At 67.2% G+C, this 46,571-nt stretch carries 53 protein-coding genes (1 of these 53 running past the window's edge); 26 read left to right on the top strand and 27 right to left on the bottom strand.

Translation table 11 applies throughout. The features are described 5' to 3' along the window. Window positions 1–6: 6 nt before the first annotated feature. Both GXY47_03950 and GXY47_03945 read right to left on the bottom strand, forming a co-directional pair. Complete coding sequence (locus GXY47_03950) at window positions 7–1,629, bottom strand: NYN domain-containing protein (protein ID NLV30287.1); 1,623 nt, start codon at window positions 1,627–1,629, stop codon at window positions 7–9. Window positions 1,630–1,722: 93 nt separating this feature from the next. Further along, window positions 1,723–2,685 (bottom strand): flippase-like domain-containing protein, encoded by a 963-nt coding sequence (locus GXY47_03945; protein NLV30286.1) that lies wholly within the window; start codon window positions 2,683–2,685, stop codon window positions 1,723–1,725. Between the two features lie 107 nt (window positions 2,686–2,792). Between GXY47_03945 and GXY47_03940 the strand changes: the two genes are divergently transcribed. After that, complete coding sequence (locus GXY47_03940; GenBank protein NLV30285.1) at window positions 2,793–3,221, top strand: nucleoside deaminase; 429 nt, start codon at window positions 2,793–2,795, stop codon at window positions 3,219–3,221. A gap of 18 nt (window positions 3,222–3,239) precedes the next feature. Here GXY47_03940 and nadC read toward each other — a convergent pair whose 3' ends face one another. The 3 genes from nadC to GXY47_03925 form a co-directional block, all read right to left on the bottom strand. Next, complete coding sequence (gene nadC, locus GXY47_03935) at window positions 3,240–4,121, bottom strand: carboxylating nicotinate-nucleotide diphosphorylase (protein ID NLV30284.1); 882 nt, start codon at window positions 4,119–4,121, stop codon at window positions 3,240–3,242. A 1-nt stretch (window position 4,122) separates the two neighbouring features. Then, window positions 4,123–5,193 (bottom strand): quinolinate synthase NadA, encoded by a 1,071-nt coding sequence (gene nadA, locus GXY47_03930; GenBank protein NLV30283.1) that lies wholly within the window; start codon window positions 5,191–5,193, stop codon window positions 4,123–4,125. A 331-nt stretch (window positions 5,194–5,524) separates the two neighbouring features. Continuing rightward, a complete protein-coding gene (locus GXY47_03925) occupies window positions 5,525–5,848 on the bottom strand; it encodes a hypothetical protein (protein ID NLV30282.1) in 324 nt (107 codons plus the stop codon). 107 nt (window positions 5,849–5,955) lie between these two features. On the opposite strand from GXY47_03925, the gene rocF reads away from it, so the two are divergent. Next, a complete protein-coding gene (rocF, locus tag GXY47_03920) occupies window positions 5,956–6,864 on the top strand; it encodes an arginase (protein NLV30281.1) in 909 nt (302 codons plus the stop codon). Window positions 6,865–7,047: 183 nt separating this feature from the next. Continuing rightward, window positions 7,048–7,659: a protein-L-isoaspartate(D-aspartate) O-methyltransferase gene (locus tag GXY47_03915; protein NLV30280.1), complete on the top strand. Its 612-nt coding sequence runs from the start codon at window positions 7,048–7,050 to the stop codon at window positions 7,657–7,659. 13 nt (window positions 7,660–7,672) lie between these two features. Here GXY47_03915 and GXY47_03910 read toward each other — a convergent pair whose 3' ends face one another. The 6 genes from GXY47_03910 to GXY47_03885 are packed head-to-tail and all read right to left on the bottom strand — an operon-like array spanning window position 7,673 to window position 14,835. Beyond that, window positions 7,673–9,169, bottom strand: coding sequence for a nicotinate phosphoribosyltransferase (locus tag GXY47_03910; protein NLV30279.1), 1,497 nt, complete (start codon window positions 9,167–9,169; stop codon window positions 7,673–7,675). Window positions 9,170–9,202: 33 nt separating this feature from the next. Beyond that, a complete protein-coding gene (locus GXY47_03905) occupies window positions 9,203–10,837 on the bottom strand; it encodes an NAD+ synthase (GenBank protein NLV30278.1) in 1,635 nt (544 codons plus the stop codon). A gap of 37 nt (window positions 10,838–10,874) precedes the next feature. Next, window positions 10,875–12,278 (bottom strand): amidase, encoded by a 1,404-nt coding sequence (locus GXY47_03900; protein NLV30277.1) that lies wholly within the window; start codon window positions 12,276–12,278, stop codon window positions 10,875–10,877. 29 nt (window positions 12,279–12,307) lie between these two features. Further along, window positions 12,308–13,024, bottom strand: coding sequence for an orotidine-5'-phosphate decarboxylase (gene pyrF / locus GXY47_03895; protein NLV30276.1), 717 nt, complete (start codon window positions 13,022–13,024; stop codon window positions 12,308–12,310). Further along, on the bottom strand, window positions 13,017–13,973 hold the full coding sequence (locus GXY47_03890) for a dihydroorotate dehydrogenase (protein ID NLV30275.1): 957 nt from the start codon (window positions 13,971–13,973) through the stop codon (window positions 13,017–13,019). The genes pyrF and GXY47_03890 overlap by 8 nt, the downstream gene beginning before the upstream one ends. 25 nt (window positions 13,974–13,998) lie before the next feature. Then, complete coding sequence (locus GXY47_03885; GenBank protein NLV30274.1) at window positions 13,999–14,835, bottom strand: dihydroorotate dehydrogenase electron transfer subunit; 837 nt, start codon at window positions 14,833–14,835, stop codon at window positions 13,999–14,001. Between the two features lie 119 nt (window positions 14,836–14,954). Here GXY47_03885 and pyrR point away from each other — a divergent pair, with 119 nt between their 5' ends. From pyrR to GXY47_03870, 3 genes are read left to right on the top strand one after another with little or no spacing between them, the layout of a single operon-like run. Next, window positions 14,955–15,536 (top strand): bifunctional pyr operon transcriptional regulator/uracil phosphoribosyltransferase PyrR, encoded by a 582-nt coding sequence (pyrR, locus tag GXY47_03880; GenBank protein ID NLV30273.1) that lies wholly within the window; start codon window positions 14,955–14,957, stop codon window positions 15,534–15,536. 58 nt (window positions 15,537–15,594) lie between these two features. Next, window positions 15,595–16,545, top strand: a complete 951-nt coding sequence (locus GXY47_03875) for an aspartate carbamoyltransferase catalytic subunit (GenBank protein NLV30272.1) — start codon at window positions 15,595–15,597, stop codon at window positions 16,543–16,545. A gap of 6 nt (window positions 16,546–16,551) precedes the next feature. Then, complete coding sequence (locus GXY47_03870) at window positions 16,552–17,829, top strand: dihydroorotase (protein NLV30271.1); 1,278 nt, start codon at window positions 16,552–16,554, stop codon at window positions 17,827–17,829. 9 nt (window positions 17,830–17,838) lie between these two features. Here GXY47_03870 and GXY47_03865 read toward each other — a convergent pair whose 3' ends face one another. Continuing rightward, on the bottom strand, window positions 17,839–18,141 hold the full coding sequence (locus GXY47_03865; protein NLV30270.1) for a septum formation initiator family protein: 303 nt from the start codon (window positions 18,139–18,141) through the stop codon (window positions 17,839–17,841). 73 nt (window positions 18,142–18,214) lie between these two features. Between GXY47_03865 and GXY47_03860 the strand changes: the two genes are divergently transcribed. After that, window positions 18,215–18,571 (top strand): divalent-cation tolerance protein CutA, encoded by a 357-nt coding sequence (locus GXY47_03860; protein NLV30269.1) that lies wholly within the window; start codon window positions 18,215–18,217, stop codon window positions 18,569–18,571. Window positions 18,572–18,584: 13 nt separating this feature from the next. Further along, window positions 18,585–19,667, top strand: a complete 1,083-nt coding sequence (hydE, locus tag GXY47_03855) for a [FeFe] hydrogenase H-cluster radical SAM maturase HydE (protein NLV30268.1) — start codon at window positions 18,585–18,587, stop codon at window positions 19,665–19,667. 63 nt (window positions 19,668–19,730) lie between these two features. Here hydE and GXY47_03850 read toward each other — a convergent pair whose 3' ends face one another. After that, window positions 19,731–19,910: a twin-arginine translocase TatA/TatE family subunit gene (locus GXY47_03850; protein ID NLV30267.1), complete on the bottom strand. Its 180-nt coding sequence runs from the start codon at window positions 19,908–19,910 to the stop codon at window positions 19,731–19,733. Between the two features lie 76 nt (window positions 19,911–19,986). Next, window positions 19,987–21,885 carry a selenocysteine-specific translation elongation factor gene (gene selB / locus GXY47_03845; GenBank protein NLV30266.1) on the bottom strand — a complete coding sequence of 633 codons (1,899 nt, stop codon included), beginning with the start codon at window positions 21,883–21,885 and terminating at the stop codon, window positions 19,987–19,989. Between the two features lie 152 nt (window positions 21,886–22,037). Between selB and ffh the strand changes: the two genes are divergently transcribed. The 9 genes from ffh to GXY47_03800 all read left to right on the top strand — a co-directional run bounded on the left by ffh (window position 22,038) and on the right by GXY47_03800 (window position 29,377). Next, the gene (gene ffh, locus GXY47_03840) at window positions 22,038–23,372 is read left to right on the top strand and encodes a signal recognition particle protein (GenBank protein ID NLV30265.1); all 1,335 of its coding nucleotides are present in this window, start codon (window positions 22,038–22,040) and stop codon (window positions 23,370–23,372) included. A 222-nt stretch (window positions 23,373–23,594) separates the two neighbouring features. Continuing rightward, on the top strand, window positions 23,595–23,852 hold the full coding sequence (rpsP, locus tag GXY47_03835; GenBank protein NLV30264.1) for a 30S ribosomal protein S16: 258 nt from the start codon (window positions 23,595–23,597) through the stop codon (window positions 23,850–23,852). An 81-nt stretch (window positions 23,853–23,933) separates the two neighbouring features. Beyond that, complete coding sequence (locus tag GXY47_03830; GenBank protein NLV30263.1) at window positions 23,934–24,164, top strand: KH domain-containing protein; 231 nt, start codon at window positions 23,934–23,936, stop codon at window positions 24,162–24,164. After that, complete coding sequence (gene rimM / locus GXY47_03825; protein ID NLV30262.1) at window positions 24,164–24,694, top strand: 16S rRNA processing protein RimM; 531 nt, start codon at window positions 24,164–24,166, stop codon at window positions 24,692–24,694. Before GXY47_03830 ends, rimM begins: the two co-directional genes overlap by 1 nt. After that, window positions 24,691–25,389 carry a tRNA (guanosine(37)-N1)-methyltransferase TrmD gene (trmD, locus tag GXY47_03820; protein NLV30261.1) on the top strand — a complete coding sequence of 233 codons (699 nt, stop codon included), beginning with the start codon at window positions 24,691–24,693 and terminating at the stop codon, window positions 25,387–25,389. The genes rimM and trmD overlap by 4 nt, the downstream gene beginning before the upstream one ends. 12 nt (window positions 25,390–25,401) lie before the next feature. Next, window positions 25,402–25,779: a 50S ribosomal protein L19 gene (gene rplS, locus GXY47_03815; protein NLV30260.1), complete on the top strand. Its 378-nt coding sequence runs from the start codon at window positions 25,402–25,404 to the stop codon at window positions 25,777–25,779. Window positions 25,780–25,867: 88 nt separating this feature from the next. Then, a complete protein-coding gene (locus tag GXY47_03810) occupies window positions 25,868–28,414 on the top strand; it encodes a tetratricopeptide repeat protein (GenBank protein NLV30259.1) in 2,547 nt (848 codons plus the stop codon). A gap of 62 nt (window positions 28,415–28,476) precedes the next feature. Then, window positions 28,477–28,728 (top strand): hypothetical protein, encoded by a 252-nt coding sequence (locus GXY47_03805; GenBank protein NLV30258.1) that lies wholly within the window; start codon window positions 28,477–28,479, stop codon window positions 28,726–28,728. Next, the gene (locus GXY47_03800) at window positions 28,709–29,377 is read left to right on the top strand and encodes a thiamine phosphate synthase (protein ID NLV30257.1); all 669 of its coding nucleotides are present in this window, start codon (window positions 28,709–28,711) and stop codon (window positions 29,375–29,377) included. The genes GXY47_03805 and GXY47_03800 overlap by 20 nt, the downstream gene beginning before the upstream one ends. On the opposite strand, the gene hypE is transcribed toward GXY47_03800, so the two are convergent. The 6 genes from hypE to hypA are packed head-to-tail and all read right to left on the bottom strand — an operon-like array spanning window position 29,346 to window position 35,087. Beyond that, window positions 29,346–30,533, bottom strand: a complete 1,188-nt coding sequence (gene hypE, locus GXY47_03795) for a hydrogenase expression/formation protein HypE (protein ID NLV30256.1) — start codon at window positions 30,531–30,533, stop codon at window positions 29,346–29,348. The two genes, GXY47_03800 and hypE, sit on opposite strands and share 32 nt — an antisense overlap. After that, window positions 30,422–31,513 carry a hydrogenase formation protein HypD gene (gene hypD / locus GXY47_03790; protein ID NLV30255.1) on the bottom strand — a complete coding sequence of 364 codons (1,092 nt, stop codon included), beginning with the start codon at window positions 31,511–31,513 and terminating at the stop codon, window positions 30,422–30,424. Before hypD ends, hypE begins: the two co-directional genes overlap by 112 nt. Then, window positions 31,510–31,758 (bottom strand): HypC/HybG/HupF family hydrogenase formation chaperone, encoded by a 249-nt coding sequence (locus GXY47_03785; protein ID NLV30254.1) that lies wholly within the window; start codon window positions 31,756–31,758, stop codon window positions 31,510–31,512. The genes hypD and GXY47_03785 overlap by 4 nt, the downstream gene beginning before the upstream one ends. After that, window positions 31,730–34,105 (bottom strand): carbamoyltransferase HypF, encoded by a 2,376-nt coding sequence (gene hypF, locus GXY47_03780; GenBank protein NLV30253.1) that lies wholly within the window; start codon window positions 34,103–34,105, stop codon window positions 31,730–31,732. Before hypF ends, GXY47_03785 begins: the two co-directional genes overlap by 29 nt. Beyond that, window positions 34,072–34,728: a hydrogenase nickel incorporation protein HypB gene (gene hypB / locus GXY47_03775; GenBank protein ID NLV30252.1), complete on the bottom strand. Its 657-nt coding sequence runs from the start codon at window positions 34,726–34,728 to the stop codon at window positions 34,072–34,074. The genes hypF and hypB overlap by 34 nt, the downstream gene beginning before the upstream one ends. After that, window positions 34,725–35,087, bottom strand: a complete 363-nt coding sequence (gene hypA, locus GXY47_03770) for a hydrogenase maturation nickel metallochaperone HypA (protein NLV30251.1) — start codon at window positions 35,085–35,087, stop codon at window positions 34,725–34,727. The genes hypB and hypA overlap by 4 nt, the downstream gene beginning before the upstream one ends. A gap of 251 nt (window positions 35,088–35,338) precedes the next feature. Between hypA and GXY47_03765 the strand changes: the two genes are divergently transcribed. The 7 genes from GXY47_03765 (at window position 35,339) to GXY47_03735 (ending at window position 41,505) form a co-directional block, all read left to right on the top strand. Next, window positions 35,339–35,707 carry a hypothetical protein gene (locus tag GXY47_03765; GenBank protein NLV30250.1) on the top strand — a complete coding sequence of 123 codons (369 nt, stop codon included), beginning with the start codon at window positions 35,339–35,341 and terminating at the stop codon, window positions 35,705–35,707. Window positions 35,708–35,755: 48 nt separating this feature from the next. Next, window positions 35,756–37,120 carry a hypothetical protein gene (locus tag GXY47_03760; GenBank protein ID NLV30249.1) on the top strand — a complete coding sequence of 455 codons (1,365 nt, stop codon included), beginning with the start codon at window positions 35,756–35,758 and terminating at the stop codon, window positions 37,118–37,120. A gap of 13 nt (window positions 37,121–37,133) precedes the next feature. Further along, on the top strand, window positions 37,134–37,703 hold the full coding sequence (locus GXY47_03755) for a hypothetical protein (GenBank protein NLV30248.1): 570 nt from the start codon (window positions 37,134–37,136) through the stop codon (window positions 37,701–37,703). Between the two features lie 262 nt (window positions 37,704–37,965). Beyond that, on the top strand, window positions 37,966–38,460 hold the full coding sequence (locus tag GXY47_03750; GenBank protein ID NLV30247.1) for a hypothetical protein: 495 nt from the start codon (window positions 37,966–37,968) through the stop codon (window positions 38,458–38,460). A gap of 112 nt (window positions 38,461–38,572) precedes the next feature. Continuing rightward, the gene (locus GXY47_03745) at window positions 38,573–39,436 is read left to right on the top strand and encodes a hypothetical protein (protein ID NLV30246.1); all 864 of its coding nucleotides are present in this window, start codon (window positions 38,573–38,575) and stop codon (window positions 39,434–39,436) included. Window positions 39,437–39,499: 63 nt separating this feature from the next. Next, window positions 39,500–40,363 carry a tetratricopeptide repeat protein gene (locus GXY47_03740; protein ID NLV30245.1) on the top strand — a complete coding sequence of 288 codons (864 nt, stop codon included), beginning with the start codon at window positions 39,500–39,502 and terminating at the stop codon, window positions 40,361–40,363. Window positions 40,364–40,410: 47 nt separating this feature from the next. Beyond that, the gene (locus GXY47_03735) at window positions 40,411–41,505 is read left to right on the top strand and encodes a radical SAM protein (GenBank protein ID NLV30244.1); all 1,095 of its coding nucleotides are present in this window, start codon (window positions 40,411–40,413) and stop codon (window positions 41,503–41,505) included. Here GXY47_03735 and GXY47_03730 read toward each other — a convergent pair. From GXY47_03730 to GXY47_03710, 5 genes are all read right to left on the bottom strand, one after another. After that, entirely contained in the window at window positions 41,489–41,905 is a 417-nt protein-coding gene (locus GXY47_03730; GenBank protein NLV30243.1) for a PIN domain-containing protein, read from the bottom strand. The genes GXY47_03735 and GXY47_03730 overlap by 17 nt on opposite strands. After that, window positions 41,895–42,125 carry a hypothetical protein gene (locus tag GXY47_03725; protein ID NLV30242.1) on the bottom strand — a complete coding sequence of 77 codons (231 nt, stop codon included), beginning with the start codon at window positions 42,123–42,125 and terminating at the stop codon, window positions 41,895–41,897. The genes GXY47_03730 and GXY47_03725 overlap by 11 nt, the downstream gene beginning before the upstream one ends. Window positions 42,126–42,261: 136 nt before the next feature. After that, window positions 42,262–42,468: a hypothetical protein gene (locus tag GXY47_03720; protein NLV30241.1), complete on the bottom strand. Its 207-nt coding sequence runs from the start codon at window positions 42,466–42,468 to the stop codon at window positions 42,262–42,264. Window positions 42,469–42,683: 215 nt separating this feature from the next. Beyond that, window positions 42,684–42,887, bottom strand: a complete 204-nt coding sequence (locus GXY47_03715; protein NLV30240.1) for a thioredoxin — start codon at window positions 42,885–42,887, stop codon at window positions 42,684–42,686. A 27-nt stretch (window positions 42,888–42,914) separates the two neighbouring features. After that, window positions 42,915–43,211 (bottom strand): hypothetical protein, encoded by a 297-nt coding sequence (locus GXY47_03710; protein ID NLV30239.1) that lies wholly within the window; start codon window positions 43,209–43,211, stop codon window positions 42,915–42,917. 185 nt (window positions 43,212–43,396) lie between these two features. Between GXY47_03710 and GXY47_03705 the strand changes: the two genes are divergently transcribed. Next, window positions 43,397–43,735: a YtxH domain-containing protein gene (locus GXY47_03705; protein NLV30238.1), complete on the top strand. Its 339-nt coding sequence runs from the start codon at window positions 43,397–43,399 to the stop codon at window positions 43,733–43,735. A 72-nt stretch (window positions 43,736–43,807) separates the two neighbouring features. Continuing rightward, window positions 43,808–44,620, top strand: coding sequence for a ZIP family metal transporter (locus GXY47_03700; GenBank protein NLV30237.1), 813 nt, complete (start codon window positions 43,808–43,810; stop codon window positions 44,618–44,620). Between the two features lie 7 nt (window positions 44,621–44,627). Here the strand turns inward: GXY47_03700 and GXY47_03695 are convergent, their stop codons facing one another. Beyond that, entirely contained in the window at window positions 44,628–46,370 is a 1,743-nt protein-coding gene (locus GXY47_03695; protein ID NLV30236.1) for a Zn-dependent exopeptidase M28, read from the bottom strand. A gap of 76 nt (window positions 46,371–46,446) precedes the next feature. Then, window positions 46,447–46,571 carry the 3' end of a TolC family protein gene (locus GXY47_03690; GenBank protein NLV30235.1) on the bottom strand. It continues 1,183 nt past the right edge of the window, so only the last 125 of its 1,308 coding nucleotides appear in the window; the start codon falls outside the window, past its right edge — the gene reads right to left on this strand; its stop codon occupies window positions 46,447–46,449.

Genomic DNA, 46,571 nt, shown 5'->3' with positions numbered 1-46,571 from the left:
TGCCCGCTACTCGCCCTCTTCCTTCTTCGTATCCTTGGCGCTCTTTCGCTTGCGGGGCGTCGTGGTCTTTTTCGCGGCGGTCCTGGCCCTCGTGGCCCTACCCGTCGTGGCGGTGCCCGTCTTCCTCCGGGTCCGCGGCTTGGGCTTCGGATCTTCGGCCGCGGCTTCGGATTCAGGTTCCGTTGCTTCCGCTTCCCCGGCATCCGGTTCGCCGGCTTCGGGCGCGGGCGAGCCGTCCTCTTCCGGATCGCCGGCATCCGGTTCGCCGGCCGTGGGCTCGGCTTCGGCTTTTATGGCCGGCGGGGTGGAAACGGGCTCCCCCGGCTCCTCCGGAGAGGCCTCGGCATCGCGCCGCACCAGGAGTTCGGTCTCCTCCGCGCTCTCCGTCTCTTCCGCATCCAGGGGCAACCCCGCCGCGGGCGCCGGTTCGGCGTCCGTCTTGGGGAAGCGGTCTCCGGGGAAGATGCGCAGGATCCCCTGCCGGTTGCGTTCGACGTGGAGCAGGCCGTCCCGGTGCGCCTGGCGCACCAGGTCGTAGATGCTCGAGATCCCGTACTGGTGTTCGTCGAACGGGGGCTGCAGCGACCGGATCATCTGCTTGAAGGTGCGGAGGTACATCGGCCAGTGCGGCCGGGACCTGGAATCCCGCAACGCTTCCTCGAGCGCCCGGATCGCCTCCGGGGCCGGGAGGGACGGTTCGACCGGCCCTTCTTCCGCAGGCTCGCCGTGCGCAGGCTCGCCGTGAGGCTGACCTTCGGCCGCCGCACGAGGCGCGGCCTCGGCCTCGGCCGGGGGCGCGCTCTCGGGCGCGCTTTCGGGCGCCACGGATGCCGTGCTTTCGGCCGCCGAGCGTTTCTGATCCCTCGTCTCCTTCAACTCCACGAGCAGGCTCCGGTCCACCTGCTTGAGGTGGATGGCCCCGGCGTCGGCCAGCTTCTGGACGAAGTCACGGAAGCTGCTGACCCCGTAGTCCCTTTCGGAAAAGGTGGAGTCGAGCTGCAGCAGGGTGCTCTTGAGCAGCCCCAGCTGGGGGGAGACCTCCCGGTCGGAGAGGATCTTCAGGGCCCGCCGGATCAGCGGGAGCGCGCTCTGCAGCGACGTGGAACTCGAGACCTGTGTCCGCCCCGAGGACCTTCTCGCCCCGGACTGCACGCCGATGAGGTTTTCGTACGCGATGAACTCGTGGCAGTTTTTCTGCAGGATGACGCTGGTAAAGGCGCGCCCCCCGACCACGAACACCATCTTGTCGTACTGCTTGAGTTTCTCCACCAGTGCGATGAAGTCGCTGTCGCCGCCGACGATGACGAAGGCGTTGATGTGCGCCCGGGTGAAGGCCGTTTCCAGCGCGTCGAGCGCCAGCGCGATGTCGGCCCCGTTCTTGTCGCCGCCGGGGGTCAGGTTGCGCTGCACCATCTGGATGGCGTGCTGGGTCATGGCGCGGCTGAAATCCTCCGCGCGCTTCCAGTCGCCGTAGGCGATCTTGGTGATGACCTCGCCCTTTTCCTTGATGGCTTCGAGCACCGTGCCCACGTCGAAATTGCGGCCGAGCGATTGCTTCACGCCGATGGCGATGTTGTCGAAATCGATAAATACAGCTATCTTCAGTCGTTCTTCGTTTGCATTATTCATAATTTGCCTATCCATATAGATTACATCATTCCGCGGCAGAATTCGATGCATAGTTTCGGTCCGTCCGGATCCGGTCCGGACGGCGCTCCCGCCTCATTCCCGCGCTCGCGACAGGCCGCCCGGAACCTTCCAGAGGAAGGCGGCGCCCCCGAGGTTGCACACGAGCATCAGCGCCGAGGTGGCCAGGGAGATCACCAGGCCGGAATCCCGCGGGACCCCCGCCAGAAACAGGGCCTCGACATAAACCCACTCGCGCACCCCCATCCCGTTGAGCGTCACGGGGAGCATGGTGGCCAGGGTGACGAGGGGGAACAGCGCCGCAAAGGATACCATATCGACGCGGTGGCCCGAGGCCAGGACCACCTGGTGGAATATTCCGAGGACCAGCGCGGAGTTCAGGAAGGAGTAGGCCGTGACGCGCCAGACCGCCCCTTTCCCGACCTCCTCGAGCGCGAGCGCCCGGTGAAAATCGCCCAGGTAACCCAGCGCTTTGCGGGCCCGGGGGGCGCGCACCCGCTCCTCCAGTTTCCGGCGGATCGTTCCCCCCTTCAGGACCAGGGCCAGGACGGCCGCGACCCCTGCCCAGGCGCCGAGATAGAGGGTTCCGAGGGGGAGCCCGTTCCATGCGAAGGGGCGCAGGCCGATGGCGATCGACCCGTACAGAAGCAGGGTGACGAGACCCGCCGCGCGGTCCTGCAGGACCGAGGCCAGCCCCTGCAGCAGCGGCTTCCCGGCTTTCCGGCTGATGATCCAGGCCTTGACGGCGTCGCCGCCGACGAGGGAAGGGAGGCCGATGTTGAAGAACATCCCCGCGAAATAGATCTGGACGAATTCGAGATAGCGGCCGCGCATGCCGAGGGCGCCCGCGAGGATGCGCCAGCGCTCGGAACAGAGCAGCTGGCTCCCCCACAGGGCCGCGAGGAGCAGGGCCAGGGTTCCGGCCGGAAACGCCCCCAGGCCCCGGGCCACCCGGGACACGTCGACCGATTTGAAAACCAGCCAGAGCAGAAGTATGGTAAAAAGCAGCTTCAGGGTATGGACGAGAGGTTTCGGCATCAGCGCGTCGTCCCCGATTTCGCCCGCGCGCACCCCGGCAGGGGCCCGAGGCCCGCGGGGCGGGAAGGGGAGGAGGGCCCATGGATCCGGAGGCGGCCGAGTTCTGGATGAGAGAAGCGCTGGCGGAGGCGCGGCGGGCGGGGGAGGAAGGGGAGGTCCCCGTCGGGGCGTTGGTGGTGTCCCACGGCAAGATCCTCGGGCGGGGGCGCAACGGCCCCATCGGCGCGAACGACCCCACGGCGCACGCGGAAATCGTGGCCCTGCGCCAGGCCGCGCGCGGCGCCTCCAACTACCGCATTCCCGGTTCGGTGGTGGTGGTGACGATCGAGCCCTGCGTGATGTGCCTCGGCGCCATGATCCAAGCCCGGGTGGACACGCTGGTCTACGGGGCCGCGGACCCCAAGGGGGGGGCGGTGCACTCCTGCTTCCGGCTTGCCGAGTCCGAGTTTCTGAACCATAGGATCCACGTGATTCCCGGGGTGCTCGAGCGGGAGTGCGGCGACCTCCTCAGGTCCTTCTTCGCCGCCCGGCGCTAGCGATCCGGTATTCCCCGGCTACATTTTGAGGGCGACCTCGAGCGAGAGATTGAGCGCCGGGGCGCTGTGCGTCAGCCATCCGATGGAGATCAGGTCCACCCCCGTCGCCGCGATGGCGCGGGCGGTCGCCGGGGTGACCCCGCCGCTGGCCTCGGTGAGGACGCGCCTGCCGACCCGGCGGACGGCTTCGGCCAGCGTGTCGACCGGCATGTTGTCGAGCAGCACCGCGTCCACCCGCTCCCCGAGCACCGCATCCAGCTGCTCCAGGGTGTCGACCTCCACCTCTACCTTGACCATGTGCCCCGCGCGGCGGCGCACCCTCCGGATCGCCTCCGTCACGCCGCCGGCCACCACGATGTGGTTGTCCTTGATCAGCACCGCGTCGTCGAGCCCGAAGCGGTGATTGGCCCCGCCCCCCGCCCGGACCGCGTACTTTTCCAGGACCCGGAGGCCGGGGGTCGTTTTCCGCGTGCAGACCACGCGGGCGGGGTGGGGCTCGATGGCGGCCACGATGTCGCGGGTGACGGTGGCGACGCCCGAAAGGCGCGCGAGAAAATTGAGGGCGGTGCGCTCGGCGGTGAGAATGGGCCCGGCCGCCCCGCGGACGAAGGCCACGGTCTCCCCGGCGGCCGCGTCGCCGCCGTCGGCGATCCGGATGTCGATCTCGAGGCCGGGATCGAGGCAGCGGAAGGCGGCGGCGGCCACCTCGATTCCCGCGATCCTCCCCGGCTGCCGCGCGACGATCGAGGCCGAGGCGATGTCGTCCGCCGCGACGATCGCCTCGGTCGTCAGGTCGCCCCCGCGCCCGATATCCTCGAGGAGGGCGCCCCGGACGGCGTCCTGGTACAGGATCGGGTGGAGGGGCGCAAGGCCGCCCTGCCCTTCGTTCGTTCGGTTCATATCAGCGTTTCTCCCGGGGCCCGAGTTCCAGCATGCGTTCGACGGCCCGGCGCGCGCGCTCCGAGACGAGTCCGTCGACCTCCACCGCGTGGCGCATGGAGCGCAGGCACCCGAGGATGCCGGGCAGGGTGATCCGCTGCATGTGCGGGCAGGCGTGGCACGGGTGGAGGAACCGGATTTCGGGGAATTCGGCCGCCAGGTTGCGGCTCATGGAGATTTCCGTGGCCAGGAACACCTGTTCCGGCCTGCGGCGGGCCACTTCGCGGATCATGTCGGCGGTCGACCCGGTGAAATCGGATTCCGCCAGGACCTCCGGCGGGCATTCCGGGTGGGCGAGGATATAGACGCCCGGGTATTGCCGCCGGTACCGGCGCAGGTCCGCGGCGGTGAATTTCTCGTGGACCTCGCAGTGTCCCTTCCAGAGGATCAGCTCCTTGTCCGTGCGCGCGGCCACGTACTTTCCGAGGAACTCGTCGGGGAGGAACAGGACCCGGTCCGCGTCGAGCGACTCCACGACCTCGACGGCGTTGGCGGAGGTGCAGCAGATGTCGGACTCCGCCTTGACGGCGGCGGAGGTGTTGACGTAGGTGACCACGGGGGCCCCGGGATATTGCCGGCGCAGGCGCGCGATATCCTCCGGGGTGATGGAGGAGGCCAGGGAACACCCCGCCTCCGGGTCCGGAATCAGGACGGTCTTCTCCGGGTTGAGCAGCTTGGCCGTTTCCGCCATGAAGTGCACGCCGCAGACCACGATGACGTCGGCGTCGACCGCGGCCGCCTCCCGCGCGAGCGCCAGCGAATCCCCCGTCAGGTCCGACACCGTGTGGAAGATTTCGGGGACCTGGTAGTTGTGCGAAAGGATGATGGCGCGGCGCTCCCGCTTGAGGGCCTGGATGGCCGTGATCACCGGAAGGTGGCGATCCCACTCCGCCCGGGGAATGACGTGGCCGAGGCGCGCGTAAAGGGCTTCCAGTTCCACCCCCGGACCTGGCGCCGGGGCGGGAACGTCGACGGCGTTGCCGCGGGCCGGATTCGTCATCGTCTTCTCCTCGCTTATGCTCAAATTGAGCATAATAGGGCAATTAAAAAAGAGGCCCGCTTTCGGGCCGTAATGGATCATGTTAGGCGCGATCAAAATGCTTGTCAATCGCCCGGGTCACGAAATCGGTGCGCCGGCGGGCGCGCCATCGGGCGGGGGCCGCCCGATGGCGGGAGCCGAAAATTCGAGTGAAGGATTTTCGGCCCGCGGCCGATAAGACGGCTGCAGCACCAAACGGCTTCGGCGGAAAGCGCCGACAGTATGCGCGGGGAGCACGGGCGGGGCGGAGAAGCGCTCGGTCTTGTTAACACGGGTGAGGGGACCGTCCCGCCCGCCGCTCCCCGCGCGCCACCCCCCCCTCCGACTATCCCCTGTCCCGATCCCCTCGATCCCGGTCCCGGTCCCTTCCACCCGGGAGGCGGCGGCGCAGGAGGAGCCAGAAAAAGGTCGCGCTGGCGCCGGCGACGAACATCACGATGATGTTGTTCTCCGGGCCGGGGGCGTACACCGCCTGGCGGTAGCCCGCCGCAAGCGCCCCCAGCAGAAAACTGAGCGCGGCGAGATAGGCCGACAGCGGGTGCTCGGGCGCCGTCTCCGGCCGCATCCGCTCCCAGAGGAGGCTGACCAGGTACGAGGAAGAGCCGGCCGCGATCGCCGGCAGCAGCCATGTGTCGAGCGCAAGGATCATCTTTCTTCCCCCTCTTTCAGTGTAGCACCGGCGCGCCGCGGGCGCATTGTATTCACCCCGGGAAGCGGGTACATTTAACAAAGAAGCTGTGCCGGGGACGGGGCCTTATGACGAGCGTGGACATTTACGGGGTGCCGATCGACCTGGGGGCCGGGCGGCGCGGGGTCGACATGGGGCCGACGGCGCTGCGCATCGCGGGAGTCGCCGCGCGCCTGGTCGCCCTGGGCTGCGAGGTGCGCGACCAGGGGAACATCCCCGTCCCGCTCCCGGAGACGATGGGGGCGGCGAGCCGGGACGCCCGTTATGTCCGGGAGATCGCGGAGGTGTGCGGGGCGCTCTACGCGCAGGTGCAGAGTTCGCTGGCTTCCGGGCGCCTGGCTCTCAGCCTGGGGGGAGATCACAGCCTGGCCGCGGGTTCCGTGGCCGGGTCGGCCGCCGCCATGCGCCGGAGCGGCCGTCCGCTCGCCCTTCTGTGGGTCGACGCCCACGCCGATATGAACACCCCAGAATCGAGCCCCAGCGGAAACGTTCACGGGATGCCGCTGGCGTGCCTCCTCGGCAAGGGCCCCGGGGAACTGTCCGGAATCGGAGGGTTCTTCCCCAAGGTGGATCCCGCGCGGTGCGCCGTCATCGGGCTGCGCAACCTGGACGAGCGGGAAAAGGGGATCGTGCGGGATTCGGGCGTCGCCGCCTACACCATGAACACCATCGACCGGCGCGGGCTGGCGGCCGTGATGGACGAGGCGCTCGGCCGCATCTGCGAAGGGGATGCCGCAGTTCATGTGTCGTTCGATATGGACGGGGTGGACCCGTCCGTTTCTCCAGGGGTGGGGACCCCGGTGCGCGGCGGATTCTCCTACCGCGAAGCCCATCTGATCATGGAGATGGTGGCCGACACCCGGAGGCTGATCGCGCTCGACATGGTGGAGCTGAATCCGATCCTGGACGACCGGAACTCCACCGCCGTGCTCGGGTGCGAGCTGATCCTGTCTGCGCTGGGAAAGCGGATCCTTTGACGGGAGGGGCGGCTGGAGGGACTCCTGATGCGCCTGATCATCGCGGCGGCCTTTGCCGTTGTCCTGGCGAACCTCGGTTTGCCGATCCTCTACGGAGGCTGCGCTACGAACCGTACGTCATCGGAAGAGAAGGGGCCGCAGGACCCCGCCGGTTCGCAGGAATTTTCCCGGCTGCGCGCGGAGATGGTGCGGGTGCAGCTCGAGGGGCGGGACATCCGGGACGCGCGCGTACTCGACGCCATGCTCCGCGTCCCCCGCCACGAGTTCGTCCCGGAGGCGCCGCCCCGTTCGGCCTACGGCGACCACCCCCTTGCGCTCGCACTGGGGCAGACCATATCCCAGCCCTACATCGTCGCCTTCATGACCCAGGCGCTCGGGCTCGAGGGGGACGAGAGGATCCTGGAGATCGGCACCGGGTCGGGATACCAGGCCGCCGTGCTGGCCGAAATCGTGCGCGAGGTGTACACCATCGAGATCCTGCCCGAACTCCAGGAGCGGGCGCTTTCCGTACTCGGCCGCCTTGGCTACCGCAACATCCGCGGCAGGGTGGGGGACGGGTACCTGGGGTGGCCCGAGGAGGCTCCCTTCGACGGCATCATCGTGACGGCGGCGCCGCGCGAGGTGCCCCGGCCCCTTCTCGACCAGCTCAAGACGGGAGGGCGGCTGGTCATTCCCGTCGGCGACCTGGTCCAGGACCTGGTGGTTTTCGAAAAGGGGCCCGGGGGGATCTCGCGCCGCACCCTGATCCCGGTGAGGTTCGTTCCGATGACGGGCAGGGCGGCGGGCGAAAAATGAGGGCGCGGGCGCGTCAGCGTTCCCCCTCCTCGCGATCCCTCCCCCGGTCGTTCGCCCGGCCGTTTCCCCCGTTGTTCCCGATGATGTCCGCGATCATCCGCTCCTTCCGCCGCCAGAGCCCGATGCTGAGCCCCACCTTGTATTCATGGGGGTTGTGAAGGCGCTTGTAGCTTTCGTGGAGATGGGCCAGCTGCTCCCTGCGCCGGTCACGGATATCTTCCAGCGGGGGGAATTCGCGGACCGGCGCGCCCGACTCCACGATCGGTTCGAGCAACTGCACGCGGCGGGGGGAATCGAGCTTCTTGCGGCGCAGCGGGTTTGCCGGGTCCACGATCCACACCCCCCCCCGGGAGAGATCCTCGTCCCGCCCTGCCACCGCGTCCGCCTCCATCAGCCCTTCCCGATCGTAGAAGCGCACGATCTTCTTGAGGCCGGGGTTGGTCGTTTTCTCGGGGTTGGAGCTGAGCTTGATCGTGGGCTCCCCGTTGTGCTCCACCATCTTGTATATCCCCCCCAGCGCCCCGCCCCCCTCTCCCGCTCCCGTCACCAGGTTCGTTCCCACCCCCCAGATATCGATCCGCCCCCCCTGTGCCAGGATGTCGGCGATCAGGGTTTCGTCCAGTTCGTTGGAGGCGACGATCTTGACGTACCCGAGCCCTTCCCGGTCGAGCATGTCACGCGCTTCGATGCTCAGGAAGGCGAGGTCGCCGCTGTCGATGCGGATCCCGGCGAGGGCGTGCCCGGCCGCCTCGAGTTCCTTCGCGACCCGGATGGCGTTCGGCACCCCGCTCCGGAGCGTATCGTAGGTGTCCACGAGCAGGGTGCACTCGTCGGGAAAACTCCGGGCGTAGGCGCGGAAGGCCTCGAGCTCGTCGGGGAAGGCCTGGATCCAGCTGTGGGCGTGCGTCCCCCTGGCGGGGACCCCGAGGCGCGCCGCCGCGAGGACGTTGGAGGTGGCGTCGGCCCCCCCGATCATGGCGGCGCGGCAGGCGCTCTCGGCGCCGTCGGGCCCCTGGGCGCGGCGCAGGCCGAATTCGAGGACGGGGCCGTGCTGCGCCGCTTCCCATATCCGGGCCGCCTTGGTCGCCACCAGGGTCTGGAAATTCAGGTGGCACAGCAGGATGGTCTCGGCCAGCTGGCACTCGATCAGGCCTCCGGCGACCTGCACCAGCGGCTCGTTGGGGAAGACCACCGTCCCCTCGGCCACGGCGCGGATGTCGCCGCGGAAGCGGTATCGTGAAAGAAAATCGAGGAACCGGTCGGGAAAGGTCCGGGCGCCGCCGGGAGAGCGGCGCGCCCGCAGGTAACGGATATCCTCGTCGCCGAAGCGCGTGTCGAGGACGGCGCGGACCCCGTCCTCGAGTCCCGCGGCGATCGCGTAACCGCCCCGGAAGGGGGTGCGCCGGAAGTAGAGGTCGAAGGCGGCCCGGTCGTCCCCCTTCCCCTCGGCGAGGTAGCCCGCGGCCATGGTCAGTTCGTACAGGTCGGTCAGCAGAGCTTCGGTGTACACGCCCCCTCCTCTCCGGCCGCCGGGATCGCCCGGCTACAGGTCGAGTTTCATCGCTATCGGCATGCGGCGGCCGGGGCCGAAGGCGCGGCTGGTCACCTTCAGCCCGGGCGCCGCCTGCCGGCGCTTGTATTCGTTGGCGTAGATCATGCGAAGGACCTTCCGGACCGTCCCCGGGTCGTACCCCCGCGCCACGATCTCCTCGAACCCCATCCGCTCCTCGATCCGGGCTTTCAGGATGCCGTCCAGGATGTCGTACTCGGGGAGGGTGTCCTGGTCGGTCTGGCCGGGGCACAGCTCCGCCGTCGGGGGCCTCACGAGGGTGTTCTGCGGGATCCGTTCGCCCCGCCGGTTGATGTGGCGGGCTAGGGCGTACACCATCGTCTTCGGCACGTCGGAGATCACCGCCAGCCCCCCCGCCATGTCGCCGTAGAGGGTGCAGTAGCCGACCCCCAGTTCCGACTTGTTTCCCGTGCTCAGGACCAGGTGGCCGAACTTGTTCGACAGCGCCATCAGGATCGTGCCCCGGATCCGGGCCTGCAGGTTCTCCTCGGTGACATCGGGCCCGAGCCCGGCGAAGCTGTGCTCCAGGGCCCCGCGGAAGGCGTCGTGGACCGAACGGATCGGGATGGTTTCCTGCCGCATCCCCAGGTTGCGGGCCAGCGCCGCGGCGTCGGATTCGCTCTCGGGGGCGGAGTAGATCGACGGCATGGCGACCCCGAGGACGTTGTCCGGTCCGAGCGCCTCCGCCGCGATGCAGGCGACCACCGCGGAATCGATCCCGCCGCTGAGCCCCAGGACGGCCGATCGGAAGCCGCACTTGCGGGCGTAGTCCCGCGTTCCCAGGGTGAGCGCGCCAAGCAGGAGCTCGATGTCGGCGGTTTCCTGAAACCCTTCGTCCCGCTCCGAATCGGGATCCACGACGAGGATCTCCTCCTCGAATCCCCGTCCCGCGGCGATGAGGTTCCCCCCCCTTCCCAGGGCCAGGCTGTGGCCGTCGAAGACGAGGTCGTCGTTCCCCCCGACCAGGTTGGTGTAGATCAGCGGCACCCGGTACTTGCGCGCCTGTTCGCGCAGCAGCCCGTGGCGGAAGCGGGGCTTTCCCGTCTCGAAGGGGGAGGCGGAGATGTTGATCAGGAGGTCCGCCCCCCGCTCCACCAGGTTGCGGATCGGGTCGACGGCGTACAGGGGCCTGGGCCACAGGTCCCGGGCGCTCCAGGCGTCCTCGCAGATGGAGAGGCCGAGGGTCCTGCCGCGGAAGGGGATCACGGGGACCTCGCCGGCCCGTTCGAAATAGCGGTCCTCGTCGAAAACGTCGTAGGTCGGCAGCAGCGTCTTGTGGACGATCCCCTGTACCCGCCCCTCGGCAAGCAGGGCCGCGGCGTTGTGGAAATCGCGCCCCTCCTGCCCGGCGTTGCGGTCCACGAACCCGACCACGACGGCCGTGCGGCCCGAGCGCGCGGCGATCTCCCCGAGCGCCCCGAGGTTGGCTTCCACGAAGCCGTCGAGCGTCAGGAGGTCCCTGGGGGGATACCCCGTGAGGCAGAGCTCGGGGAAGACGGCGATGTCGGCGCCGAGGGACTCGGCCTTTTCCAGGCCCCGGAGCACCCGGTCGCGGTTTCCCGCGATGTCTCCGACGGTCGTATTGATCTGTGCCAGCGCAATTTTCATCATACACCTGTCTGTCACCGGTGCCCCCCCGGGGGGATCAGGCTCCGGCAGGGTCGGGGGGGAACCGTTCGTGCCACTCCGTGGCGGTCTCGTAGGCGCAGGCGGCGCGAAGGAGCGTGGGCTCGTCGCGCCGCCGCCCGAGGAGCTGCAGCCCCACCGGCAGCCCGCCCGGCGTCGAGCCGCACGGGAGGCTGATCGCCGGCAGTCCCGACAGGTTCCCGGGGCGCGTCAGGCGCAGCAGCGCCGCGCGGACGTCCTCGCGCCTCCTCCCCGAGCGGAATTCCGTCTGGTCGAGGGCCGGGGGCGCGAGCGGCAGGGTCGGCGCGGCCAGCACGTCGACCGATTCGAAGACCCGGTCGAGCCTTTCCCCGTAGGCCCGCATCTCTTCGAGCGCCTGGAGATAGGCGACGGCGGTCGCCCGCCTCCCGGGGGCGAGCCTCAGCCGGACGTCGCGGCCGTAAACCGCCCCCCTCCGGGCCAGCCACCGGTCGTGATAGGCCGCGGCCTCGTCCCCCGTAATCTCCTCGGCGAGCCGGGCCGTAGGCTCCATCCCCTCGAGCCTGACCTCCTTCACCTCCGCCCCCAGCCGGCGGAAAACCTCCACGGCGTCGAGCACGGCGCGGCGGACCGCCGGCTGGATGTGGTCGAAAAAATGGTCCCGGGGCACGCCGACCCGGAGCCCCTTCACCCCGCGCCGCATCGCCCGGAGCATCCGGCGCCATTTCCCGGACTCGAAACGCGGTTCGGACAGGGCCAGCAGCAGGGCCGCGGCGTCGGCCACCGAGCGGCAGAGCGGGCCGGCGTGGTCCAGGGTGAACGAAAGGGGGATGACGCCGTCGAGCGGGACGAGGCCGCGCGTGGGTTTGAGCCCCACGCAGCCGCAGGCCGCGGCGGGGATGCGGATGGAGCCCCCGGTGTCGGTCCCCAGCGAGGCGATCGCGAGCGCCGCGGCGACGCCGGCCGCGCTGCCGCCGCTCGAGCCCCCGGCGATGCGGCCGGGGTCCCAGGGATTGCGCACCGGCCCGTAATGGGGGTTCACGCTGGTCGGGCCGAAGGCGAATTCGTGCATGTTGGTCTTGCCCAGCAGCAGGCACCCGGCGCCGAGCAGGCGGTCGACCACCAGGGCGTTCCGATCGGGTACGAACCCGCGCAGGATCCTGGATCCCGCGGTGGTGGCCACGCCCCGGGTGCAGAAGAGGTCCTTGAGGCTGACGGGGATGCCGTGGAGCGCCCCCCGGTATCGCCCCCGGGAGATCTCCCGCTCGGCGCGGCGCGCGGAGGCCAGGGCGCTTTCGGCGGTGACGGTGATATAGGTGTTGAGCACGGGGTCGATCCGCCCGATGCGGTCGAGCAGCAGCCGGGTGAGCTCCACCGGGGAGATCTTCCTCCGCTCGATCAGCGGGGCCAGCTTCTCGATGGTCAGGTCGCGGTCGTTGTTCATGGGTTCCGCCGACGGCTCCGGGCCGTCGCCTATCCGGGTGCCAGCCCTCTGGCGATTTCCGTCACGATGGCGTCGGCCGCCCGGGCGGGGTCCCCCGACTTGAGGATCGGCCGGCCGACCACGATGAAGCTGGCACCGCCGCGGATGGCCTCCCCGGGCGTCGCCGCCCGCGCCTGGTCCCCCGCATCGGCCCCCGCGGGCCGGATTCCCGGGATCACCAGCCGCATTTCCCGCCCGAACCTCTTCCGGAGCACCGGCAGCTCCCTGCTCGAGGCCACGATCCCCCGGATGCCCGAGCGATGCGCCAGTTCCGCGAGGGTCTCCACCCAGGCCTCGACCGTGCCGCCGACCCCGAGGGCGGCCACGTCGGCGGCCGAGAGGCTGGTCAGGGCGGTGACGGCCAGCAGGAGCGGGGGAGTGTCCGACTCCCGGGCTTCTTCACAGGCCGCCGTCAGCATGGGGGCGCCCCCGCTCGCGTGCAGCGTCAGCATGTCCACCCCGAGCCGGCACGCCGACCGGACGGCCCCGCGCACGGTGTTCGGGATGTCGTGCAGTTTCAGGTCCAGGAACACCCGCTCGCCGCGCCCGCGGATCTCCTCCACCAGGCGGGGACCCTCGGCCGTGAAGAGTTCCAGGCCGATCTTGAAGACCCCGACCCGGCCCGAAAGCCGGTCGACGGCGGCCAGCGCGGCCGCGCGGTCGGGGACGTCCAGCGCTACGATCAGGCGCGACCGGGCATCATTCATAGTCTCTCAGGCTCCCGATGATTTCGTGGATGTCGTCGATGCGGTGCGAGCGGCAGTATTCCGCGAGCCCCAGGGCGATGCGCTCGGAGGCGGCCGGCTCGTAGAAATTGGCCGTCCCCACCTGCACCGCGCGCGCGCCCGCTATGAGAAATTCCAGGGCGTCCTCGGTGGTGGAGATGCCGCCCATGCCGATTACCGGGATGCGGACGGCCTGGCACGTTTCCCAGACCATACGCAGCGCCACCGGCTTGATGGCGGGGCCGGAGAGGCCGCCGGTCCGGAAGCGCAGCCGGGGCCGGCGGGAGCGCACGTCGATGGCCATGCCCACCAGGGTGTTGATGACCGAGAGCGCGTCCGCCCCCGCCTCCTCCGCCGCCCGCGCGAATTCGCGGATGTCGGTGACGTTGGGGGAGAGTTTCACCCAGAGGGGGAGCCGGGGCGACGCCTTGCGGACCTCGGCCGTGATCCTGTGGGTGTCCCGGGGGTCCTTGTTGTAATGGAACCCCCCCTTGCCGACATTGGGGCAGGAGATGTTGAGTTCCAGGGCGTGGATTCCGGGGCGGTCGTTGAGAAAACGGGCCACTTCCAGGTACTCGTCGAGCTCGAAACCGACGATGTTGACGATGACGTTGGTGTCGTAGTCCCTGAGACCGGGGAGCTTTTCCGCGACGAATTCCGCGGCGCCGATGTTCTGCCAGCCGATGGCGTTCAGCATCCCCGACGCGGTTTCGTACACCCGCGGAGGGGGGTTGCCCGGGATCGGCTTCATCGAGAGGCCCTTGACCACGATGCCGCCGATGGCATTGAGGTCCATGTACCTGGCGAATTCCAGCCCGTAACCGAAGGTGCCGCTGGCGGTCATGACGGGGTTCTTGAAGTGCACGCCCGCGATCTCCACCCCCAGGCGGGGGCCCTTGAGCGGCGCCCGATCGTTCGAATTCGGTTTCATATGCGCGTCGTGTCGCTCCCCTGCCCTATACCGGTTCGATATCCCACCGGACGAGGCGGCTGTTCATGACCGGGCCGTCCTGGCACACCCGCAGGTAGGGCCGCCCCTCGGCGGCGGGGCTCGCGACCACGCAGCCGAGGCAGGCGCCCAGGCCGCACCCCATGCGCGCCTCCAGGCTCACCTCGCACTGGAGGTCGTGACCGACCGCAAGCTCGTGCACCCCCCGCATCATCCCCCACGGGCCGCAGGCGTAAAGCCGGATGTCCTTCCGGGGGTGGATCCGGAGAAACTGCGCGAGCGGTTCGGTGACGAGCCCGCGCTCCCCGTGCGAGCCGTCCTCGGTCGAGGTGATGATGTCAATCCCGAGCTTTTCGAACGGCTCCCGGAGCACCAGGTCGGCCACGGTGCCCCCCCCGTAGAACAGGATGGGCTTGACCCGAAGGGTCAGGAGGCTTTCGGCCAGCAGCAGCAGGGGGGCGATCCCCACCCCGCCGGCCACCAGGCAGGCCGTGGTCACGCGGGTCGGCAGGTCGGAGGGGAGCTGGAACCCGTGCCCCTGCGGGCCCAGGCAATCGAGCGTCTGGCCCGGGCGCGCGGAGACCAGCTTGCGGGTCCCTACCCCCACCTCCTTCACCAGCAGCTCGAGCCCCGCCGGTTTCCCGCTGCGGGCGTTGCGATGGATGTTGAAGATGGTGAAGGGGCGGCGCAGGAGGGGGTTCTCCCCCGTGTCTTCCACGCATTTCAGCATGACGAACTGGCCGGGGCGCACCAGGCGCGCCTGTTCGGGAGAGGCGATGACGAGCAGGTGGTTGCCCGCGCCGAGGTCCCGGATGGCCTTGATCTTTACCTTTTTATCGAGCATGTCAAATCAGTCTGCGGGCGTTTACACCGCTTTTGCCGTGTGCTATTATCGCCGCGAAATTACAAACATATACTGTACAGCCCGAATCTCAAATGAGAAAGATCAAAGGCAAATCCCTGATGACGGCGGCCGAAATCGACCTTGTCCTGACGAGGATGGCGGCCGAGATCGTGGAGAAGCTGGGGCCGGAGGAGGCGTTCGCCGTCATCGGCATCCGCCGCCGCGGGGTGCCCCTGGCCCGGCGCCTCTGCCGCCGGATCGAAGCGGCGGTGAAGCGGCCGGTGCCCCTCGGGATCCTGGACATCACCCTTTACCGCGACGACCTGACCGCGATCGGCAACCGGCCGATGTTGCGCGAGACCCTGATCGATTTCGACATCGACGACCGGAGCCTGGTCCTGGTGGACGACGTCCTGTACACGGGCCGGACGATCCGCTCCGCCCTCGACGGCCTCGTGGACCTCGGCCGGCCCCGGAGGGTGCAGCTTGCGGTCCTCGTCGACCGCGGCCACCGCGAGCTTCCGATCCAGGCCGATTACGTGGGGAAGACGGTCCAGACGGAGGAGGACGAGACGGTGGAGGTCCGGCTCGAGGAGGAGGACGGGGAGGAGCGCGTCGTGCTCCTGGGCAGGCCGCGGCCGGCGGCCGGCACCCGGAGGGCGCGGGGCGCGAAAAGCCCCGGGCGGGGCGGGGGCGCGTAACATTTATCCTGCGGCCCGCAGGCCGAACGGCCGTGGCCGGGCCGCGAAGGCGAGCACGATGGCATCTCTCAGCCAGAAGGACCTTCTCAGCATCGAACAGCTTTCCGCGGAGGACATCGGGCTCGTGCTGGATACGGCCGAGGCCCTCAGGGAGGTCTCCGCGCGGGCGGTCAAGAAGGTCCCGGCGCTCCGGGGAAAGACCGTCGTCAACCTCTTTTTCGAGCCCTCCACCCGGACCCGGTCCTCCTTCGAGCTGGCCGAGAAGAGGCTCAGCGCCGACATCCTGAATTTCTCCGCCTCCTCGAGCAGCGTGACCAAGGGGGAGACCCTGCTCGACACCGCCCGGAACCTGGAGGCGATGGCGCCCGACATCATCGTGATCCGCCACGCCTGCGCGGGCGCTCCGCACCTGCTCGGGACCGAATGCCGCTCCTCGGTGGTCAACGCCGGCGACGGGATGCACGAACACCCGACGCAGGCGCTGCTGGACGCCCTGACCGTGCGCTCCATGAAGGGGCGGCTGGAAGGGCTGAAGCTCGCCATCATCGGGGACATTTCCCACAGCCGCGTCGCCCGCTCCGACACCCTCCTGTTTCACAAGATGGGGGCCGAGGTCTGGGTGTGCGGCCCCCCGACCCTGATCCCGGCGGATTTTCACCTTCTCGGCGCCCGCGTTACGGGCTTCATGGAGGAGGCGATCGAGGGGGCGGACGTCGTCATGATGCTCCGGCTGCAGAACGAGCGGCAGAACGAGGCCTTCATCCCCTCCGCGAGGGAGTACTTCAACCTCTACGGGCTTTCGCGCGAGAGGATGCGGGGCGCCCGCAAAAACGCCATCGTCATGCACCCGGGGCCGATGAACCGCGGGGTCGAAATCGAATCGGAGGTGGCGGACGCGGAGTATTCGGTCATCCTCGACCAGGTCGCCAACGGGGTCGCCACCCGCATGGCCGTCTTGTACCTGCTTTCCGGAAATTCCGGGTTGAAGCCCGGGAGGGAGTCCCGCTGAGGGCCTATGCAACTGATACTGCGTCAAGGAAGAGTCGTGGACCCCTCCCGGAAGTACGACCGGGTGGCCGATGTCGGCATCGATGACGGGCGGATCGTCGAGATCGCCCCCCGGATCGCCCGAAAGGGGCGCAAGGAGGTCGATGCCCGGGGCCTGGCGGTCCTCCCCGGCTTCATCGATATGCACGTGCACCTGCGCGAGCCGGGGCGCGAGGACGCCGAGACCATCGAAACCGGGACCGCCGCGGCGGCGCGCGGCGGCTTCACCGCCGTCGCCTGCATGCCGAACACCCAGCCGGTCAACGATTCCGAGGCCGTCACCACCTACATCCTGAAGCGGGCGCGCGAGGTCTCCAGGATCGCCGTCTACCCCATCGGCGCCATCACCCGGGGAAGCCGGGGGGAGACCCTGGCGGAGATCGGGGAGATGGTCCGGGCGGGGATCGTGGCCATCAGCGACGACGGTCATCCGGTATCGGACGGGCAGGTCATGCGCCGGGCCCTGGAGTATTCGCGCCTCTTCAACCTGCCCGTCATCGACCACTGCGAGGACCTGGCGCTCGCGGCCGGCGGCGTCATGCACGAGGGGTACTGGTCCACCCGGCTGGGGCTTCGGGGGATCAACCCCGCCGCCGAGGAAGTCCAGGTGGCGCGCGACGCCATCCTGGCGCGGCAGACCGGGGCCCGTATCCACATAGCCCACCTTTCCACCCGGAAATCGCTCGAAACGGTGACGCGGGCCAGGCGGGAGGGGGGGGCGCACCTCACCTGCGAGGTCACCCCCCATCACCTTCTGCTGACGGACGAACGGGTGGCCTCCTACGACACCCACGCCAAGATGAACCCCCCGCTGCGGGGGAGGGACGACGTGGACGCCCTGGTCGAGGGAATCGCCTCCGGAGCCGTCGACGTCATCGCCACCGACCACGCGCCGCACACCCTGGGGGACAAGATGCTCGAATTCGACCGCGCCCCCTTCGGGATCGTGGGGCTCGAGACCGCCGTCAGTCTCGTTTGCGACCGGTTCGTGCGCCCGGGCGTCATCGGCCTGGAGCGCCTGGCCGAGCTGTTTTCCCTCAACCCGGCGCGGATCCTCAACCTGGAGAGGGGGACGCTGACCCCCGGGGCCTGGGCCGACATCACGGTCCTGGACCTCCAGCGGCAGACCGAGGTGCGCGCGGGAACATTCGCTTCCCGGGGCCGCAACACCCCCTTCGAGGGGTGGAGCCTCCGCGGCGGACCGGCGATGACGGTGGTCAGGGGCAAGGTGGTGTGGAGCGCCTGAAGGCTTCCGCTACTCCCCGGGCAAGTGGTGGATGATCTCCCCCTCTTTCCCGTACCCTTTCTGTCGCGCGTAGCTTTCGAGCGCGTCCCTGTCCGAGCGCAGCGCCTCGATCGAACGCATCCGCTGCTGGTTGCCGAGCTCGAGCTCCTCCACGCGCGCCCTCTGCAACTCGAGCTCGAGCCGCGCCCGGCGCAGGTCGCGATACCCTCCCGGGCCGAAGAGACTGAAGGAAAGGACGAGCGTCACCGCAACGATGCAGAGGATGTAGTAGAGTTCTTTTTTATGCGACTGCCGGTGCTTCGCGTAGGCCATCGGGCGCCAGGGTCGTACCAGGGTTTATGAGATTGTGCTCGACACTGGCATAATACAAGGGAGGCGGGGCCCGATGCAACACTCAAGGAAGCCTGAAACGGGTGAAATCGTTGTTTTGTGCGCCGCGGCCGGCGCGGAATCCGCGGAGGGGATCGCGCGCGCTCTCGTCGAGGCGCGCCTGGCCGCCTGCGTCAACATCGTCCCCGGCGTCCTCAGCGTCTACCGCTGGAAGGGGGAGGTCTGCCGGGAACCGGAGTGCCTGCTGCTGGTCAAGACCCGCGCGGAGAATTTCGAGGCGGTGCGCCGGGAGATCCGCCGCCTCCACACCTACGAGGTTCCCGAAATCGCCGCCCTGCCGATCACCGCCGGCGACGGCGATTACCTCGCCTGGCTCGGCGAAGCGGCCGCTCCCCTCGACCCGCCGTGCTGAGAAGGGAAGGAGCATGAAACCCATCGCGGAGATCCTGGGGAAGACGAGCCTCGACAGGGGCGACCTCATCCGGGTGCTGGAAGCGGACGAAGGGGAGTGCGGGCCGCTGCTGGCCCGGGCCGCGGTGGTGAAGCGCTCGGGCGTGGGGGGCCGGGTCTACCTGCGCGGCCTGATCGAATACTCGAACATCTGTTCCAAGGACTGTCTCTACTGCGGCATCCGTTCGGGCAACGCCGCCGCGTCGAGATACGAGATGACGGAGGAGGAGACGCTGGCCGCCGCGCGGCTGGCGCTGGAGCGCCGCTTCGGTTCGATCGTGATCCAGGCGGGGGAGCGCGACGACGCGCAATTCGTCGCCAGGATGGAGCGCATCCTCCGGCGCATCCGTGCGCTCGGGGGGGGCGCGCTGCACGTCACCCTGTCTCTGGGGGAGCAGTCGCCCGACACCTACCGCCGCTGGCTCGATGCCGGGGCGCACCGCTACCTGCTCCGCATCGAGGCCTCGAGCCCGGACCTCTACCGGAAACTCCACCCCGAAGACGCCCGCCACAGCCAGGCGTCCCGCCTCGAGGCCCTCGGGGCCCTGCGCGAGGCGGGGTACCAGGTGGGGACGGGCGTGATGATCGGGGCGCCCTTCCAGACGGCGGCCGATCTCGCCGACGACCTCCTCTTCTTCCGTGACCTGGACGTGGACATGATCGGCATGGGGCCCTATATCGAGCACCCCGATACTCCCCTGTACACCCACGCGCTGGAGCTCCTGCCCCCCCGGAAGCGGCTCGAGCTCTCCCTCAGGATGGTCGCGCTGCTGCGCGTGATGATGCCGGACATCAATATCGCGGCCACCACGGCCATGCAGGCGATCGATCCGGAGGGGAGGGAAAGGGCGATCCGGGCGGGGGCGAACGTGGTCATGCCGAACCTCACCCCGGCGAGGTACCGCCACGACTACCTGCTGTATGAAAACAAGCCCTGCCTGGACCAGGAGCCGGAGGAGAGCGTGGAACTCCTGGAGGCCCGGATCAGGGAGTCCGGGGGCTCCATCGCCTACGGGGAATGGGGGGATTCCGGCCGTTTCCTGGCGCGGAAATCCTGAGGCCCTCCGGCCGGACGGAGCTCCGCTTGCCCGCCCGGAGGAGGTGAACGCAAATCAGGCGGGTTACTGCTTTTCCTGCTTCGGTTTTTCTTCCGGGTCTTCGTGGGCGGTCTTGATGGCCGATTTGAAGTTGCGGATCCCTTCTCCGAGGCCCTTGCCCAGCTGGGGGATCTTGTTGACGCCGAAAATCAGGACAACAATGGCCAGAACTATGAGCAGTTCCGTCGTTCCCATTCCAAACATACTATAGCCTCCAGTATCGAACTGTCTCAAGCGTACTTGAGTAAGGTATCAATGTCAATGCATCCCCCGGGCGGCCCTACACCAGGACCCGGTCGTTGCCCAGGCGGCGCGTGAATTTCTCCCGGTCGAAGTGTTCGAGCAGGGGGATGGCGTGTTTGCGCGTGATTCCGAAAAGGTCCTTGAAGTCGGCTACCCCGAACCGGGCCCCCGGGGCGTACGCCGCCCGGATCCGCCCCTTCATTTCCTCGAGCGTTTCGCGGTGATAGATGAGGTCGTCGGACAGCTTCACCAGGATCTTTTCCTTCAGCATCCAGAAGAAGATCCGGCGGACCGCCTCGGCGTCCGCCCGAATGGATGCCTGGAGTTCGGCCATGGCGGGGGGCTGGTAGGCGGCCTCGAGGACCGCGGCTTCGATCATCTCCCGGAGTGTCTCCTCCTCCTCCGACAGCTGGATTTCCCTGCCGTAGAGGGAGACCGCCTCCCCGAGAAAAACGATCTGCCGCGCTTCCACCATCCGGTCGAGACAGTGGCGGAACACCTCGAGGGGGACGTCGTCGTAGAAACGCTTGCGCAGCTCCTCCTTCGATATCCCCCGCTGCAGCTCGTTGTCCTTGTGGAACGCGGCGACGCGCGCCAGGGTCTCCTCCTGCAGGTCGGCCACCACCGAGGGGAGGGTCAGGATGGGGGAAGGCGCCGGGATCATGACGATGCGCCCCGCTTTCGCCAGTTCCGCGCAGATCCGGGTGATTTCGGCCCCCGGCAGCCCCAGGAGCGAATTCAGCCCCCCCACCGTCACCGCCCGCTTGGCGTCGGTGGCGATGAGCACCGGGATCTTGGCTTCGAGTCCCCCCCGGTCCAGCTCCTTGAGCGCGGCGAGGGTGCGCCCGTCGGTGCTCTTGTGCTTGGACGGGTTCGGGTGGAGGACGCGGCCGCCGCCGATGGTGATCGTGGGGCTGAAGCGCCGGATGATGAAGGCGTCGTCGTGGAGGCAGAAGGCGGGGGCGTCCAGTCTCAGCTGGGCGTAGGCGGTCTCCCCCGGGGCGAGGGTGTCCTGCCCGAGGAGGGCGACGCGCGCGAGCACTTCCAGCGTCCCCTGGTGAAAGCGGACCTTGACCAGGTTCCGCAGCGGCTTGGCGTCGGGCAGGAGCGACAACCGGACATCCAGGATCTGCGTGGGGCGGAAGAGGCGGGGGACCGTCACGACCATTCCGCGTTCCACCTGGGCGAGGTCGATCCCCTGGAGATTGACCGCCGTGCGCTGGCCGGCCACCGCCCGCGGGGTCATCCGGCCGTGCACCTGCAGCCCGCGCACCTTGGCCGTCAGTCCGCCCGGTACGAATTCGATCTCCTGGTCCTTCTGGATCTCGCCCGAGGTCAGCGTGCCGGTCACCACGGTGCCGAAACCGTGGATGCTGAAGGCACGGTCGATCGGAAGCCGGAGCAGCCTGTTTCCGGGCCGCGGGGGGGCGGCCAGCGCCAGGTCGTGGATCGAGCGCTTCAGCTGTTCGATCCCCTCGCCGGTCCTGGAACTGACGGGGATGATTTCGGCTTTTTCCAGAAAGGACCCGGCCATCGCTTCGGTCACCTCGTCGACGACCAGTTCCAGCATCTCCGGGTCCACGAGGTCGACCTTGTTGATGACGACGATCCCGGCGCTCACCCCGAGGAGGCGGCAGATGTCGAAATGCTCCCGCGTCTGCGGCATGATCGATTCGTCGGCGGCGATGACCAGGAGCACGAAATCGATGCCCCCCACCCCGGCGAGCATGTTCTTGACGAATTTCTCGTGCCCCGGCACGTCCACGAACCCGACCTGGACGTCCCCCAGGTCGAGGTGGGCGAACCCCAGGTCGATCGTGATGCCCCGCTGCTGCTCCTCCTTCAGGCGGTCAGGGTCGACCCCCGTCAACGCGCGGACCAGCGCGCTCTTGCCGTGGTCGATGTGCCCCGCCGTCCCCGCGATTACGTGCTTCATAGGTCTCCAACGCCGCAAAAAACCTCATCTTAGTCCACAAACCTTTCCGAAGCCAATGGAAGATTCCGCCCCCCCGCCCCGGGGGCGCATACTTTTTGGGGCATTTCCCGAAAAATCAGGTATGATTATGCTTTTTTTCGACGGGAAGGGGTATGCTGGACGGTCTATCCAACAAGCTTCAGAAGATCCTCAGGAACCTGAGCGGCCAGGGACGGGTCTCGGAACGCCACGTCGAGGAGACGGCGCGCGAGATCCGCAACGCCCTGCTCGACGCCGACGTCCATTTCAAGCTCGCCAAGGAATTCGTGGAGCGGGTCAAGCAGCGGGCCCTGGGGCAGGAGGTGCTCGAGTCGCTGACCCCGGGCCAGCAGGTCATCCGCGTGGTGCGCGACGAGCTCGTGGAGCTGCTCGGGGGGGAGCAGGCGGGCCTCGGGTTTTCCAAGCAGCCGCCGAGCGTGTTCCTCATGGTCGGGCTGCAGGGATCGGGGAAGACCACCAGCAGCGCCAAGCTCGCCCAGTGGCTCGTGAAGAACAACCATACCCCCCTGCTGGTGTCGGTCGATGTCTACCGTCCGGCCGCGGTCGAACAGCTGCGGGTGCTGTGCGCCGCCAACCGGCTCGGGTATTTCGACGACCCCGCGGACCTGGACCCGGTATCCCGGGCCGAAAAGGGGCTGCGCCACGCGCGCAACGGGGGATACGACGTCCTCGTCATCGACACGGCCGGCCGGCTTCACATCGATGACGAGATGATGCGGGAGCTCGACCGGATCCGCACCGCGACCCCCCCGGTGGAGGTGCTGCTGGTCGCGGACGCCATGACGGGCCAGGACGCGGTCCGCAGCGCCCGGGAGTTTCACGAGAGACTGGGATTGACCGGAGTCATCCTGACCAAGATGGACGGGGACGCCCGCGGCGGGGCGGCGCTGTCCATCAAGAGCGTGACCGGGCAGCCGATCAAGTTCGTGGGGACGGGGGAAAAGGTCGAGGCGCTCGAGCCCTTTTTCCCGGACAGACTTGCGGGCCGCATCCTGGGGATGGGCGATGTCCTGTCGCTGATCGAGAAGGCCGAGGACACGGTCGACCGGGACCAGGCCGAGGCGATGGCGGAGAAGATCCGCAAGGATGCCTTCACGCTGGAGGATTTCCGCGACCAGCTGAAGCAGATCCGGAAAATGGGCCCCCTCGAGCAGATCCTGGGGATGCTGCCGAACATGGGGCCGCTGCGGGGCATCGGCCAGATGAAGGTGGACGAGAAGGAACTGATCCATATCGAGGCCATCATCGATTCGATGACGGATGCCGAGCGCGGCAACCACCAGATCCTCAACGGCAGCAGGAAGAAGCGCATCGCCCGGGGGTGCGGGCGTCCCGTTTCCGAGATCAACCGGCTGCTCAAGCAGTATGTCGAAACCAGGAAAATGATGCGAAGCCTGAGCCGCGGCATCATGCCCCGCCTGATGAAGGGGATGAAGCTGCCGCGCTAGGCCGGGGGAATCCCGGCCGCATTCCGGGAGGGGCGGAGCCGGCGGAAGGCCGTAAGTCCATGAAATATTTCGGGTTGTGTTGGTCCGGCCGGCGGTCCGCGGTTCTGCCTTCCGGCAGCGTCTTTGCGGCAGTTGAATCCGGTCTTTTTATGTGCCAGAATTAGCATGGTTTAGACCGCACGCACGGTGCGGGTTGACGATCTCAGGATACGAGGAGGCGTTTTGCTTAGAATACGTTTGACGCGCATGGGGGCGAAGAAGAAGCCCTTTTATAGGGTGGTGGTGATGGAGCAAAGACAGACCCGGGACGGGAGTTTCGTGGAGATCCTCGGACATTACAATCCGAAGACGAACCCGCCGCTGGTCGAATTGAACATGGACAGAGTGCACCACTGGCTGGCATGCGGTGCCCAACCTTCGGATACGGTGAATTCCCTGTTGAAAAAGGCCGCGCCGCCCGCTCCCGCAGCCGCCAGCTGATGCCGCGTTCTTCCATTTCTGCAGCGATGCCCGGGTGAGCTTTCTGCTGGATGATTTCGAGTGGTCTCGGAGGAGGCGCGTATGAAAGAGCTGGTGGAATTGATCGCGAAAGCGCTTGTAGATAATCCCGAACAGGTTACGGTGACCGAGGTCGAGGGGGAGCAGACGACGGTTCTGGAGCTTCGTGTAGCCCCGAGCGACCTGGGCAAGGTAATCGGCAAGCAGGGTCGGACCGCCCGATGCATCCGCACTCTTCTGGGTGCGGCAGGCATGAAACTCAAGAAACGGTTTGTCCTGGAAATCCTGGAATAGTGGGACAGGAAACACCTCCTTTTATCGCCATCGCCAGAATCGCCAGGACCAGGGGGAACCGGGGAGAGGTCCTGGCGGAGCTGCACACCGATTTTCCCGATCGTTTTGACGGCCTGGACGAGGTGTGGGTCGAGCCCGCCGACGGCGGGCCGAAACGGCTGACCCTCGAGGACTCGTGGGACTACCGGGGGCGCAGGGTACTGAAGTTCGCCGGCGTGGACAGCATCGGAGCCGCGGAAGAGTACGTCGACTGCTGGGTCCTGATCCCGGGAGACCGGGTGAGGGACCTCCCCGAAGGGACCTATTACGATCACGACCTCGTCGGGTGCCGGGTCGAGGACCTCGAGGGGAACCCGCTCGGCAGCGTGCGCGGGATCCTGCACATCGCCGGAAACACCCAGCTGGCGGTCGGGCTGGGGGAGCGGGAATTCCTGATCCCCGCCGTGGCTCCCATCTGCGTCAGGATATCGGTTGAAGAGAAGCGGATATGGGTGGACCCCCCGGAAGGATTGATGGACCTGGGCAAATGAGGTTTGATATCATAACGGTTTTTCCCGAGCTGTTCACGGGCGTGCTGGATTGTGGCATAATTCGCCGGGCCCGGCAGTCGGGACTGGCCGATGTCCGGCTCGTCAACCTGAGGGATTTCGCCCGGGACCGGCACCGGTCGGTGGACGACCGCCCCTACGGCGGAGGCGAGGGGATGGTGTTCATGCCGGCCCCGCTTTTCGAGGCGATAGAGGCGTGCCTGGGGTCGGGGGAGAAGGGGAAGAGCCGGGTGGTCCTGTTGTCCCCCCAGGGGAGACCCTGGTCCCAGGGCCTGGCCGCGGAATTTTCCACAATTCCGCATCTGATCCTGGTCTGCGGCCGATACGAAGGAGTGGACCAGCGGGTGATAGATCATCTCGTGGATCAGGAGATCTCCATCGGAGATTTCGTCCTGACCGGCGGAGAAATCCCGGCCATGGTGCTCCTTGACTCGATCGTGCGGCTGATCCCGGGCGCCCTCGGGTGCCCTGAATCGGCCGCAAATGAGAGTTTTTCGAGCGGGTTGCTTGATTATCCGCAGTATACGCGGCCCGCCGAATACCGGGGACACACGGTTCCGGAAGTGCTCCTTTCGGGGGACCATGCGAGAATAGCCGAGTGGCGTAAGGAACAAGCTCTGGAGAAAACGAAACGGGCCCGCCCGGAGCTAATCAACGAGCGGTTGGCCCAAAATTAAGGAGTCATAGTCATGGATTTAGTTCGGGCAGTGGAAAGCTCCCAAATGCGAACCGATCTTCCCCGCTTCCGTCCAGGAGATATGGTAAAGGTTCACGTGAAGATCAAGGAAGGGGAAAAATACCGTATCCAGGTGTTCGAGGGTGTCGTCATAGCCCACAAGAACAACGGCATTTCTTCGACTTTCACGGTTCGAAAGGTTTCCTCCGGATACGGCATCGAGCGCATCTTCCCGGTGCATTCCCCCATCATCGAAAAGATGGAGGTGGTCAAGAGCGGAAAAGTGCGCCGCGCACGCCTCTATTTTCTCCGGGGCCGCCGGGGCAAGGCCGCCCGGTTGAAGGAAGCCGGGAGAACCGCCCGGGCTCCCGAAGCGTCTCCGGCCCCATAGCCGGGAGCGCCCGCGGAGCCGGCGTCACGCCTGCCGTCATTGGCGACTTGCAGAAGTCTGAGAAAGCGTTTGCTGGAGGGGAAGTACGGTGGCCGCTGATAGCAAAGCCAAATTACTGGAAGACGCTGAAAGGTACGTGCTCCACGGGAAGATCCGCCTGGCGATCGCCGAGTACCGGAAGATCGTCGAGCTCGATCCCGACGACGTTCTCATCCTCAACACGATAGGCGACCTCTATCTGCGACAGAAGGACGTGGCGGAGGCCAACCGGTTTTTTTCTCGGGTGGCGGAAGCCTACGTCAACAACAATTTCTTCCTCAAGGCGATCGCCGTCTACAAGAAGATCCTCGGTTCCGACCCCGACAACGTCGAGGTCAACTCCACCATGGCGTCGCTGTACGCCAAGCAGGGGCTCGGCATGGACGCGTGCCGGCAATACCAGCGGGTGATCGATCTGCTGGAGAGGGAAGGGAAGACGCGGGAGTCCCTGGAAATCCATGAAAAGATCGCGGAGCTCGATCCCCTGAACATCGGGATCCGGCGGAAGCTGGCCCAGCTCCACCTCGCCGAGGGGAACGGGGAAAAGGCCCGCCTGCACTGGGCCGGGGCCGCCCGCGCCCAGGCCAAGGCAGGGGATGCCGCCGGGGCGCTCCAGTCGTACCGGGCCGCCATCGAGCTCGATCCGCTCGACCTGGAGTCCCTGAAGGGATTTTTCGACTGCTCCCTCAGGACGGGGGATCCCGCCTCCGCCCTGGAACTGCTGAAAAAATCGGTGGCCGCGGCCCCGGACAACCCGGACCTGCGCGAAATGCTGGGGCGCGCGTGCATGGAAACGGGGGACACGGAATCGGCCATCAAGGCCTGCAAGGTGGCGTTTTCCCTGGACGAGTCCCGGTACCAGAGCTTCTTCCCGGCCGCCGCCGCCCTGATCGAAAACGGGGCGTACGACGAAGCGATGGAGTGCCTGGACACCATCATCCCCACCCTCATCACGAGGCGGGAAACCGGGCGTGCGGTGGACCTGTGCGAGCAGATCCTCGGGAAGGATCCCGAGTACGCGCCCTCCCTGGTACGCCTCGCCGCCATCTATTCCGCGACCGGAGATTCCGCGCGCTGTCTCTCCGTCCAGGACCAGCTGGCCGATCACTTCATGAGCCAGGGCAGGCCCATCGAAGCTCTCGAGCAGATCGAGAAGATCCTCCACTCCGACCCCGACAGCGAGAAACACCGGCAGCTGCACTACGAGGCCTTTACGGCCGCCTATCCCGATGTCCCCTATGCGCCTCCCGCGGAGGGGCCCGGGGAAGCGGCCGCCGAATCCGCAGCGCCGCTGGCCGCCAAGGAATATGGCGACCTGTCCGGCGAGAGCCCCTCGGAAAATGTCGTGGAGGTCGATCTCCTGCTCAATTACGGGTTGAAGGACAAGGCGCTGAGCCTGCTCGAAAACCTCCAGCGGCGCAATCCGTGCGACAAGGAGGTTCGGGTCCGGCTGCTCTCCTTCTATAAATCGGAGGACCGTCAGGCCGAGGCGGCCGAGCAGTGCCTCCTGCTGGCCGCCCTGTACCAGGCGGAAGGGAGCGAGGCCTCGTGCCGGAATTACCTGGCGGAAGCCGGGCAACTGGATCCGGGCACGGCCGGCGGCGAGATCGACCTGGCCGAATACGCCCGCAGCCGGGGGATCGATCCTGAGGCGGTGAAACCCCAATTCAAGGAACGGTCCGCGGAGTCGCCGGCGGAAGAGGACCTTTCGGGAGACCTGCTCGACGAGTTCATGGCGGAGGGCCCCCTCCCCTCCGGCGGAGAGGGCGCCGCCGCGGACGGGGCGGAATCCGGGGCTTTCGCCGCCGCATCCGGCAAGTCGCTGGAGGAGCAGTTTCAGGAAGTCGATTTCTACATCAGGCTCGGGTTCGAGGACGAAGCGTATTCGAAGCTCGCCGAGATCGCCCGGGCCCACCCCGGGCACCCCGAACTCGCCTCCCGCTACGAAAAGCTGGGCGGGCCGAAGCCGGATGCCGGGGAAAGCCCCGCCGCTTCTGCCGGGGGGGAGATCGCGCTTTTCGACCACCCCGAAACCCCGCCGGACGACGGGCTGCAGGAGTCCTTCGAGATCGTCGATGTCGACGCCGCCTCGGATCCGGCGGGGCACGGGGACACCGCAGGGACCGATCCCTTCTTCAACGAGATGTTCGCGGACCTGATGGACGAGGTCCGTTCCCCCGAGGTCCAGGAGGCCGCCCGCGCGTCCTTTGAAGAGCACTTCAGCCTCGGCATAGCCTACCGGGACATGGAACTGACGGACGAGGCGATCAGGGAATTCGAAGCCGCCCTCAAGGGGATCGAGATGCGCAAGGGGGATCCCCAGGTGATCCAGTGCTGCGGGATGCTGAGCACCTGTTTCCTGAAGAAGGACATGCCCCGTTCCGTGATCCGCTGGTGCCAGACCGGCCTGGACCTCACGGAGCCTTCGTCCCACGAAGCCCTCGCCTTCCGCTACGACATGGGGATCGCCCATGCCATGGCCGGGAGCGCCGACCGGGCGATGGAATGCTTCGACGGGATCTTCACCCAGGATCCCGGATACCGGGATGTCGCGCAACGAATCGACGAGCTAAGGAGCGGGCCGAACGGCCGGTAGCGGGGGGGTGCGCGCTCCGGGTCGGGTGTCGCTCGAGGATTGGGAATAGGCCGCGAGTGCGAATGACCGCCAGAATCTTCAACGTCATCTACATCCTCTATTCGCTGGAAGTCGGCGTGGCCCTGCTGCTGCTCCCCTGGCTGGGTATCTGGGACAACAACCTCGTGCTCTACCTCTGCCCGCAGATCGAGCCCGTCGTCACCAACCCCTTCTTCAAGGGGGCGGTGCTGGGGCTGGGGGTCGACAGCATCCTGATCGGCTTCCACGAAGTCCTTCACTGGAGGAGCGCGTCCCATGGGTTGTTTTCGCGCTGAGCGCCCGCTCTTCTATTACATCACCGACCGGCGCCGGCTCGACGGGCGCTCCTTCGCCCTCTGCGTCCGGCGGGCGCTCGCCTGGGGGGTGGACTTCATCCAGGTCCGTGAGAAGGACCTGCCGGACCGCGAGCTGTACGCGCTCGTGCGGAAGATCGTGGCCATGGCCCGCGGCACCGGGTGCCGGGTCCTGGTCAACGGCAGGGCCGACATCGCCCTGGCCGCGGGCGCCGGCGGAGTGCACCTCCCCTCCTCGGGGCTCGGGGCCGCGGACGTGAGGGGATGGAGCCCTGAAGGTTTCCTGATCGGCGTTTCGGTCCATTCGCTGGCCGAGGTCCGGAAGGCGTCTGCCGCGGGCGCCGACTATATCCTCGCCGGGCACCTCTTTTCGACCCCCTCCAAGGAGGGGATGGGCCCAATCCTGGGGCTCGGTTTCCTCGACCGGGCCTGTGCCGCGACCTCGCTCCCGGTCTTCGCGCTCGGGGGGATGAAGCCGGAAAGGCTCGGCAGCGTCATGGATGCCGGGGCCAGGGGGATTGCGGGCATCCGCCTGTTTCAGGACCGGGCCGAATTCGAGCGATTGAGACGGATGATGCCCTCCCGCACCGCCCCCCGGCTCAGCAGATCCGGGGGAGCTGCTCGCCGCTGAGCATGTCGATGACGCGGGTGGCCCCGATGAGGCTGCGGAGTGTGGCCAGTCCCGGGCTCCCCGCCTTCACCGTCCCGATGACGGCGGCGCCGGCTCCCAGGGGGTGCCGCCGCATCAGGTCGACGGCCCTTTCGGCCTGTTCCGCGGGGACGAAGGCGGCAAAGCGTCCCTCGTTGGCCACATAGAGGGGGTCGAACCCCAGGATCTCGCACGCCGCGCGGACCTCTTCCCGGATGGGCACCGACACCTCCTCGATTTCGCACTGCAGGGCGGTGGCTTCGGCGATTTCCACCAGCGTGCTGGCCAGCCCGCCCCGGGTGAGGTCGCGCATGCAGTGGATGTCGATCCCGGCCTCGCAGAGCGACTCCACGATCCCGGCGAGCGGGGCGCAGTCGCTCGTGATGGTGGTTTCGAACTCCAGCCCCTCGCGGACGGCCATGATGGCGATCCCGTGCCGGCCGATATCCCCGCTGAGCAGGATCCGGTCCCCCTCCCGCACCGCCGAGGGGGAGATGGCGCGGCCGGGAGGGACGGCGCCGACCCCCGCCGTATTGATGAAGATCCCGTCCCCCTTCCCGCGGTCCACGACCTTGGTGTCCCCCGTGACGATCTGGACCCCGGCGTCGTCGGCCGCCCGTTTCATCGACCGGACCACCCTCCAGAGGGTGTCCATCGGGAGCCCCTCCTCGATGATGAAGCCGGCGCTCAGGTAGAGCGGGCGGGCGCCGCACATCGCCAGGTCGTTCACGGTGCCGTTGACCGCAAGGGTGCCGATGTCGCCGCCGGGGAAAAAGAGGGGGCGGACCACGTAGGAGTCGGTCGTGAACGCCATCCGGCCCTCCGGCGGGTCGAAGACCGCCCCGTCGTGCCGGGCGCCCAGAAGGGGGTTGCCGAAGGCGGGGAGAAACATCTTTTCGATCAGCTGGTGCGTCAGGGTGCCCCCTCCGCCGTGGGCCAGCAGCACCTGGGGATACTGTCGAATGGGTATGGGACAGACAAACGAGTTACCGGTCTTCACGATCGCTCCCTCTGGATGGGTGGAAATCAGCTTCTTCTTCTCCTGTAATGATAGTAGGCGGCGCAGGCCCCCTCGGACGACACCATCGTCGCTCCCAGGGGGTGTTCCGGGGTGCAGCGGGTGCCGAACTCGGGGCATTCGCGGGGCTTGAGGATCCCCTGCAGGACCAGGCCGCTCCGGCACTCCGGCGGCTCCTCGGTCGTGCGGTGGGCGACGCCGAACCGGGTCTCGGCGTCGAGCGAGGCGTATTCCTCCCTGAGGCCCAGGCCGCTCCGGGCGATTTCCCCGATCCCGCGCCACTTGCGCGGGACCACCCGGAATATCTCCCCCATCAGCTTCCGGGCGGCGGGGTTCCCTTCGGGACGCACCGAGCGGGAGTACTGGTTTTCCACCTCCGCCCGCCCCTGTTCCAGCTGCCTCAGGCACATGTAGAGCCCCTGCAGGATATCGACCGGTTCGAATCCCGTGACCACGATGGGGATATGGTAGCGGGAGGCGATCGGCCCGTATTCGGACGTTCCCATCACGGCGCACACATGACCCGCCGCCAGAAAACCCTGGACCCGGTTGCCGGGGGAAGAGAGGACCGCTTCCATGGCCGGGGGGACGCGCACGTGGGACACCAGCATGGAAAAATTACGCACCCCCTGCCGGACGGCCTGATAGGCGGCCATGGCGACGGCGGGCGCCGTGGTCTCGAACCCCACGGCAAAGAACACGACCTCGCGGTCGGGATGGGCCGCGGCCAGCCGGAGCGCGTCGAGGGGCGAGTAGACGATGCGCACGTCCCCTCCCGCCGCTTTGACCGAGAGAAGGTCCCGGGAAATCCCCGGGACCCGCAGCATGTCCCCGAAGGAACAGAAGCAGACCCCGGGGACGGAGGCGATTTCGATCGCCTTTTCGACATACTCGAGCGCCGTGACGCATACGGGGCATCCGGGGCCGTGGACCAGGGTGACGGCGGGGGGGAGCAGCTCGTCGATGCCGAACTTGACGATGGAATGGGTCTGTCCGCCGCATACTTCCATGATCGTCCAGGGCCCGGTGGTGATCCTGCCGATCGCCTCCGCGCAGGCCCGGGCGGCGGTCCCGTCGCGGTATTCGTCGATATGCTTCATCGGTTATCCACCCCGGCCAGCCGGTCCATCTCCTCGAGGTACGAAAGCGTCTCCTCCGCCTGCGCCTCGTCTATGGTGCTGATGGCGAACCCGACGTGCACGAGGACATAGTCCCCTACGTCCGCTTCCGGCACGTAGGCGAGGTTGACCTCCTTGAGGATCCCGCCGAAATTGACCTTTCCGCTGCGAAACACCGGATCGGTGCTGTCGATGCTCTCAATCTTTCCCGGAACCGCCAGACACATGGTCCCCTCCCCCGATGATGGAATCGTTGGTTTCGCCCGCGCCGAGAGAGCGCGACGCCGCCGCGATCTGCCCCAGTGCGATGCCGCCGTCGTTGGGCGGAATCCGCTGGTGCCAGTAGGGGCGGAACCCCTCCTCGCGCAGCCTCCCCACGGCCCGCTCCAGCAGTATTTTGTTTTGGAAGCACCCCCCGGTCAAGGCTATGCACGGGGCTCCCACCCTCCGCGCCACCGCCACGATGATGTCCGCCAGAGAGTTGTGAAACCTCCCGGAGATTTTCGCCGGGGGGGCGGAGGCGCGGACATCGGCGATGACGGCCCGGATGAGGGGTTCCCAGTCCACGCCGAGCGGCCCCCCCCCGGGGCGCTCCGGGTCCAGGATCCCGAAGGGGTAGGCGTCCGCCCCCGTCCCCTCCGCGGCGAACTCCAGCTCCATGGCCGCCTGGCCCTCGAACCGGAGCCTCTGGCGCAACCCGGCCAGGGACGCCACCGCGTCGAAAAGCCGCCCCGCGCTTGTCGTCCAGGGGGAGTGGATCCCCCGGAGCAGCATCGTGCCGAGGACGGGGAGTTCGGCCGCGCTGAAGGCCCGGACCGGCGCGAGACCGGTTTCCCCGAAGACGGCGTTGCCCAGGATCTCGTACAGCACCCCGAGGGCCGAGCGCCGCGGCTCCCTGACCGCCCGGTCGCCCCCCGGCAGACGGAACCGGCGCATCGCGGCCACCCGGGCGAACCCGGTTCCTTCCGTCCGCAGAAATTCCCCCCCCCAGACGGCGCCGTCCTCCCCGTACCCGGTGCCGTCCCAGCAAACCCCGAGGACATCCCCCTCCAGTTCGTTCTCAGCCATGCAGGCGGCGACGTGGGCGTGGTGGTGCTGGATTTCGATCAGCGGGATGCCGGCCGCCCGGGCGTACCGGCTCGAGGCGTAATCGGGATGCCTGTCGGCCGCGATCCACTTCGGCCGCATCGGGTAGAGGCGCAGGAAGCTCTCGATCGCCCCGCGAAAGGCCGCGGTCGACTGCGCCGTTTCCAGGTCCCCGATGTGCTGGCTGAGGAAAACATTCCCGCCGACGGAGACGGCGATGGTGTTTTTCAGGTGCCCGCCGACGGCCAGGATGTTGGAAACGATCCCGTGCGGGCGCAAGGGGAGGGGGGCGTAGCCGCGGGCACGGCGCAGTACGAGCTCGCGCCCGAGGACGATCCGGACGATGGAATCGTCCGCGTGCCGCACGATCGGCCGGTCGTGCACGAGAAAGAGATCGGCGATCCCCTCGAGGCGCCCGAGGGCTTCGGCCTCGTCGATGCAGATCGGTTCGTCCGCGAGGTTCCCGCTGGTGGCGATGACGGGGCGGCCGATCGCGTGCATCAGCAGGTGGTGCAGCGGCGTGTAGGGCAGCATCACCCCCAGGAAGGGGTTGCCCGGGGCGACCCCTTCGGGCAGGGCCGACGGGAGGTCCGTTCTTCTCGCGAGCAGGACGATGGGGGACTGGGGGGACCGGAGCACCCGCTCCTCGAGCGGGGAGACGAGGCACTCGGCGCGCACGGCGTCGAGCGAGGGGAACATGAGGGCGAAGGGCTTCTCCTCCCGGTGCTTTCTTTGCCGGAGGGTTTCGACCGATCCGGCCCGGGTGGCGTCGGCGATGAGGTGGAAGCCCCCCAGGCCCTTGACGGCGACAACCTTCCCCCCAAGCACCGCCCCGGCCGCCGCCTCGAGCGCCCCGCCGTCTTCGGCGACGGTCCGTCCCGAGGAGTCCTCGAGCTCGAGCCGCGGGCCGCACACGGGGCAGGCGTTCGGCTGGGCGTGGAAGCGGCGGTCGGCCGGGTCCTCGTATTCGGCCCGGCAGCGGGGGCACATCTCGAACGACTTCATGGAGGTATTGGGCCGGTCGTAGGGGAGCGATTCGATGATGGTGAAGCGCGGACCGCAGCGCGTGCAGTTTGTGAACGGGTAGCGGTAGCGGCGGTTGGAGGGGTCCATGATTTCGCGGGCGCAGGCGTCGCAGGTGGCGATGTCGGGCAGGATCAGGGCGTTCGTCTCCCCCGCCGCCGCGCTCGGCCCGATTTCAAACCCCCGGGAGAAGACCGGGTCGAGGATGGAATATTCCAGGCTCTGGATGGAGGAGAGCTCCGGCTTCTCCCTCTCGATCCGGAGGAGGAAGGAGTCGAGCAGCGCCTGCTCCCCTTCGACTTCGATGAAAACCCCCTGGGAGGAATTCCGGACCGATCCGGTGAGACCCATCCCGGAAGCGAGCCTGTGGATAAAAGGGCGGAAACCGACCCCCTGGACCGCTCCCTGGATGGTGATCCGCATCCTTTGAATCACTGCCCGGAAGCGCCCTTCCCCCTGAGCCATTCGCACCAGGCGTCGATTCCGGCGCCCGTCTGGCAGGATATTTCAAAAACCCGGAGGTCGGGGTTGATTTTGAGGGCGTTGCCCCGCAGGACGTCGAGCCGGCAGTTCACGTAGGGGACCAGGTCGGTCTTGTTGATGATGAGGACCGACGCGTTGCGGAACATCGCCGGGTATTTCAGGGGTTTGTCGTCCCCCTCGGTCGTGCTCAGGACCACCACCTTCAGCGCCTCCCCGAGGTCGTAGCCGGAAGGGCAGACCAGGTTTCCGACATTTTCGATGAAGAGCAGGTCGACGGAGTCCAGGTCCAGCTTCCCCATGGCGTCGGCCACCAGGCCCGCCTCGAGGTGGCAGCCCCCCATGGTCACGATCTGGACCACGGGGACCTGGTACTCGGCTACGCGCTGCGCGTCCAGGTCGGTCTGGACGTCCCCCTCGATGACGGCCATCCTGCAGCCGTCCCGCAGCCGCTCGAAAGTCCTTTCCAGGATGGAGGTCTTGCCGGCGCCCGGGCTGCTGACGAGATTCAGGACGAAGATCCCCCGGTCCCGGAAGAAGCGCCGGTTCCGCTCGGCGATCTGGTCGTTCTTTTCGAGTACTTTCCGCTCAATGGTCACTATGCTCATAAGGCCTCACCGCCATGATCCACCAGTTCGATGTCCACGACCTCCAGTTCCTTGCCCGAAATCACCTCCAGGTCGGAGCCGCCGCAGTGGGGGCAGAGGAACACCAGTTCTTCCAGCTCGAATTCCCGTCCGCACCCCCGGCAGCGGCAGGACGTGGGCACCTCCTCGATGAGGAGCGCCGCCCCCGGCATTTCCGATTCCCCCGCCATCACGCCGAAACAGAAATCGAGCGAATCGGGGACCACTCCCGCGAACCGCCCGACCCGGACCCTGATTTTCCGGATGTCCCGGGCCAGTCCTTCGGGGATCGACTGCCGGACAATTTCCAGGATGTTCTCGGCGATGCCCAGTTCATGCATGATGACAAACCGGGGGCGGGGTGGCACAGGTATTGCGTCTTGAATTCATATTTCACCAAACAGGGAAGAATACCATACGCGGGGCCCGATGGCCTAATCGGCTATCCCTTTTTGCGCCGGCGGCGCCGTTTCCGACGGGGTGCCCCGATTTGGACGGGAGGACCGGGCCGGTTTGTGCTTTAATAGGTTCCAGGGCCACGCGGGGAGATCCGAGGCGGCGGCTCCAACTCATTCAGCGGGAGGTAGGCGGCATGAAAAACATGGCGGTCAAAATAATGGGCCTCGCCCTCGTGGCGGCTGCGGCCGCGTCGATCGGATGGACGGCGGACCCGGACCGGATAGTGGTGATGAACCCCCAGGGGATCAAGCCCGAAATTCGCAAGATTCCGATGGCGGCGCGTCCCGCTTCGCTCGACGGCAAGACGGTCTACATCGTGGACACCAAGTATCCGAATACGAAGCCGTTTGTCGAGGAGCTCCATGCGGCCCTCAAGGCGAAGTATCCGGCGACGACCTGGGTGCTGAAGGACAAGTTCGGCGGTTACATGGACGACGACCCGAACCTCTGGAAGGAGATCAAGGCGAAGGCCGCTGGGGCCATCGTCCTGGTGGGGCATTGAAGCAGCTGCTCGCCGGCGGTCGTCGGCCACGCAGTGACCCTGGAAAGAATGGGCGTTCCCGCGGTCCCCATCATCACGGCGCGTTTCAAGGAGCTCGTGACCACGATCTCCTACAAGAAGGGGATCCCCAACATGCGGATCACCTATACCCCCCATCCCATCACCGACCGTCCGGCGGAACTGTGCCGCCAGTATATCGCCGGGAACGATCCCAACTCGGGTCAGCCGATGCTCGGGCAGATATACGCCGGGCTGAGCCGCCCCCTGTCGGCCGAGGACGGCAAGGCCGGTTTTCTCCCGCGGGAGGAGCGGACGCGGCTCCTGCCGCCCGACACCCCCGACAGGCTCATGGAGTATTTCCACGAGCAGGGGTTCACCGACGGCAATCCCGTCATCCTGCCGACCGAGGAAAGGGTCGCCGAGATGCTGAAGGCCACGAGCCGCCAGCCGGACGAGTGGGTGGGACAGATGCGCCCCTCCCCCCCGCACGAAGCCTGGTATTACACCGTCGAGATGGTGGCCGTGAACGCCGTGATGGCGGGCGCAAAGCCGGAATATTTCCCTACCATCCTGGCCCTGGCGGGCAAGGGGGTCACCTCGATGTTCAGTTCCACTTCGTCTTTCGCCCGGATGGTCGTGGTCAACGGGCCGGTCGTGGACGAAATCGGGATGAACACGGGGATCGGGGCCATGGGACCGGTATCCCGGGCCAACAGCGCCATCGGCCGGTGCTGGACCCTGATTTCCAGGAATCTCGGCGGCTCGGGCAAACCGGGGGAAACCTACCTCGGGAGTCAGGGGAATCCCCTGAACTACAACAACCTCTGTTTCCCCGAAAACGAGGCGGGGTTGCCGGCGGGCTGGAAGCCGCTTCACGTGCAGAAGGGATTCAAGAAATCGGACAGCGTCGTCAGCGTCTTCAGCGGCTGGAGCATGAGCGACATCGCGTGGTACTCGCCGCTGCCGATTCACGAGGTCATCCGGGGGTGGCTCGAGCATTTCTTCTCCTTCGGCACGACCCAGGCCACCCTCGTCCTCGACCCGATCGTCGCGGCGGACGTGGCGGCCAGCGGCCACCCCACCAAGGAATCGTTCGCTAAATACCTTGCCGAAAACACCGGAACGCCGGGGTGGCTCTACTGGTCCCAGAACGAGAAGGCGCTGGAGCAGGCGAAAAAGGGGGTGCAGCCCTACGCCGGCTGGCTCCGGCAGGGCGAGGGGGCGGTGGTTCCCGTTTCCCGCTACACCCGCGGCGCCGCCGCCGGGCGCAACCCGGCATTCATGGCGTCCAAGGACAGCAACGAGACCTCCACATCCATTGAAATCGTCGTCACGGGAGGGGGCACGAACACCTTCTGGTCCGGCGGGGATTTCGGCTATGTGGGGAGCGCCAGCGTGGATGACTGGAGATAGGAAGAGGAGACCTATGAAAAGCAGATTCGCAGTGTTTGTGGCAGGGATCCTGGCGCTGGCGGCCGCAGGCGGTCTGAAACCGGCGGCGGCGCAGGAGAATTCCTCGACGAAACCGGCTGCCGTCGGTTCCCGGGTGCGGTCCATGGTCGAACTCGGATCGGTCTATTCGAACATCTACGACATCGCCGTCACCGTGATCGAAACCGTGCGCGGCCCGGCGGCGCTCGAGCGCCTCCGGGCGGCCGATCGGGACAACCCGGCACCCCGGGCGGGGATGGAATATATCCTGGCGCGGGTCAGGTTCGAGCTGAAGGGGAGGGCCGTCAGCGACACCCTCACCTTCAGCCTAGGGGAGTCGCCGCTCGAATGGGTCGCGCTCTCGGAGGATCTGACCGAGTACGAGCGGGTGCCGGTCAAGGTGCCCGCGCCGCCCCTGGCCGGGGTGGTGAAGCCGGGCGGGTCGATCGAAGGTTGGGTCGCCTTCGCGGTGGCGGAGAAGGACCCGAAGCCCGTCATGGTGTTCGATCCGGATACGGGGGGCGCCACCGGGCGCGGCAGGACGCTGTTCTTCAAGCTCTACTGAGGCCGCCCCGATGTCTTTGCCGGCGGCAGGCGCCTTGTTGCACCGCCTGCCGCCGGGTTCAGCCCGAAAAATAACATTTGCCTTGCGGCGCCCCCCTCTGGTAGCCTTTTTTCCATGTTTGGCGACAGTTTTGTGAAACCTATCATTTTCCGTTGTGCAACTTGCGCAAACGTCTCTCTTTCCCTCCCCATTAGTCCCTGCTGCTGATCCATGACACCATCGCCGGAAAGGGATAGTCCCCTTCCTGCATGAGAGGACCACTATGTTGAAGGAAAAACGTTTCGTAAGCTGGCGGCGGATGAGCCGCCTCCGCATCATCGTCATCATCGCGGGATTCGCATGCCTGCTTCACGTCACCCGCCGGGAATGTTCCCCAACGGTGGACGCTCAAGTTTATAATCCTCAAAGCCTTACGGATTTCCCGCCGGTTTCCCGGGACATGGAGCCCTTCCAGGCCACCGCCTACTGCGTCACCGGGATCACCAAGAGCGGGATCCACGTGGCCCCCGGGCACGTGGCGGCCGATCCCAGGGTTATCCCATTGGGTTCCATGATTTACGTCGATTCCCCCCTGATGGGCGGCATCTACCAGGTCCTGGATACCGGGGCGCTGATCAAGGGCAAAATCATCGATATCTACATCCCCAGCTACGAACAGTGCCTCGAGTTCGGCCGCAGGATGGTCAAGGTCAGGGTACTGCGCTACGGTTTCCAGGGGGAAGAGCAGCCGAATCCACCAAACAGGCCGCGCGGCTAGCCCCCCGCGGTTCGCGTTTTTTCGGGGAACAGGTTGCATCCGGGCCGCCGGGTGGCTCATCATGGATGTATGGGCGGTGAGCCCGCGGTTTTCTACAGGGAGGGGGATCCATATGAGGCTGAAATCCATAATTATCCCATATCTCGCGGCGGTCATGCTCCTGGGGGGAGTCGCCCGGGCCGACCAGATCGTGCTCAGGGACGGTACCGCCTATTCCGGAAAATTCATGCGCGGGGATGCGCGTACGGTGGAATTCCGCGTCCTCGGGCGGCTCGAGGTCTTCCCGGTCGCCGATGTCGACCGGATTACGTTCAGTGAACCGGAGCCTGCGCCCATCCCGGCGGAGGCCCCCGCTGCGGCGCGGGCGACCGGGGAACTCCCGCCGGTCGAAACCGGGGAAACGCCTTCGACGGCCGCCGGGCGCCCGGCGGAACCCTCGATTTCCCCCGGGGCCGCGACGGCGGACGGGACGGTATTCGCCGAGGGGACCGCGGTGACCGTCCGGACCACCTCGGCCATCGACACCGACCGTAACCGCGTCGGGGATGTTTTCGAGGCCACCCTGGAGGACCCGCTGGTTTCCGGGGACCGGACGGTGGCGCCCCGCGGCTCGCTGGTGAAGGGCCGCATCGCCTTCGCCCGGGAATCGGGCAAGCTGGCCGGGCGGTCCGAACTCGTCCTGGAACTGATCGAACTCGTCGTCGACGGCCGGTCGCACCTCCTGGATACCTCCGATTACACCGAAGTCGGCGCTTCCCGCGGCAACCGCACGGCGGCGACCGTGGGAGGAACCGCGGCGCTCGGCGCCATCATAGGCGCCATCGCGGGGGGGGGGAAGGGAGCGGCCATCGGTGCGGCTTCGGGCGCCGCGGTCGGCACCGGGGTGCAGGTGGTTACCAGGGGGGAGACCCTGAAGATACCGGCGGAGACCATTCTGGAATTCCGGTTGCGCTCCCCGCTCGTGTTCCCCCGCTGAAGGGCGGGCTGGAATCCTCCCGCAGCGACCGTCCGGCCGGGGGGGCATCCTCCCCGGGTCCGGATGGAGTTTTTCGAGGCCCCGGTGATCATCCACATTCTGAAAGCACAGCAGGCCTTTGGGGCGATGGCGGCCCTGGATGACGGCGCCCTCCCCCTGGACCGGGCGGCCCTCGCCATCGCGGCCGAGGAGTACCCCGGGCTGGACACGGACGGGTACCTGAGGCGCCTGGATATCCTGGCCGCCCGTGCGGAGGTCCTCATCGGGGACAGCCGGGAACCCGCCGCCGTCATCGACGGCCTCAACGAAGTCCTGTTTGTCCAGGAGGGGCTCGGCGGCAACGGGGAGGATTATTACGATCCCCGGAACAGCTTCCTGAACGAGGTTCTCGACCGCCGCCTCGGGATCCCGATTTCCCTGTCGATCATCTACATCGAGGTCGCCCGCCGCATCGGGTTCCCGATCGGCGGGGTCGGGCTCCCGGGACATTTCCTCGTCAAGCACACGGCGGCGGACCGGGACATCCTGATCGACCCCTTCCACCGCGGCCGCATCCTCACCTTCAACGACTGCCAGGAACTGCTCGACCGGATCCACGGCGGGGAGCTGACGGTGGACGCGGCGCTGCTCGAGCCGATGGGAAACAGGGCGATCCTCACCCGGATGCTCTACAACCTGAAGGCGATCTACACCCAGAAGGAAGAGCACCTGAAGGCCCTCTCGGCCGTGGACAAGATCCTGATGCTGAACCCGGGGGTCCCGTCGGAAATCAGGGACCGCGGCCTCCTCTACATGCAGACGGGCCTTTTCGCCCGGGCCCTCGCGTCGCTCGAGGCCTACCTCACCCGGACCGCGGCCCCCGAGGACAGCCGCCACGTCCGGGACAACATCCGGGTGCTGCGCGGCGTCGTCTGCGCCGAGAACTGAGAACGCCGGGAGACGGGAGACCGGCCATAAGGAGACAGGAGTCCGCAATGATGTTCGAACAAGGCGCCATCCGCCCCCCCAACGAGGCCGGCAGCCTGCTGGTGCGTGTCACCCGCAACTGCCCCTGGAACCGCTGCCACATCTGCCCCCCCTTCAAGGGGCTCAAATTCTCCAAGCGCCCGGTGGAGGAGGTCAAGCAGGACGTCGACCGGATGGCCGAGCTTTATGCCTCCCGCGGCCGCGCCCCCGAATCGGCCTTCCTGCAGGACGCCGACAGCCTGGTCGTGCCCACCGGCGAGCTGCTCGACATCATCGGCCATATCCGCATGCGCTTCCCGTCGGTCCGGCGCGTGACCACCTACGCGCGGGCCAGGACCATGAAAGGGAAGAGCATCGGGGACCTCGGCCGGCTGAGGGAGGCGGGCCTCACCCGGATCCATTCGGGGATGGAAAGCGGCTCCGCCGAGGTGCTCGAACTGATCCGAAAGGGGAACACCCCCGACGATATCCTCGCCGGGGGGCTGCACGTGGTCTCCTCCGGGATATCGCTTTCCGAGTACATCATGCCGGGAGTGGGGGGGCGCCGCCTGAGCCGGGACCACGCCCTGGAGACCGCGAAAATCCTCAACCGGATCCGCCCCGATTACGTCCGCGTGCGTACCCTGGCCATCCACCCCCTGTCGCCGCTCGAGCGGATGACGCGGGAGGGCGCTTTCGAGCCGATGACGGATGCGGAAATCGTGGCCGAGATCAGGCTGCTCCTGGAGCATCTCGACGAAATGCCGGCCCATTTCCGCTGCGGAGATTTCAGCCTCAACCTCCTCATGCAGGTGGACGGCCGGCTGGACCGGGACAAGGGGGCCATGCTCGACGAGATCGACCGGTTCCTGGCCCTCGACCCGGAGCGGCAGAAGGCGTTTGCGCTGATCCAGCGCTCCTATCCCGGGCTGGTGCCCCTGGATGTGGCGGAGGACGCCCGCATCATGGAGGAGGCGGCATCGGAGGTCCGCCGCCTGGAGGCATCGGAACCGGACGGGTTCAACCGGGCCATCCGGGCCCTCATGACGCGACAGCTTCCGCCCCTGCCCGGACCCGCCTGGCCGGACCAGGGTCCTCCGGACCGGGTCATTTCAGGGGATTGACCACCACGATTCCCTCCAGATCCTGACCGGGGTTAAAATCCTCGCTCCAGAGTTCCTTTGCTCCCGCCGTCCTGGCGGCGGCCACTATCAGGGCGTCCCAGAAGGACAGGTGGAGTGTGTCCCGCAGCCTCATCCCTTCCAGCAGAAGGGCACGGTCGTTTTCAACGACGTCCCATTCAAGATAATTGAGGACAATCTCCCGGGCGGTGCCCCCCTCGACCCTCTTCCGGAGGAGGTTGACATAAAACTCCTGCAGAACCTGGATGCTTATGCTCGGCGGCAGGGGACGGTCCCACAGCGATGCCAGGGCGGATTTCGCCGCCAGGTACTTGTCCCCCGCGTCCCGGTCATGAGCGTATACGAGGATGTTGGTATCCACGAAGACGCTCTTATCGCTCATGGGATTCCTCTCTCGACAAGGGGAAGCCGCCGAGGGCAGGGGCCCGGTCCATATGCTGCAGGGCGCTTTCTTTGGCCGATTGCGATCGTTTTCTTCGGGCAAGCGCGTGGGCGATCAATCCCGAGACCCACTCGGACAGCGACTGGTCCTGTTCCACGGCCGCGTGCTTCGCCTGCCGGAGCACGCCTTCATCCAGGCGCAACGTCAGATTCCTTCCCATGGCCCCCTCCATGCACAGTTATAGTATAGCACAAATACTGTGCAGAAACGCCCGGCAGGGCGGGGACCCTGCCATGAAAAAAAAGGCCGGCGCCCGGTAACGGGCGCCGGCCGGCGTGTCGTGGTTTCAGATCGTGTCAGGAGTTGCAGGACCCGGCGCAGGAGCCGCAGGCGCCTTCGGGTTTCGGCAGGCTGGAGGAGATCTGAAATCCCTCTCCCATGGGGGTGGACACGAAATCGATCGTCACGGGCTGGATCTTTTCCAGAAATTCCTTGTCGACGACGAAGGTGATTCCGTTCTCTTCAAAAGACGTGTCGTTTTCCGTTGACTCATCCAGAGTCATGCCCACGGAGGGCCCCGATCAACCCCCCTCGTTCAGCATGAGGCGGATGGACGGAGCGTCCGTCCTGTCCTTGAGATAAAGCTTGATCATCTCACTCGCTTTTTCGGTAACTTGTAACACTCTGTCTCCTCCAGACCAAAGTTTTGACATCCGGGGTAATGATACCGGTTTCCCGGCATGATGGATACTCCTTAAAACGGGAATCCGTCATGCGGTCAGTACCGCAGCAGGGCCGACGGGTTCTCCACGACGGCCCAGCAGACATCGGGGCCCGATTCCTTCAGCTCGCCGTCACGGCCGTAAATCATGCAGTGGGGGATGCTGCGGATGTTGTACTGGCCGGCCACGGAAGAGTCCCAGTCGGTGATGTCGATCTCCCGCAGTTCAAAAAAATCGGATTGCGCGTCGGCCGCCTCCAACTGAGGCAGTATTTTGCGGCAGGAGGGTCACCAGTCGGCATAGAAGAGAAAGACCGTGTGGCGCCCCGCGGCCAGGTGGCCGGCGAGGTCGACCCTCTCCCCCGTGCTGATCCGGAGCTCCCCGCGCCCCGATTTTCCGGCGCCGGGGTCGCGACCGATCCAGGTCCACGCCCCCCAGACGGCGAGGAGGACCACCACGATGAGGGTGATTTTGTTTTTCGGGGAACCCGGCCCCCGTTTCGCATCCGCGGCGCAGGCGGGACATTGCGTAAAGGCCTCATCCGAGCCGTATCCGCATTCGGGGCACCGCTTTTTCGCTTCCATTGGCATATCCACCCTCTGGTTTGTCGTCAGGCCCGTCCTCGAGGCCCTCCCCTGTAGGTTGCCCGATGGGGCCCCGGAAGGCAAGAGCACCATTTGTTTCCGGCCTTTCCTGGGACATAATGATCATAAGCCCCTCGACGGGCGGCCTGTCGGGATCGCCCGCGGAGGGGAGAAAGGATGAGGCTATGGCCGACGACAACACGAGGAAAGAGGTCGCCACCGCCCTGGTGGCGGGCGCCCTGCTCGGCGCGGGGATCGCGCTCCTGTTCGCTCCGCAGTCCGGACGCAAGACCAGGCGCAGGATCCGTCACCTGGCCGAGAACGCCGGGAGCCGGGCTCATGCCGTGCAGCGGGAACTGTGGCATTCGGTGGAGAACATCAAGGAAGACATCGAGGAGAGGCTGCAGGCGGGACTGGCCGACGGCGTGCAGTGGACCGACGGAAAGATGGACGAGCTTCGGCAGGCGCTGGCGACCGCCAGGAAGACGATCGGGGAACAGTTCGAGAAGATCCAGGCCCGCTAGGGAACAGTCACCGGTGTCCACGGAGCGACACCGGTGACTGTTCCCCCCCCATTCTACCAGGAGGGTTGTATCATCGACTGGTTCAAGGATCTGCATCCCGTGCTTCAGGCCCTGTGGGCGACGCTGTTCACATGGGCCGTGACCGCGCTCGGCGCCTCGGTGGTCTTCTTTTTCAAGACCATCAACCGCAAGGTACTCGACTCCATGCTGGGGTTCGCCGCCGGAGTGATGATAGCGGCCAGCTTCTGGTCCCTGCTGGCTCCGGCCATCGAAATGGCGGAGGAAACCAACGGGTCGCTCTCCTGGGTCCCCGCGGTGGTGGGGTTCCTCCTCGGCGGCGTCTTCCTGCGCCTGGTCGACCGGGTGCTGCCGCACCTGCACCCGGGCATGGATCTGGACGAGGCGGAGGGGATCCCCACCTCGTGGCGCAGGAGCGTCCTGCTGGTGCTGGCCATTACCCTGCACAACATTCCCGAGGGCCTGGCGGTGGGGGTGGCCTTCGGGGCCGCGGCTTATGGCCTCTCCTCGGCCACGATCGCCGCCGCGGTGGTGCTGGCGCTCGGCATCGGCATCCAGAATTTCCCCGAGGGGATGGCCGTGGCCGTCCCCCTCCGGCGCGAGGGACTCTCCCGGGGCAAATGCTTCCTGTACGGGCAGCTGTCGGGGATCGTGGAACCGATCGCCGGCGTGGCGGGCGCCGCCGCGGTGCTGGTGATGCGCCCGATCCTCCCCTACGCCCTGTCGTTTGCCGCCGGGGCCATGATGTTCGTCGTCATCGAGGAGCTGATCCCCGAATCCCAGGCCGAGAAGAACACCGATATCGCCACCCTGGGCGCCATGCTCGGCTTTGCCGTCATGATGACGCTCGACGTCGCCTTGGGCTAGGGGACAGTCACCGGTGTCCCTCCGTGGACACCGGTGACTGTCCCCCTATGACGATAAACCGTATCCCCAGGGTCGCCGCGAGCGCTCCCAGGAAGTATCCGGCCGGGGTGAAGAGGCCGTTGTGCAGGGCGAGCGTGTGGTACCAGGCGTAGTTCCACCCCAGGTACAGGTCGGACGCGTGGCGGCCGAGCACCAGCAGGGAGGGGAGCGCGCCGGCCAGGATTCCCGCGATCGCCAGGGCCCTCCCCTTCATCGAAGGCGCCCGCCCGATCAGGGTCCACAACCAGGCGGGGAGCAGTAAAAAAATCCATGCCCAGTGGGAGTTGCGCGCAAAAGCCAGGGCGGTGACGATGACGAGGAGCACGAGCAGCACCGCTTTCGAGGCGGCATACCGCGGCGCGGGCCACTCCTTCAGCGCGTACCGGCACACCACCCAGGAGGCGAGGGCGACGAGTGCGGCGGCCCCGAAAACGGCCCCGAGAACGCGCCAGTCGGGGTGGACCAGGACGGGGTCGCGCGCCGTCGCCGGGTAGAGAGGGTACACCGGCAGGAGGCGGAGCGCCCCCGTCAGGCGCACGCCCAGGAAAAGGACGAGGAAGGGGAGGAAGGTGGCCGCGACGGCCCAGAGCTCTCTCGAGACCTGGGCGGCGTCGAGCTTCGGCCGCGCGCCCGCCAGCTGCCACCAGAGGAAGGGACCGAGCGGCAGAAACCACAGCAGCTGGATGACCCGGACCCAGGGGATGGCCAAAAACCTCCCTCCCGCGCTGCGAAGGGCGTCGGGCGCTTCCCGGGGGATCTCCGGCGCCTCGTCCAGGGAGCGCACGATCCGTTCGGCCGCCATGCCGAAGCGGCGCACGCTCGCGGGCCGGATGTTGGCGATCCCGTCCCCGGGGGAGTGGAAGAGTTCCCGCGCCCGGGCGCGGTCGGCCGATACGCTCCCAAGGTTGACGGCCGGGATCCCCTCCCGCAAAAACGGCCCCTGGTCGGCGCTGGAAATCTGCAGCGCCCGGTCGACGGTTTCCCCGAGCCGCGAGGCTCCCCTGGCGTCCAGACCCTCCACGGAGGCGGCCTGCGCCGCCAGGCGGCGCAGCCACGGGGGGGTGAAGCCCGAGACCTGGCCGGTCTCCTCGAGGCGGAAAGCGGCCAGCTCCCCCGCCGCCACGTGGTCGAGCGACAGGACTGCGGCGATGCGGTCCTTCAGCGGATACCCGGCTGCCAGGTCCGCGGCGCCGGCGTTCCCCCATTCCCCCCCGTCGGTAAAGGCGAAAAGGAGGCTCCGGCGGGTCGGGGCTTTCGAAAACACGCGGGCGAGTTCCAGGAGCACCCCGACGGCGGCGCCGTTTTTCATCCCCCCCTCGACGGCGGTGTCGGCGGTGTCGTAATGGGCGACGATGGCGACGATCTCGTCCGACTCCCCTTTTTTGAGCGCCAGCACGTTGCGCCCCACCCGGTTGCGGCTTCGGACCCTCGCGTCGAAGTGGAGGAACTCGACCTCGTAGCCGAGCGAGGAGAGAGAGTCGATGAGGTCGCCGCTTGACTGCCGGGACTCGAGGCTGCCGAAGAGCCGGTCCGGGTTCCGCGTCACGAACGCATGCGCGGCCCCGAGGGCGCGCGCGGCGTCGAACTCGAGCGGCGTCCCGCTTACGCTCATGCCGGGCGCGGGCGTGGAGAGGAGCCACGCGATCAGCGAGGCGGCGACGACGGCGGCAGCCAGGACGATGCGGACGATCTGCTTGTGTCTCGTTTCCATGGGCCTCCTTTTACGGGACAAGCCGGCCCATCTTACCCCAAAGCGGGGCGCGGGGGAGAAACCGATTTGCAGGGCCCTACTCGGCGAGGGCCGAAGCGGCGGTCCCCGTCAGGCGCAGCAGTTCGATCCGGCGCTCGACCAGGGTGTGGTCGGCGTCGACGAGGGCGCGCTCCTTCCCCTGCAGCTCGAACCGGCGGGCGG

This window comes from Acidobacteriota bacterium, assembly GCA_012729555.1.
Lineage (GTDB): Bacteria > Acidobacteriota > UBA6911 > UBA6911 > UBA6911 > UBA6911.
The sequence above is the reverse complement of the archived record's forward strand: the minus strand, read 5'-3'. Positions and strand labels throughout refer to the sequence as shown.

What these genes read in the sequence shown, in the direction of transcription:
- GXY47_03710 (NLV30239.1), bottom strand. Translation starts at nt 43,211, where the DNA reads ATGGAAGCGAAAAAGCGGTGCCCCGAATGCGGATACGGCTCGGATGAG.
- GXY47_03735 (NLV30244.1), top strand. Translation starts at nt 40,411, where the DNA reads ATGATGTTCGAACAAGGCGCCATCCGCCCCCCCAACGAGGCCGGCAGC.
- GXY47_03865 (NLV30270.1), bottom strand. Translation starts at nt 18,141, where the DNA reads ATGGCCTACGCGAAGCACCGGCAGTCGCATAAAAAAGAACTCTACTAC.
- trmD (NLV30261.1), top strand. Translation starts at nt 24,691, where the DNA reads ATGAGGTTTGATATCATAACGGTTTTTCCCGAGCTGTTCACGGGCGTG.
- GXY47_03885 (NLV30274.1), bottom strand. Translation starts at nt 14,835, where the DNA reads ATGCTCGATAAAAAGGTAAAGATCAAGGCCATCCGGGACCTCGGCGCG.
- GXY47_03745 (NLV30246.1), top strand. Translation starts at nt 38,573, where the DNA reads ATGAGGCTGAAATCCATAATTATCCCATATCTCGCGGCGGTCATGCTC.
- GXY47_03800 (NLV30257.1), top strand. Translation starts at nt 28,709, where the DNA reads ATGGGTTGTTTTCGCGCTGAGCGCCCGCTCTTCTATTACATCACCGAC.
- GXY47_03870 (NLV30271.1), top strand. Translation starts at nt 16,552, where the DNA reads ATGCAACTGATACTGCGTCAAGGAAGAGTCGTGGACCCCTCCCGGAAG.
- GXY47_03695 (NLV30236.1), bottom strand. Translation starts at nt 46,370, where the DNA reads ATGGAAACGAGACACAAGCAGATCGTCCGCATCGTCCTGGCTGCCGCC.
- GXY47_03730 (NLV30243.1), bottom strand. Translation starts at nt 41,905, where the DNA reads ATGAGCGATAAGAGCGTCTTCGTGGATACCAACATCCTCGTATACGCT.
- GXY47_03940 (NLV30285.1), top strand. Translation starts at nt 2,793, where the DNA reads ATGAGAGAAGCGCTGGCGGAGGCGCGGCGGGCGGGGGAGGAAGGGGAG.
- hypD (NLV30255.1), bottom strand. Translation starts at nt 31,513, where the DNA reads ATGAAGCATATCGACGAATACCGCGACGGGACCGCCGCCCGGGCCTGC.
- ffh (NLV30265.1), top strand. Translation starts at nt 22,038, where the DNA reads ATGCTGGACGGTCTATCCAACAAGCTTCAGAAGATCCTCAGGAACCTG.
- GXY47_03705 (NLV30238.1), top strand. Translation starts at nt 43,397, where the DNA reads ATGGCCGACGACAACACGAGGAAAGAGGTCGCCACCGCCCTGGTGGCG.
- GXY47_03925 (NLV30282.1), bottom strand. Translation starts at nt 5,848, where the DNA reads ATGATCCTTGCGCTCGACACATGGCTGCTGCCGGCGATCGCGGCCGGC.
- nadC (NLV30284.1), bottom strand. Translation starts at nt 4,121, where the DNA reads ATGAACCGAACGAACGAAGGGCAGGGCGGCCTTGCGCCCCTCCACCCG.
- GXY47_03755 (NLV30248.1), top strand. Translation starts at nt 37,134, where the DNA reads ATGAAAAGCAGATTCGCAGTGTTTGTGGCAGGGATCCTGGCGCTGGCG.
- GXY47_03950 (NLV30287.1), bottom strand. Translation starts at nt 1,629, where the DNA reads ATGAATAATGCAAACGAAGAACGACTGAAGATAGCTGTATTTATCGAT.
- rocF (NLV30281.1), top strand. Translation starts at nt 5,956, where the DNA reads ATGACGAGCGTGGACATTTACGGGGTGCCGATCGACCTGGGGGCCGGG.
- hydE (NLV30268.1), top strand. Translation starts at nt 18,585, where the DNA reads ATGAAACCCATCGCGGAGATCCTGGGGAAGACGAGCCTCGACAGGGGC.
- GXY47_03875 (NLV30272.1), top strand. Translation starts at nt 15,595, where the DNA reads ATGGCATCTCTCAGCCAGAAGGACCTTCTCAGCATCGAACAGCTTTCC.
- hypE (NLV30256.1), bottom strand. Translation starts at nt 30,533, where the DNA reads ATGCCCCGAGTTCGGCACCCGCTGCACCCCGGAACACCCCCTGGGAGC.
- GXY47_03750 (NLV30247.1), top strand. Translation starts at nt 37,966, where the DNA reads ATGTTGAAGGAAAAACGTTTCGTAAGCTGGCGGCGGATGAGCCGCCTC.
- GXY47_03765 (NLV30250.1), top strand. Translation starts at nt 35,339, where the DNA reads ATGAAAAACATGGCGGTCAAAATAATGGGCCTCGCCCTCGTGGCGGCT.
- selB (NLV30266.1), bottom strand. Translation starts at nt 21,885, where the DNA reads ATGAAGCACGTAATCGCGGGGACGGCGGGGCACATCGACCACGGCAAG.
- hypB (NLV30252.1), bottom strand. Translation starts at nt 34,728, where the DNA reads ATGAGCATAGTGACCATTGAGCGGAAAGTACTCGAAAAGAACGACCAG.
- nadA (NLV30283.1), bottom strand. Translation starts at nt 5,193, where the DNA reads ATGCTCAATTTGAGCATAAGCGAGGAGAAGACGATGACGAATCCGGCC.
- GXY47_03760 (NLV30249.1), top strand. Translation starts at nt 35,756, where the DNA reads ATGGGCGTTCCCGCGGTCCCCATCATCACGGCGCGTTTCAAGGAGCTC.
- GXY47_03740 (NLV30245.1), top strand. Translation starts at nt 39,500, where the DNA reads ATGGAGTTTTTCGAGGCCCCGGTGATCATCCACATTCTGAAAGCACAG.
- GXY47_03785 (NLV30254.1), bottom strand. Translation starts at nt 31,758, where the DNA reads ATGTGTCTGGCGGTTCCGGGAAAGATTGAGAGCATCGACAGCACCGAT.
- GXY47_03890 (NLV30275.1), bottom strand. Translation starts at nt 13,973, where the DNA reads ATGAAACCGAATTCGAACGATCGGGCGCCGCTCAAGGGCCCCCGCCTG.
- GXY47_03915 (NLV30280.1), top strand. Translation starts at nt 7,048, where the DNA reads ATGGTGCGGGTGCAGCTCGAGGGGCGGGACATCCGGGACGCGCGCGTA.
- GXY47_03900 (NLV30277.1), bottom strand. Translation starts at nt 12,278, where the DNA reads ATGAACAACGACCGCGACCTGACCATCGAGAAGCTGGCCCCGCTGATC.
- hypA (NLV30251.1), bottom strand. Translation starts at nt 35,087, where the DNA reads ATGCATGAACTGGGCATCGCCGAGAACATCCTGGAAATTGTCCGGCAG.
- hypF (NLV30253.1), bottom strand. Translation starts at nt 34,105, where the DNA reads ATGGCTCAGGGGGAAGGGCGCTTCCGGGCAGTGATTCAAAGGATGCGG.
- GXY47_03720 (NLV30241.1), bottom strand. Translation starts at nt 42,468, where the DNA reads ATGACTCTGGATGAGTCAACGGAAAACGACACGTCTTTTGAAGAGAAC.
- GXY47_03860 (NLV30269.1), top strand. Translation starts at nt 18,215, where the DNA reads ATGCAACACTCAAGGAAGCCTGAAACGGGTGAAATCGTTGTTTTGTGC.
- GXY47_03805 (NLV30258.1), top strand. Translation starts at nt 28,477, where the DNA reads ATGACCGCCAGAATCTTCAACGTCATCTACATCCTCTATTCGCTGGAA.
- GXY47_03830 (NLV30263.1), top strand. Translation starts at nt 23,934, where the DNA reads ATGAAAGAGCTGGTGGAATTGATCGCGAAAGCGCTTGTAGATAATCCC.
- pyrR (NLV30273.1), top strand. Translation starts at nt 14,955, where the DNA reads ATGACGGCGGCCGAAATCGACCTTGTCCTGACGAGGATGGCGGCCGAG.
- GXY47_03725 (NLV30242.1), bottom strand. Translation starts at nt 42,125, where the DNA reads ATGGGAAGGAATCTGACGTTGCGCCTGGATGAAGGCGTGCTCCGGCAG.
- rplS (NLV30260.1), top strand. Translation starts at nt 25,402, where the DNA reads ATGGATTTAGTTCGGGCAGTGGAAAGCTCCCAAATGCGAACCGATCTT.
- GXY47_03850 (NLV30267.1), bottom strand. Translation starts at nt 19,910, where the DNA reads ATGTTTGGAATGGGAACGACGGAACTGCTCATAGTTCTGGCCATTGTT.
- GXY47_03945 (NLV30286.1), bottom strand. Translation starts at nt 2,685, where the DNA reads ATGCCGAAACCTCTCGTCCATACCCTGAAGCTGCTTTTTACCATACTT.
- GXY47_03905 (NLV30278.1), bottom strand. Translation starts at nt 10,837, where the DNA reads ATGAAAATTGCGCTGGCACAGATCAATACGACCGTCGGAGACATCGCG.
- pyrF (NLV30276.1), bottom strand. Translation starts at nt 13,024, where the DNA reads ATGAATGATGCCCGGTCGCGCCTGATCGTAGCGCTGGACGTCCCCGAC.